The following is a 57,671-nucleotide window of genomic DNA, read 5'->3' as shown; positions in this document are numbered from 1 at the left end:
GCCTGCCGTTCACACGACAGACCTCATGAAGTTTATGAAGGACACAATGGCAACTCATCACAAAATTTCGTTTTGTGAATGGCGACCACGCTGACTCGCGTTCCGTAAGCCCACGGGTTGCAAGCCTTTGCTTTGAACCGCGGCCTGCCCACAAAAAAAGCCCACTCGGAAACAAAATTTCCAAGAGGGCGAATTATTCGCTGTGCCACCTCATCTTCGTTCGCTGCTCACACAACGAACCTCAATAAGTTTATTTCATAAACTTCAGCGATAACGAGCTTACCGGTATCCCCTTACTCAAAGTTCAGGGGAACAACTCACAGACGTGATTCAATGCAGCTTACCACCCTATTTTCACCAGCAAGGGTTCTCTAAATGTCAGCGTGCACCTACTAATCTGCTCAACGTTCATATTTATTAAATTACGTCTCATTATAACGGATTGACACACAGAGTCAAGGGGAACCGCAAAATTAACCGCGTCGGAACCAGTGCCCAATGCGTGACCAAAAGCTTGGTTTCGTCCCTTGAATTTTCATCAAGGGCACAGTCTCGCCTTCGATCCGGCGCGCGATATCACGATAACCGTGACCAGCAGGGTTCTCCGTTTCAAGAACAACTGGCTCGCCACGGTTAGACGTTGCAATCACTTCGTCGTCATCCACAATGATTCCCAATAACGGTACGCCAAGGTGGTGGGTAATCTCATCAATGTCCATGACATCACCCTCGGCCATCATATGACCTCGAATCCGGTTGATCAATAAGTGAGATTCTTCCTTCAATGGATTCTTCTCCAACAGACCAACGACCCGGTCAGCATCCCGAACAGCTGAAATTTCTGGTGTGGTGACAATGATTGCTGTATCGGCTCCGGCCACAGCATTCAAGAATCCTTGCTCGATACCAGCTGGACAGTCAAGAATCACATAGTCAAAATCATTTTTCAGTTCATCAACGATTTCCTTTGCCTGTTCTTCGTTCAATGCAGTCTTATCTGCATTTTGAGCGGCTGGTAATAAATACAGGAGGTCGTCAAACCGCTTGTCCTTGACTAATGCTTGGGCAAGTTTTGCCCGCCCTTCAACCACATCCACAATGTCGTAAATGATACGGTTATCAAGGCCAAGGACAACGTCTAAGTTCCGCAGTCCAATATCCAAGTCTACTAAGCAGACTCGTTTTCCCATTAATGCAAGCGCAGTCCCGATGTTGGCACTGGATGTCGTTTTCCCAACGCCACCTTTACCAGACGTGATCACGATTGATTTACCCATCTTCACTAGCCTCCAATTTGATGATACAGTTTCGGATTGATTGTTTTTAAGTCGCTTAATTTACCGTACTCAAGAACGTGTAAGTCATTAACGTATGCAACCGTTTGGAAATCAGGTTCGGGCTGATCCGCTTCGACGATGCTGATCTGTTCGCCGATCCGCACCTGTTGTGCCTTCGCAAGTTCGCCCATGACCACCTTTTCCTCGTTGCTTGGAAAGCCGGCCTGAGCAATCCCTAAAACCGTGCCCATGATAAATAAATTCCCACTGGTCAACAGCCGGCCGCCCTCATTGATGACACCTAAAAATAGGACGTCGCCCTTCATGGTGAGCGTCTGACCGTTACGAATCGTCTGCGTCACAAGGTGAACATTATCCTGTTCCTTTAACCTTGTGGCATCGGCAATCGTAATTACATCAGCAATAATCTTATGGATCGTAAAGTGTTCATAGCTACTGATGATCTTCGATAACGCTTGATTTTCATCCTGCGTCATCAACCGATTGGCGGTAAGCACGTCGAAACTGATTGTCGACGTGGTGGTCGCGTCCGCTGCCAGTTTATCCAACAACGTCCGCAATTCTAATTTAATATCTTCAAAGCCAGCCGACTGATCCAAGACCAGTTGGTAGCCATCCTGATTCCCTCTTAAAACCACTGACTGCATCTCTAACAACCTCACTTCAACTCTTCAAGTAGTTATACAACCGTTGAATTGGAAAGTACAAAATGACATAGGCGGCTAAATTGTAAGCTAGTGTTGGTGCCAGTGAGTACACAAAGAGATCCGTAAACGATGCGGAAGTCGTGTGCACATACAGGTTTCCAAAGTAACTTAGAACGCTGACCACGGTAATATCAATGAAGTACACCAGAAGGCCGCTTAAAAAGTTCACTGGAAAGGCACGATAGCACGCTCTTGTCAAAATGACAACGATGGGAAAGACAAACACAAAAATACCAAAGATTCCAGTGTAATAAAGGTCAAAGAGGCCGCCAGCGACAGCTGCCCAGACCCCCAAGGGAATCTTGATCGGGTCTTCGAAGAATACGGCAAACACTAGCCAAAGCACTACTAGGTAACTGCTCATAGCGTATGGATAGTGGAAAAGCTGTTTGGGGAAGGCTTCCCCTAAAATACCGTCTAAGAAGAAAAATAAAAACAAACCGATTGGAAAACCATAACGTAATCTTGTCACTCGTAACATGGTCTTCCCCCTTAGTTAGTCGACTGGGCTTGACGAACAGCCACGGTCACAACACTCAGATCAGAGATGTCGGCCGCTGGCTTAATTGTGATCTTCGAAGACAACCCATAGTCGGAGGTACCCGTTGTGGTAACCGTCCCAACGTACAGGCCAGCCGGCATAACACCGCCTAGACCACTCGTGACAACCTTGTCGCCCTTTTCAATTTTCTTTTTGGAAGTGACGTTTCCCATTTCAATTCGGTTACTGCCATTATTATACCCCGTAATGACCCCGTTAATCACCTCGCCACTCTTATTAGTGATTGAAACGGCAAAACGGTTTGCAGATTCACTGCTGTTTGATAATAGTTCAACCTTACTGTTAGTTCGGTTAACTTCAGAAACACGACCCACTAAGCCAGAACCAGAAAGAACGGGCATGTTTTTCTTAATGCCAGCAGAACTCCCCTTGTCGATAATGACCTGATCCTGCCATGAGGATGGGGTCCGGGCAATGACGGAGGCGTTGACAGATTCGTAGTCGGTCAGTGAGTGTGTCAGTTTTAATTCTTTTTTGAGTTTCTTGTTTTCTTGGCTAACCGCTTGGTCATGAACCTGTGTTTGTGCCAATTTCTGAACCTGACCCTTTAATCGGGTATTTTCTTGATAGGTGTTCAGTAAATCAGAAACTCCTGTAATGGACCCTTTTAGACCATTAACAGGCCAAGCAACGACCCGGTTAACAAGACCAACAACGTCGTTTCCAAACTGCTGAACAAGCGGCGGCGTTGATTTCTTATCACGAATCATAACGGAAACACTCATTAAACCAAAACTGACAATTAGACAAACAATAACGATCACTAATCGCCGGTTTGAAAAGAATTTGTTCATGATTATCCTCCATGGTAATAGAGTACGGCGCAAACCAGTCAGAGGCGGGAACCCCCAAGTTTGTGGCGCACGTTTCGGCTACATAAATGAGAACAATTGCGGCCCGTTGCACTCGTTATACAAAGTGCAAAATTCTGCGTGCAAAAGAAGCCAATTGAGAGCAAGAACCCCCTGTCTTCCGGAACACGTTTCGGCCCACATAAAATACTGCGATTGCAGTCCACCATGCGCGTTATGTATCGCGCACAATTCAACCGCACAGTTCGAGATTCTGCAGCTCACAATGCGCACCAAACACGGTACGCATCATAAAAAACGATGAAAAAGGCCAATCACACACTCAATATAGAATGAAAAATTGCCGATTGATACCAGTCCAAACAATGCCCCACTAATTTCTACATCAGAAGAGACACCGTTCAAACTAAGAAGGCTGCGCAAAAGTCATCATCTTTGCCCAGCCTCCAAATGTTATTTCTTTTTCATAACGTCGATGCTCTTAAGAGATTCACCAGTACCGATTGCGACACAATCCAAAGGATCGTTTGCAATGAATACGGGCACCTTAGTAGCGTCTGCAATGACATCTGGCAGGTTACGCAACAGCGCACCACCACCAGTGAGGACAATCCCATGGTCGATAACGTCGGCCGCAATTTCAGGGGACGTTTCTTCCAGTGTTTCTTTGATTGCAGAGATAATTTCAACAACAACTTCGTGAATTGCCTCAGCAATGTCAGCAGCGGAAACTTCAATTGTCTTTGGTAAGCCGGTAATCAGGTCACGACCGCGAATTGATGCACCGTCGTCATCCTTGACAGCTTCTGGAGAAGCGGAACCAATATCCCACTTCAACTGTTCAGCAGTACGTTCGCCGATCAACAGGTTAAAGTGTTGTCGAACGTAAGCCACAATGGCATCGTCCAACTTGTCACCAGCCATCCGAATCGAACGGCTGGAAACGATCCCACCTAAGGAAATCGTGGCAACATCAGTGGTCCCGCCACCAATATCAACCACCATACTCCCGGTTGGATCCATCACTGGCAAACCAGCACCAATGGCAGCTGCAAATGGTTCTTCAATGACGTACGCATCACGCGCACCGGCAACCCGAGTGGCATCGATCACAGCGCGCTTTTCAACTTCTGTGACCCCGCTTGGTACACAAACCATGACGTATGGTTTGCCGTTTGAGCTGCCCAAAGTCTTTTCAATAAAGTACTTCATCATGGCAACTGTTGTGTCATAATCGGCAATAACGCCGTCTTTCATGGGGCGAATGGCAACGATGCTAGCGGGTGTCCGCCCAATCATTGCTCGCGCGTCTTCACCGACGGAGACAATTTCACCTGTTTTGGTGTTTCTCGCAACTACTGATGGTTCACGTAAAACGATACCCTTACCGTCAACGTAAACAATCGTATTTGCAGTCCCAAGGTCGATGCCAATATTTTTCGTTCCTAATCTGAACACTATGTTTCATCCCTTCACTTGGCTACAGTCATACGATTGACATGTATTTTAAATTTTGCTAGGTGTATTATACCATACCTATTTTGTTTAATAACTACTTGCCATTGAAAGCATACCTAATTATTGGGGCTTTCGGCAAGTTTTTCTTTCAAATTTAACGGATTTTAATAATTAGCGGGCGATACAACCAGAATTTGCCATCAGCACACTCGCTATTTGTTGTCCGCCAACCCCAAAGAGAATCCTAAGAATCACCGTCTAAAAAGAAATGACGAACATCCGAAATAAAGTATAGCGAGCCCGTTATCAACAGCAAATCATCACTGGACATTGTTTTCAATGCGGTTCCAATCGCCAACTGCCACTCATCGACCACGTCAATGCGTGCATCGCTATTATGCTTTGCCTTTAACGCATCCGGGTCGACCGCACGCCGCGTGCCCGGCCCCTGAAAAGTGGTCAAAATAATATGGTGGTGCGGCACCGTCTGCAATAGCGTCAACATTTTTTCATACTGCTTATCCGCCAAGACAGCAAACACGATATAGATTTCACGGTCACTGAATTTTTGTTTCAGCAACTGTGGCACCTCTGTCACCGCTGGTTCATTATGCGCACCATCCAAAACGATCAGCGGCTCTTGACTGACGGGCTCAAACCGGCCGGGCCAGACTGTTTTGGCAAGTGCCGCTAAGGTCTCATGACGATCCCATGGTTGGTGATGTGCAGCCTGATACAACATAAAGGCAGCTAAGGCGCAACTGGCATTTGCAATTTGATACTGTCCCAGCAATTGAATTTTGACCGTGTCAAACGTGAAGCCGTCAAACTGAAATTTAAAACTTTCTTCCCAGTTTCGGTCCGGTTTTGGCTTCACGATAATCTCATGGTCGAGCCGGTAGATCGGGCTCTTCTCGTCAACAGCCTTCTTTTCGATCACCGCTAAGGCCTCTTCAGGAATCCGACCGACTACAACCGGTTTACCGTGTTTGATGATCCCGGCCTTTTGCCCCGCTATCGCAGGCAACGTTGATCCCAATAGCTTCATATGGTCATAACCGATCGTGGTAATGACCGAAACCTCCGGCGTCAACACATTTGTCGAATCAAGAATGCCGCCAATGCCAACTTCAACCACGGCAACGTCGACACGGTCTTTAAAGTAGCAAAACATCATCGCCGTAATGATTTCAAATTCAGTTGGTCCGCCCTCTTCAAGCGTCTGATCGAGGTCATCGACCACTGGCTTGACCCGGTTCACCATCTCAACGAGATCCTGATCCGGAATTGGTACGCCATCGACACTAATACGTTCGTTAAAGCGCATCAAAAATGGCGACGTAAACGTGCCCACTGTCTTGCCGGTGGCCATCAAAAGATCTCGTAAAAACGCGACGGTCGATCCTTTTCCATTCGTGCCGGCAACGTGAATAACGGAAAGTTGCCGTTCCGGATTTCCAAGTCTGGCCATAAATAAGCGCATTCGATCTAAATGGTCGCTTTTTTTAAATTGCGTTCGGCCATGAATGAACGCCAACGCATCATCGTAATTGCTAATCATGTCACAATCCCCAGCCTTATTACATAGTCTTAACAGTTGTCAGCCTAGCTGACGCCCGTCCTCGCAAAAAGGCCGGGATTCGCATCCCAGCCTTTCATTTATTTTCTATTATAGCATGAACGAAGTCCGCAATCGAGCGCCAAACAGCTATTTATTGTTGCGCTTTAATCGCTGCTAAACGATCCTTAGTTGCTTGTAACTTCGATTCGTTTTCACTTTGCTTTTGACGTTCAGCATCCACCACATCATCAGGTGCATTGGCAACAAAGCGTTCGTTAGCCAATTTCTTTTTGGCGCGGTCAACTTCTGATTCGAACTTCTTAACTTCCTTTTCAAGTCGGGCAGCTTCTTCGTTCAAATCGACCAATTCTGCCAGTGGAACGTAGACTTCAGCATCCGTAATGATGGCACTCATGGCCAAAGTAGGTGCGGCCACATCAGCGCCGATCGTCAATTCCTTCGGGTGCACAAACCGGTCAATGTACTCACGGTTGTTTTCGAAAACGGCTTCCAGATCGGTGTTCGCTGTTTTGATCAGCACATCGATGGTTGATGACATTGGCGCGTTGGCTTCAGCACGGATGTTCCGGACAGCCTTGATCAGTTCGATCAGGTTGGCCATTTGACCCTCAGCCTTGGCGTTATCAAATTCTGGGTGGTCAACTGGGTACTGCGCCACGACCAATGATTTGCCTTCATGCGGCATCGTCAACCAAATTTTTTCGGTCACGAATGGCATGATTGGGTGCAGCAAGCGGAGGAACTGATCGAGAACGTAAGCCAAAACGTTGCGCGTCTTTGACTTAGCCTGTTCATCATCACCGTTCAAGATCTCCTTGGACATTTCGATGTACCAGTCACAAAAGTCGTTCCAGATAAAGTCGTACAAGGCCCGACCAGCTTCACCGAAGTTAAACTTCTCGAACTGTTCAGTGACCTGCTTGACCGTTGCGTTTAAGCGGCTCAAGATCCACTTGTCTGCCAAGTCCCATTCGGATTCAGCAGGTAATTTTGGCAACGTCATGTCACCCAAGTTCATGATAACGTAACGACTGGCGTTCCAGATCTTGTTAATAAAGTTCCAAGCAGAATCCATCTTCTTGTAAGAGAACCGGATATCTTGGCCAGGTGTTGAGCCGTTGGACAAGAACCACCGCAGTGCATCGGCACCGTACTTGTCGATCACGTCCATGGGATCGATCCCATTACCAAGCGACTTGCTCATCTTACGACCCGTTTCGTCACGAATCAACCCGTGAAGCAGCACGTGCTTGAATGGCCGACGACCGGTAAATTCAAGGGACTGGAAAATCATCCGAGAAACCCAGAAGAAGATAATATCATAGCCGGTAACCAGCGTGTCCGTTGGGAAGTAGCGCTTGAAATCAGGCGCGTCTTCGTTGGGCCAACCCATCGTTGAAAATGGCCACAGGGCACTTGAGAACCAGGTGTCCAAAACATCCTTATCCTGTTCCCAATTTTCAATATCTGCCGGTGGTTCTTCGTTCACGTAAGTCTCACCAGTTTTTTTATTGTACCAAGCTGGAATTTGATGGCCCCACCACAGTTGTCGTGAAATAACCCAGTCGTGGACGTTCTCCATCCATTGGGAGAAGGTCTTAGCAAACCGGTCTGGCACGAAGGATACTTTGTCGTCCGTCTCTTGGTTCTTGAGCGCTTGTTCAGCTAACGGCTTCATCTTAACGAACCATTGTGTGGACAACCGGGCTTCGACTTGAACCCCCGTCCGTTCTGAGTGACCAACGGAGTGGACGATTGGTTCGATAGAAATCATCAACCCTTGATCCTGTAAATCTTGAACCATGGCTTTCCGAGCTTCAAACCGATCCATACCGGCGTATTTGCCGGCTTTTTCGTTCATGGAAGCATCTTCATTCATGGTGTTGATGCGTTCCAAGTTATGACGGTTCCCAACTAGAAAGTCATTAGGGTCATGTGCTGGGGTGATCTTAACGGCCCCTGTCCCAAAGGCGGGATCGGCGTGTTGGTCGGCGATGATTGGAATCTCACGGTCAGCTAACGGCAGGATGACATTCTTGCCAACCACGTCCTTGTACCGTTCGTCCTTAGGGTTTACGGCGACAGCAGTATCCCCCATCATCGTTTCGGGACGGGTAGTGGCAATTTCAATGTAGTCCTTGCCATCAAGGGTCGTTTTCCCATCAGCGAACTTGTATTTCACGTGATAGAAAGCGCCCTTGTCGTCCTTATGGATAACCTCAATGTCGGACAACGCAGTTCGTGCTTGCGGATCCCAGTTGATAATGTATTCTCCGCGATAAATCAAGCCCTTGTTATACAGTTGAACAAAGACCTTCTTAACGGCTTCAGACAACCCCTTATCAAGGGTAAACCGTTCACGGGAGTAGTCTAGTGACAAGCCCAGCTTGTACCACTGTTTCTTAATGGTATCAGCGTATTCGTCCTTCCATTCCCAGACCTTTTCAACAAACTTTTCACGGCCAAGGTCATAGCGGCTGATGCCCTGTTCACGCAGCCGAGCCTCAACTTTAGCTTGAGTTGCAATCCCAGCGTGATCCATCCCAGGCAGCCACAGGGTGTCAAAACCCTGCATCCGTTTTTGCCGGATCAGCATATCTTGTAAAGTCGTATCCCAAGCATGACCTAAATGCAGCTTACCAGTAACATTCGGCGGCGGAATAACGATTGAATACGGGTGAGCCTTCTTATCCCCACTCGGTTTGAAAAGTCCTGCGTCCAGCCATTCATTGTAACGACCAGCTTCAACAGCTTGCGGGTCGTACTTTGGCGGCATTTGTGTGTTGTCGTCTGCCATAGATTCTGCTTCCCTTCTGTTTCCCTTATTTTTGACTGTTATGTAAGAAAAAAGCACTTCATCCTATAAACATAGGACGAAATGCTTTTCGCGGTACCACCTAAATTGGGTTTTTAACCCCTCTTAATAACAATCTAACGGATGTTGTTCCGGCCAGACCTACTGTTCGTTCAGTCCGACAGCTCACAAGTTACCTTCAGTAATCCGGTTTGAAAAACGTTTCAGCGGTCGTTTTCTCTCTGCACAAATCGAATGGCTTACTCTCTTGCTCATTGCTTATACTCGCTATGATAGCCAATTTTAAGCGACACGTCAACTGTCAATTGTGAGTTTTACCAGCTTGCTGTTTTAATCTTCAACGCGGTCGGTCAACTTTTCCAATGCATCTAACGCAGCCACGTAATTTGGTTCATCGGTGATTTCAGGAACGATCTCCTCATAAGTGATTTTACCTTCAGCGTCGGTGATAATGATACTGCGTGCAAGATTTCCCAATGTTGGCAGGTAGAGATCGGTTGCGTAGCCAAACGATAGTTCCTCATCTGACAGCACGCGCAGGTTTTCAACGCCCTCAGCCGCACACCAGCTCTTCTGTTCCTGAATCGTGTTATTTGAAACGGCGATGAACGTCGCATCCGGATAGTGGTCTGCCTGTTGATTAAATTTGCGAGTCTGCATGCTGCATACCCGGGTATTAATATCCGGCATAATGGAAATTAAAAGCGGTTTGCCTAACAACTGTGCCATTTTGACCTTATTGTTATCCGTATCAAACAACTTAAACTTCGGCAACTGGTCGCCAACTTGCGGCGGATTGCCTTCTAACTCAACAGTTTCCCCTCGAAACGTAACCTTCACGATGAACACATCCTTTACTGAACCAATTTCTTCTTAATTTACCGCGAGAACTTGGAAAATGCAAGGTGTCCGTACTGAAAATAGCGATTTAGATTAATGAAAATTGTGTAACGCGCCACTAAATTCTCCCCCACCTAATGTTCACTGATTACTGACGTCTAATGGCAGCAAAATCGCTTCATCGTCACTAAGTCACTAAGTCACTAAGTCACTAAGATTACGGCAATTTGGGATTCTAATCCCTGCAAATGATGGCGTGCATCAAAAAAAGTCTGGCATCATGCCAGACTTTTTTCGCTAAATTTAAAGTAATTCCGCAAAGACATCTTCCTGTTGGTTCATAAAGTTCTCCCCAGGTTTGATGTTGCAGACTTGAATGCCATCGATAGCTTCTTTCATCAAGGCGTCAACGTCAATCAATTTTTCAAAGTTACGCGTCTTCTCTAAATCAGGCCGCGTCTTTGGTGCCGGCGGTGTGAAGATCGTACAGCAATCTTCAAATGGCAGAATCGACAACTCATAGGTGTCGATCTGTTCGGCAATCTTAATAATCTCAGTCTTATCCATTGAAACCAGCGGCCGTAACACGGGCATGGTCGTCACATCGTTGATGGCCAACATACTCTCAAGTGTTTGGGAGGCCACTTGACCCAACGATTCGCCAGTAAAGACCCCTTTTGCCCCACGCAACTGTGCGATAGCTGCGGTGATCCGCAGCATCATCCGACGTTGAATGGTCATCAGGTAACCCTCTGGGACTTTTTCCTTAATGTCTTCCTGGGCCTTAGTAAACGGCACCTGGACAAACTGAATACTGCCAGCATAGCCGGCAATCTTTGAGGTGAGTTCCTTAGCTTTAGCTAACGCCTGTTCACTGGTGTACGGCGGACTAAAGAAGTGCACCATGTCCAGCTTAACGCCCCGTTTCATGCCAAGGTATGACGCAACTGGTGAATCGATCCCGCCAGAAAGCATCATCACCGCGTGACCGCCAGTACCAACCGGCAGGCCGCCAGCACCCTTGATGGTCTCACTGGTCAAGAAGATACCGTTTAAGCGGACTTCCACCTTGATCATGATATCAGGCTGCTTCATTTGGACTTCAATACCAGGAACGTTACGCAGGATGTGACCACCCAGCTTATCGTTGATCTGGTTAGTGTCATATTCGAAATGGTGGTCTTGACGCTTCGTGTTGATCTTAAATGTCATGCCAGGTTTGTACTGCGCCTGCACCATTTGAAGTGCCGTTGCCTTAACCTGGTCAAAATCTTTTTCCAGCTTGATCATCGGGGAGAAGTTTTCGATACCAAATACGCCCTTCAACCGATTCATGACCGGTTGAGCTGGCGTGCCGTTTAAAGCCACGTGCAGCCGGTCATACTGAGCCCGAATATCAAGGCCGGGAAAGTCATGTAGACTATGACGAACGTTTTTGCCCAGTTGTTTGATAAAATCTTTGCGGTTTTTACCCTTTGTGGACAATTCACCATAGCGCACCATGATTTCTGTGTATTCCATAGATACCCTCCTTTGTTTTAGAAATTAAGCTTTCGCTGGTTCGTCAGCAGAAGTGTTGCTCAATTTTTCAAATTGCTTGTAAAGCTGATCAAAGACCGTATTAAATTCATCGGCCTCTGCCAGTGTGTTGTGTTCGTCCAATGAGATCCGAATGGCACTCGTTGAGACTTCTTCTGGAATCCGCATTGCAGTCAAAGTGCTGGATGCCAAATGTTTCTTAGATGAGCAAGCACTCGTCGTTGAAATGTAGATTTCGTGTTCTTCAAACGCGTGAACGATGGTCTCACCACGAACACCGCGAATTGCAAAACAGAGAATGTGCGGGGCAAACCCGTCATTATCTTCTGAGAACGTGGTGACCAGTGGGAAGTCCTTAACGTGATTGAAGATGCGTTCTTTGATCTGACGCTGAGTGTCGACCTTAGTCGGTTCGTTATCAAGTAACAAACGCAATGCCTTGGCCATTGCAGCGATGGCTGGTAAGTTTTCAGTCCCGCTCCGCAAGTTGCGTTCCTGACCGCCACCGGTCAATAATGGCGCAATCTTGCGACCACGACGCGCGTAAATAAATCCGATACCGCGTGGGGCATGGAACTTGTGACCAGAGAACGTCACAAAGTCGACCCGGTCATTCATGATCATGTCCTGGATGCCCTTGCCAATTCCTTGCACAGCATCGATATGAAAATGAATCTTCGGGTAGTCTTTGAGCACGTCTGCCACTTCCTTTAGTGGTTGAATGGTCCCAATTTCATTGTTGACGGCCATGACAGACACAAGGATCGTGGTTGGCCGAATGGCCTTCTTCAAATCATCGATTGAGATACGGCCGTGTTCGTCAACTGGCAAATAAGTCACTTCGTAGCCGAGTTGTTTCAGCTGTTCCATTGAGTTATGGATGGCCGGATGTTCAACGGCAGTGGTGATCAAGTGATTCCCAAACGCCCGCTTTTCGATGGCGGTTCCCTTTACGACCCAGTTGTCACCTTCAGTCCCGCCGCTAGTGAACAGGATCTCGCTTTGCGAAGCCCCAAGCAGATCAGCAATCTGCTTACGAGATTGTTCCAACAGATTAAAGGCTTGTTCACCAAACTGGTGCAGACTGGATGGGTTGCCCCAAATCTGGTGGCTGACCTTATCATAGGTATCCACAACTTCCGGTGCTGCTTTAGTGGTAGCACTGTTATCAAAATAAATCATAAATTTCTAAGCCTCTTTATTTTTAGATTGGTTCGACTTCAATCAAAAAGTGCTTTTATTATAACGAGAAATGGGTGGGGTTACAAGTAGAGTGTGGAGAAAGGCGGTTAAGGGGCGGAGCGTAAGGGACTTTGACCCAAAAAGGCAGACCCGGCCTTTTTAGGTCAAAGTCCCTTACGCAGGAGCCCCTTGCCTTTCGGAACACGTTTCGACGCCAAATTAGCTAAATCACCGTGAGGACCGGGTCTTTAGAGCAATTGCATCAACCAAGCCATCGCAGAAATAAAAATATCCCAAAACGTCACTATCGCAGAATCCCATAACAAAGCAAGAACAATAACCCGCGTCACAACCAAACACAAAACCCGAACCAAACATCAAACCGTTTTCCTCACAAAAAAAGTGTACGCACCAACTGGCACGTACACTCAAACTTACTGTTCTTCTTTTGCCTCAGGTTCCGGTTTCTTAGTCGTCCCCTTTTGGTGGTAATAATTATCCTCTAACCGCTTATAAGAACCGGGTTCAACCTGATCCAAAACGGTGGCAATCGTCTCAAGACTCTTTGCGTAATCAAATTCCTGATCAAATAACCGCTGAGCTTCCTGACTGGCTTTCGCAACTTCATCGTGGGTCAGCCGATACCGGTTAGCGTACTGGATCAACTGTTCAGATAACTCAGCGCTGTCGACAAGATCGGTCGTCTTCTCAGCCAAGATGTCCAAATCAGACTGAATCATGATCAACTGTTTTGTGATCTCTTCCATATTAATTTGGACCTGGTTGATATCATCGTTAAGTTTGGCAATCTCATCGCGCACCACATTGTAGTAGTCAAGGTAGGTCTTAGAGACGCCTGGCAGATTTAAATTTTCCACCTGACGTCGTAACCCGTGTTGCCGCAGCTCAAATTGTTGCAGCGTATCACGTGCCTGTTGTTCTTCCTTAACCAACCCTGAGACAGCAGTGTTGATTGTCTGCTGCTGCTCTTCAATTTGCTGCAGATCGTGTTCCGCTTGCGTTTGACGGGCTAACACTTGCGTATACACAGCCTGATTACTTTGGATGGCTTCAATATCTGCTTGATAGGCACTATCCAAGTTGCGAATCTGCTCTTTAAACTCACGGGCGGTCTCAACTTCTTGGTGATCAAGCGTGTAGTTTAAGTTTAACCGATCCAATTCGCGGGTCAGTAATGTATTTTGGTTCCGGGCATGGGCGATAAACTTGGCTAGAGTGTCTAGGTTAGTCGTGACCTTTTCCTTGGCACCCATTTCCTTTTCCATGGTGTCATAAAAGTGGTCGATCTTATTCGTCAGCGCGGTGTCGTTTGCCTGGACCTTATCCATATCTAACTGCGTCAAAGCATCTTTACCGGCCTTAACCTCACCGTTTAAGCCCTGAATCTGGTCGTGCATATCAGCCTCTGGGTACTTAAAGCCTTGGGCGCTCAAGGTTGCTTCCCCCTGTTGCAGTTCACTGATTTGTGCTGGAAATTCGGTTTCCAGATTCTTGTACAATGGTGGGATCTGTTCGATCATTTCTTCAAGGTGTTCGGTATCCTTTTGGAGCTGAGCTAAAAGTTGAGCTGCTTTTTCATGATCGCCTTGACTGGTCAGTTCCCTAAACCGGTCGTTGTCATCTTCCAGTGTGCCTAACTCAGTTTCCAACCCATCAATGCTTGGACCGTACATGAAGTTTTTAGCCAGCAACGTTTTGCGTAGATCCTGGTACTTTTTTTCTAGGGCTTTAACGGCAGCTTTATGCTGCTCATCCACCTGTTTGAGTTCATCGATCTGGTCCGTTAACTGAGCAATAGCATCTTGGGTGACCCGTAATGAATCCTGTGCCTTCTTCAAATTACTGCGGGTCGCTAACAACCGGTATTGTTTCGCGCTGCCAGTGGCTTGATCCAGTTGCGCTTTCAACCGTGGCAGGCGTGTTTCGTTCAATGCCGTGTAGTCGGTCAGCAACTCCTGAACTTGATCAAGCGTCTTCCCGGTCAAACTCATCGTTTTGACTTGCGCCACCGCTGTATCCAACCCGTCAATATCCAGTTGCTGACGCTGCTGGTCAATGGTTTTGAGCTGGCGCAGCAGATACTGTTGGTAGATTAAAATACCGCCATAAATTACAATCGCTAAGATGATGATTCCCACGAAAACCTTAAACATCCAATCCCCGTCCTTCGTTTACCATTTTCATATGTATGGTGAACCGCTTTTGTTTGCTTTTTATACATTTAGCCATTAAAATCAATCCTAGCTTAAATTATAGCATAGTTAGTGAAAAGGCTTCACCGGAATTTTAAGTTTTAATCAATAGTAAAGAGGCGATTTTATGCAAGAAGCAACACCATCATTAATGAACCAACAGATTGATGCTCTTTTGTATAACGAACACAACCTGATTTCCAACTTATCAAACGCATCCGCCCTGCTCAACCAATCCCTCACGGATATTAACTGGGCCGGCTTTTATCTCTACCAGGAAGACACCGATGAATTGATGCTCGGACCCTTCCAGGGAAACGTTGCCTGTGTGCATATTAAAATCGGCAATGGCGTCTGCGGGACAGCTTTTAAAGAAGAAAAAACCTTAGTCGTTGAAAACGTTCATGAATTTCCTGGCCACATTGCCTGCGATTCAGCCAGCAACTCCGAAATTGTCGTACCATTGATCAAGGACGGCAAAAAAATCGGCGTCATGGACATTGATTCACCAAAGCTTTCGCGTTTTACCACTGACGACCAAGCTGAACTTGAACAGTTTGCTGACATTTTGCTCACACACATTGACATTGACTAGCGTTTCGAGGTACACTACTCTTTGTGTAAAATAATGCGGCGGTAAGCGGTAAGCTCGTCAACAGGTCACTGCCCACTTGGTGGTTCAGTTAGTAACCTGCGGCTGCACAGGGCGAAACCTGCAAAGTGATCTGCACGAATACTGTGCTTACGAAGAATTATTTTACTCCAACTAAAAATCATTGGAGGATTCAATTTATGTCACGTTATACAGGCCCAAGCTGGCGCATTTCACGTCGTCTTGGTATTTCCCTTTCAGGGACTGGTAAAGAATTAGCTCGTCGTCCATACGCTCCTGGCGATCACGGTCAAGGCCGTCGTCAAAAGTTGTCTGAATATGGGACGCAACTTCGCGAAAAGCAAAAGTTACGGTTCACTTACGGCTTAACTGAACGTCAATTCAAGAACTTGTTCGTTCGTGCCGGTAAAATCCGTGAAGGCAAGCATGGTGTTAACTTCATGATCTTGCTCGAACGTCGTTTGGACAACGTTGTTTACCGTTTAGGTTTGGCTACTACTCGTCGCCAAGCTCGTCAATTGGTTAACCACGGTCACATCACTGTTGATGGCAAGCGTGTGGATATTCCTTCATACGAAGTTAAGCCAGGACAAGTTGTTAGTGTTCGTGAAAAGTCCAAGGATATGCAAATCATCAAGGACGCTGTTGAAGCAGTCGTTGGTCGTCCTCAATACGTTGAATTCGACGCCGACAAGCTTGAAGGCCAATTAACACGGTTACCACAACGTGAAGAACTTGATGCTGATATCGACGAATCACTTATCGTTGAATACTACAACAAGCTATAGTCTTCCGCGTCAACTCAAAAAGCAACTTGCCATTTGGCAGGTTGCTTTTTTTTGCTGTTTTTGACTGTCCTAGATGTTGGGGATGCCCACAACCAGTAAGAATACAGCCACAACTACTAGTACGCCCAGCCCAATCATCCCAATGATAATGACCTGACGATTGCCTTGAATGGACCCGATCACGATCACAATGAGCATTAAGATCAGGAAAAGACCAAGAAGTGTTGTCATTTTCTCTCCTCCAGTGATTAATCGGCGTTCAATGCTGTGTAGAATGGTGCCAGCTGCTGCGTCGTCTCAATCAATATTTGTTTCAAGTCCTTGGGGTGCTGAAAAACCGCATCGTCCTTAAACCACTGCCGCCCAACCATAAAGTCAGCCTGTTTCACGGTTTCATAGCGGTCGAGTTGTTGCTTCAGCCCGGCCATCGTTGCCGTCGTGCTCTTTTTGGCCATATGATCAGGGCTGATTTCAAACCCAGCAGGTAACTTGACCAAGTCCGGCAATAAAGTTTGCCACCGAGTAATCATCAACTCTCGGTCGGATGCCTCGGCTAATGTCCCCAGCCATAAAAATAGCCGATCATCCCAGAACCCCAGCATGAGATGTGGTGTCATTTTATAACCCCGTGGATTTTGGTTAAACGCGATCCAAGTATTCATCGGCGGATTCTTGAACCGGCGTAAATGTTTAGCAATATGATCAGCCACTGGCGCACTTTGCTGCAGTGCCTCCTTGATGACTGGGGCGATGGCTTCAAATTTAGGATCGATCACCCCACGGACTCCGGCCATCCGTCCCGGTAATGTTTGGTCCTTAAACACGTCAAAATCCTCTTGATTAAACACAGCTGTCACTCCTATCGTTAACTTCGATTAAGCCTGAAACCTATGTTATACTAGATGGACTAAGAAGGAAAGGTTGACGATGTATGCCAGAAAAAGATCAAATGAGTGCCCACCTTGACAATGCCATTTACGGGACGCCAATGTTGCACCCGGATGAGCAGCGTCAATACTTGGGGACCTTTCGTGAACGCGTCTCCCTGCTGGTTTCTGTCCAGCAGATCCGCGCTAAACAATTCCAAGATGCCCTCAATCAGGAGATCAAGGCAAACCCGGACTACCAGGTCATCTTCAATGGCCACCTCGAAGCTGCCGAGCTTGCACCCTATATGGGTATCGCCAGTAAGGCTGGCACGAAATTCACCATCGTTTCAGACGAGTTTTATCCGCATCAGCCAGACAGTGCTGGTTTTGTCGTCGTTGCTAAAACGGCCATCAATGTGTACCCGATTGCTGCTAGCGACAAGTATCCAGACAAACCGGCCAACACTGATACGCCGAAACAACCGCATTCCATGATTGATAAACTCAAACACCGATTTGGATTATAGCATCACCAACGTCGTCGACTTCGGTTTGACGACGTTTCTATTGTTCACTGAAAGGAGTGACTAACTTGCCTCAACCACTTGCCTATCGCATGCGGCCACAAAAAATTGAAGACGTCATCGGCCAGCAGCACTTAGTTGGCCCCGGAAAGATCATCAGCCGCATGGTGCAGGCGAAAATGCTATCCTCAATGATTCTCTACGGCCCGCCTGGAACCGGGAAAACCAGTATTGCCAGTGCGATTGCTGGGTCAACAAAGTATGCTTTTCGAAAATTAAACGCCGCAACTGATTCAAAAAAGGACCTACAGATTGTTGCTGAAGAAGCCAAAATGAGCGGCACCGTCATTCTGCTATTAGATGAAATCCACCGCCTCGATAAAACAAAGCAGGATTTCCTGCTGCCCCACCTAGAGAGCGGCCGTATTGTGCTGATCGGAGCGACAACCGAAAACCCCTATATCAACATCAATCCTGCCATCCGTAGTCGAACCCAGATTTTTGAAGTCCATCCACTAACCCCGGACGATATTCGAACGGCTATCAACCGATCTTTAACGGATAAGCAAAACGGGTTAGGTGATGAGAATATTCAATTAGATGACGATGCTGAGACCTTTTTAACCACCGCCACGAATGGGGATTTACGAAGTGCACTCAACGGCCTGGAACTGGCTGCTAAATCAACGCCGGCTGATGATGATATTATTCACCTCACCCTGCCGATTATTGAAGAGTGCGTTCAAAAAAAGGCCTTCAGTCACGATAAAGACGGTGATGCCCACTATGACGTCATCTCTGCGTTTCAAAAATCGATTCGCGGAAGCGACACCGATGCAGCGTTGCACTACCTCGCTCGGTTGGTGACAGCGGGTGACATGCAGTCGATTGCGCGCCGGTTAATGGTTATTGCGTACGAAGATATTGGTCTGGCCAATCCCCCAGCATGTTCACGGGTCGTTAACGCGGTTTATGCCGCGGAACATCTTGGCCTGCCTGAAGGTCGTATTCCGCTCGCTGACGCGGTTATCGAACTTTGTCTGTCATCGAAATCCAATTCAGGAATGGCAGCAATCGATGCTGCCATGAGTGACGTGGCAAAGGGTCGCGGCGGCGATATTCCGGCACATTTGAAAGATGCCCACTACGCTGGAGCCGCCAAACTCGGCCACGGGGTCGATTACAAGTATCCGCACAGTTTTCCAAACGATTGGGTCAAGCAGCAGTACTTACCTGATCCAATCAAGAATGCCCAGTACTATGAACCAAAACAAAATGGTAAATTTGAAACCGCACTTGGCGAGCAATATACACGATTGCGAAAGGCCCAGGGGCACTAGTCACAAAGCTTGTCAAAACAGCGTTTCTGTGCTAACATACTTGTGAGTTCTAGGGTGTTCGCCTTGCCCATCATACGTGTTTGCCGAACAATTAGTTTTACATTGGGACATGGGTAGATGTTCATGGCGATGACAGGCCTTATCACTTGGTAGTCAAAGACATGACCTGTCCGTCCCACCTGCTTACAAGCGGGCCAAAACCTATCGGGCAATTAACGGCACTATTAGATCTTTCAAAGTGGCAACACTTTGAGGGCTGGCTTGCACCTTGTAAGCCAGCCTTTTTCTTTGTTAAGAGCGAATTTGGAGGTTTTTATTTTGGCCATCACCATACTGATGATTATTTACACCCTGCTGACCTTTTTTATTGGCGGGTTCTTCCTGGCGCACCAACATAAATCATTTTTGATTTTCCATCCCGAAGAAAACAAACCTTTATCTGGGGTAATTAAATTCGGCGGCTATTCGCTGATTATTTTGGGAATCGTCGCCGCAGCGGCTACGATCAGTCAAAACACCATCTTTATCTGTGTCGCACTCTTTCTTGGCGTGGCGGACATTGTTGGTGTGCAGCTGATGCTTGTGAGCTTCTTTCCGAAAGTTAAGTAATAGTTGCGAAAGCGCGTTTATTAATTTTTAACGTTTGGGGCGTCTGGCCTTGAACGTTTTTTATTTGGCTTGATTTGTTGTGGCGCTTGAGCGGATCATTGAAGCCTATTTTCTGAAAGTGATCGGCAGGCTGCTTTATTGTTGGCGCCGTGTTTTAATTATTCTGAAAGATGTTGTCGCTGCCATCTTCGGTAAGCGTCACCTTTTATTTTCTGAAAAGTTCATCTTCTCACTACGCTCCGGTCCTCGAGTTGAAACGAGCTCCTCAAGGCAAGGGCCAACAGCCTAACGGATTCTGAGCCCAAAAATCAGGCTCGGGCTTTTGGGCTCAAAGTCCGTTAGGCGCCGCCCCTTAGACGCCTGGCTCTACTCTCTTTGAAAACGCCACCACTTTTTTCTTTTTATTTTCGGCAAAATAACGTAAGATAGAGTTAACAAGTGAGAGAGGTGAGTCATGATGCTACAACAATACAATCATATCTTAGTACCAGTAGATGGTTCCTACGAGGCTGAATTAGCCTTCAAGAAAGCCGTTGCCGTTGCCAAACGGAATGATGCGGACCTTCATTTGGTTCACGTTGTGGATACGCGAGCGTTTCAAAATATTTCTAGTTTTGATACAACCATGGTGGAAGAAGTGACCGATACCGCCAAGAAGACTCTGGACAAATACATCCAAGAAGCTAAGGATGCCGGAATTTCTGATGTGGATTACTCAATCGAGTACGGTGCGCCAAAAACCATCATTTCCCGTGAAATTCCAAAGAAGTTAGACATTGATCTGATTATGATTGGTGCCACTGGTTTGAACGCTGTTGAACGTCTCTTGATTGGTTCTGTTACCGAATATGTAACACGGACCGCCGTTTGCGACGTGCTGGTTGTTAGAACGGATCAGGAAAACAAACCTGCTCAAAAGACAACTGGTGAATAATCATTTTAAAAAGCGCGACAACAAGGAAAAATCCTTGCTGTCGCGCTTTTTTGGTTTCTTAAAGTAATTCTGCGCGGCGATAGCACCCAGTATCATGGTCGTTGACCACGCCAGATGCTTGCAAAAACGCATAACAGGACTTTAACCCGATCCGTTTGAACCCTAAATGACTAAGTGTATGCACCAAATCAGCATTGAACCGGGCGACCACGTCAGCCTCATGCACTTGCCGCAAAAGGACCGCGTTCGCCCAGACTGCCTCACTAAACGACCAATCGAGGTCATGCAGCGCCACAAGCACCTTGGCGTTCGTCACGATGGCATCGATTTTTTGGTGATTGCGAATAATGGTTTCATTGCCATAAAGTGCCTCGAGCTGTTCCCTAGTTAGCAAAGCCAATCGTTCGGGGTCAAAATCATAAAGTGCCTCCCGCAACGCTGGTCGATAACTTAACACCAGTTGCCAATTCAATCCTGCCTGAAAAATTTCCAGTGACAAATTCTCAAACAACTGGCGTTCATCCCGAGTGGGAACGCCCCACTCTAGATCGTGGTACAGCAATAATTGGGTGCTCTTGGCTGCCCACGCACAACGTTCTGTCATGCTCATCATCTCCTTTACGTATACCTACGTAAAGGTCAGATAAATTGGCTGATTAAACTTTGAATAATTGCCCAATTAAAACGACTCGGCTGTTCGCGATTCATTTCCTGCAGCACGTTAAGCCGGTCAGTAATCTGCCCATCAACGCCGTAGACCCGCATCAACTGCATCTGACTGAGGTGGTTCGGGGTCCATGCAAAGACGGGTGCACCAATGGAATGCGCCTGTTGCACAATGGTTTTGCCAAGGCCGATTGCCTGCACCGAATAAAAGTCTGCGGGTAATTTTTTAATCGAAACCAGATTGAAGGGTACGATGTAACCGACGATCAGGTTCGGTGACAATTTTTTCAATTCACTCACGGTATGATAGTTCATGGTATGCACAAAATCGCGATTTGCTACCAACGTATTGCCATACTGTTTAACAAATCGTTTGGCCAAATTTTTTGAATCATCCGGCGTCACTTTAATTTCAACAATGACCCGTTGTTTAAAGCTTTTAGCGACCTTTAAATAGTCTGCTAGATCCGTTAGATAAGTTTTACGCCCATCTTCATTGACCTTCACCGTTGTCAGTTTTTTCAAGGAAGTTTTTTGGATATTTTCCGTTTTGCCATTACGTGCCTCGCGCACCGTTTGATTATGGCACACGACAAACTTGCCATCGCTGGTCTCCTGCACATCGATCTCAACATAACTAGGATTATGCTTCACTGTCTTCTCCAAAGAATCCAATGTGTTCGGAACCCCATTATTTTCAATCGCCCCCCGGTGCGCCACCGTTGTGGACTCAGAGGCAGGAGAACTAAAGTGAAAGGCTTGGAGACTAAACAGCGCAACCAGCAACAAGACCAACCCAGTTGGAAACCACGCCATTGTGTGCGTTGCATCATAGTTGTCAAAAACAGGCGTAAAGGATGGCTGTCCCAATGCTTCCCAAACGATGGCCACCATCAAACAACTTAGTGCCATGACGGTGAAGGTAATTAAAATAATCATGATGACGATACTGATCAGTTTCCCAAGTGATTGCGATGAAATCATTGTAGATAAGGCTCGGAAACCGAAAATAACGGCTTCATCGATAATGACGACCGGCACCATTAACCGAATAAACGGCCGAATAAAAACGCGTTGAAATTGCCAAAGCGTTTTTAAACCGTGCCGTCGCGGTTCGTGGCGGTTAATGATACTGTTAACGACCCGGTACGTGACGAACATAAACAAAGTCAGCACAATCAAGTAGCAGATAAAAACCACAACCAACCAGTAGTGGCGGTACATGACAAAATTATCCATCATGTGCCGTGGCACTGTCACAAGATTGATGAGCGCCGATGAAAATCCGACGTCGCCAAATGGCGCCCAAATCACCACCAACAACAGTTCCATGCCAATCAGCGGCAACCAATGTTTCTTAAATCGCCGCCAAGCGGTGAGCAGAAGCAAGTCGTTTTGATTTAAAAGCTGATTCGATGCAAATAGCGCCGTGGTGACAAGGGTCACTTCAAAAGGCAACCCAGCCAGAAAACACACGACCAAAACCAGCTTGGCAACGACCAGGCCGGCATTTAACATGAGAATTTGCATGGTCATGAGCAGGGCCATTAACAGCAGCCAGCCAAGATTGACTGAGCGAACTTTTAATAACCGATAGCTCATAGAAAATAAGCGTTTATAATAACTCGACTTCATGTTGGTGTCCTTTACTATAGAGTGTGGAGAAAGGCGGTTACGGGACGGTGCGTAAGCGTCTTCGGGCAATAAATTTCAAACTTGTATCTATTTGCCGGAAGTTACTTTAAGCGCAGTCCCTGGTCTTTCGAAACACGTTTCAGCTTTGATGCCTAAAACGTGAGCAGCTAAAGTTGTTGATGAGAAGACACCTCGCCTTCCATAACGCACTTCAGCTATTGTGCTTAGAACAACGCGCCACCCCAGAATCATAAATCATGGGGTGGCATTAGCGCTAATTTCGCTGTGTTCAAGCCAGAAAATCAATAATTGAATTCAAATAATCCATAATTTGATCGTTAAAATCATGTCTGATGATCATTGCTTCAATAAGGCGGCCACGGTTATAAACCCGGTTCCAGACCCCTTCACTTTCAGCAGACTGGATAATAATCATTTCTTGACGCCAACGTTTAAGCTGGGTTAAAAAATAATCCGCGTAAAGCTGATTTTTATTTGTTAAACGCGAGAAATAGCCGGCTAACCGTTGCGGTTCACCAAAAATCAGTGCTCCGTCCAATTGTTTATAGCGTTCAATAATCAAGGCCAGCAACAACAGCTTATCCGCCCGCGTGAGTCGTGAGCGTTCAGACAATTCATCCAACAAATTACCGATGTGCGTGTAGGCGTGTGCCCAGCCCTGTTGGCCAACAAACCCACGGGTATCGCGCTCCAGCAACACATACAATGCAAATTGGTCGACCACCTGGGCTTCTAATTCGTCATCCAAAAAATGGTAAGCGACTCGGTCAGCATAAATCACCACCGAAAGCAGCAAGACCGCAAAGGAACGTTGATATACAGCATCGTTTTCGGGTTCCAAAATGTGACCGAATAAGACACTATCGCTGCTGAGATACCGCACCATCATCGTCATCTGACTGTTCGTCAGTAAGTGTTGTTGAATCAGGTCGTTAAATAGGAAATAGATCCCCTTATCCCGAATTTTCGGATCTGGGGACCCAATATGATGGAGCAAGGAAATAACATCCTGATCACGCAATTCAGTTAGTGCCTCATTTTGAATCTGGTCGTTCAGCTGTAACAACAACGGCCTAATGCCATCGTCATCATCCGGCAGCTGAACTGGGGTCTGTGGCACAGTCTTGACGTCCTTGATTAAACTCTCAAGCTTTGGGCCCAGTGACTGGTACAGCTCACCCGCGTTAACCTCGTTTTTATAGGTCTCCAACTGGTGCCGTAACGTCTCAATTTGATTGTCCACAATGTTCGCCCCATTTCTAATTTAGTTTAAAAGCGTTAATTTTGCTAATAATGACATTTTAGCATGTTTCGGCCAAGATTAATAATGCAACAGGTGTCATTTAACGTGGCACGCGTAATTTAAGCGTAAATCCGTACGAAATGCCAAGCATGATCAGAATATAAACCGCGCCGGAAATCATCGGTGCAAACGGGTTTAGCTGCCCCACCGCCTGCTTATGATACCCCGCCATAAAGGTGAGTACATCGTAGATCCAAGTTAGTTTAAGGCTGCTGGTAGTGTTTACCGAGATCAGCACTGTCAAAATGATAAACAACAGTATGGGAATACCAACCACCAGCGTGACCTGGATTCGCCGACTGAACAACCCTAAAAGACTGCCGACTGCCATGCTGGTTGCTAAGAAGCACCCAATAAACAACACGGTGATCACAACTACCGAAAGCCAGTCAATAGCCTTGTTGTGGAAGTACTTGCCATAGAGTTCAAAAAACATCATACTGCCGCCGTGGCGGGTCGTAATGACATTTTCATATATCCAGCCGTATAAAATATTGATCAATTCCCCAAAGAGAATGATGACCCCAAGAGCTGCCGTTTTTGACCAAAAATAGGTTTTCCGGCCAATACCGTTTTGAATAAACAGCTTAAAGCCATCATAGGTGATAGCGCCATAAACAATCAGGTAAAAGCCCAGAACGATAGCGGTCAGACCGCCAGGAAGGGCGTCAGCCAAGGTATAGTGCTGAGCTTGGCCGAGAATCACGGTAATCAGGGCGGGTAAAATGACGATTCCCGCAACTGCGCACGCATAAAAGAAGCCCAATGTCTTCAGATAGGTTCTTAATAGATAGGAAAAAGCAACTTTAAATCTCACGATGGCCCCCCTGACTTGTTAGGTAGATAAAGAGTTTCTGCAGGTCAATATGACTGACCGTAACAGTATCCGGAATCTCCCGGTCATTATCCAACTTGCCGTATACGTACTGGACCAGCAAGTTTCCCAGACTCTCGCGTCCAATCACGTTCAATCCTTCAGTGTACGTCTGAACTTCTGTTGACGGTCCGGTAATCGCATAGCCTTCCTGCAGCACGTTTTCCGTCGTATCGTTGATCATTAATCGGTGGTCTTGAATCACGAATACCCGCTCGATAACGTTAGCTATTTCTTCAATTAAATGGGTTGAGATCACAAACGTCCGTGGCCTTTCCGCATAGCTATCGATCAATTCTTCATAGAACAGTTGACGGTGGTTTGCATCCAGTCCCAGAGTGGGTTCGTCCAAGAAAACGTAATCCACATCGACGGCTAGGGCAATAATCAATTTCATGACCGAGCGATACCCGGTAGACAACTTGTTGAACCGGGTCCGCGGGTCGAGTTCAAATTTTGCAACCAGCGCATCCGCATAATCCTTGTCAAAGCCCTGATATAAGTCAGCCGTCAGTTTAAAAATCTCGCTGACCGGCATCCGTGATGGGTAAAGATTGGCTTCACTCATCATGTAAATACGGTTCAGCAGGGCATCGTTATTGGTCACGTTGCCCCCGCCGATAGTCACCATCCCCGCCGGACTAGGCAGCCGATTAGTGATGAGGTTTAACAGCGTACTTTTCCCGGCGCCGTTTCGCCCCAACAACCCATAAATGGTATTTGGCTCAATCGTTAAATTAATATCGGCCAGCACCGTCTGCTTCCCAAATTGCTTGGATAAGTGCGTCACTTTTATCGCATTCATGATCGCTCAAACCCCCTCTTCACCATCTCAATAATGGCCGTTTCCGGTAATGATAATTTTTTAGCCTCACTGACCAGGTTGGACACGAAATCAGCGTAGAACTCATCCTGCCGTTTCGTCCGAATTTTGTCATTCGCGCCAGTCGTCACAAACATGCCTAACCCCCGTTTTTTTTCTAAAAAGCCGCTGTCCACAAGGATGTTCATTCCCTTCAGCACCGTTGCCGGGTTGATGTGGAACTGTTTTGAAATTTCCGTGGTGGATGGCACTTGTTCACCCTCCTGAAAACTATTTAAGAAGATGGCCTCTTCCAATTGATCAGCCACCTGCAGATACAGCGGTTCTGTACTGTCAAAATTAAACTGCATTATTCACCACCCGCTTTTGGCTATATTCCTTCCCATCATTTTTTAGTGACACAACCGCTCGCGCCTAATTGTTAATTTGAATCTCCGGCAATACGATTCGTTCGTATAGTCTCACAGTAATCACATAGTAAATGATATACAACAGAATAAAGATTGTAAATGGTATCCAGATCTGATCGTACGGATTTATCATCAATAGTTTAAATAGTTGGAGACCAAACAGGACATGAATGACGCCGACAATGCCAGGCAGGGTGAATAATACGCCCACTTCACGGTTGATTGAGCGACGCAGGATACCGCCACGAGTGCCCAATTTGTTCAGCATGTTATATCGCTGCTTATCGCTTGATGCCCCACTCAAGATTTTGAACATGAGACAGCTGGCAAGCATCGCAAGAAACGCAATTCCAAGGAATAGGCCCATGAATTCAAGGCCACCGTAAATAGCTGTACTGAGCACCAGCATCCCGTAACCGCCGGGAAGGACAGTCCCAGCAGCCAAGTTTTCACCCTTTTGAATAGTCTTCAACGCCTGCTGGTCGGCTTTTAAATTCGCCACTCGGAAAACCAGCAGCTTGTGAGCTGTGCCCTTTATGCGCGCAAACTGTGCCGCTGAAACCACTTTCGCGATCTTCGTCTGCTGAGCGCCCGACTGAAGCAATTCCAAGTCCACTGGGTTCTTTTGAAGCTGTGTCGTGCTCATTGTGCCGTAATGAACGGTAACGTTGCTACGGTGCTGTTTTTGCAGTTCTGCGAGCGTTGTAGTGACGCGTTGCAACGGTGTTGTTTTTAATTCAGCAGCGTTGTAATAGACCGTGGTCTTCGTTTCTTTTTGCTGGTAAGTGGCCTTAGTAGCCAACTTTAACTGGTCAACACGTTTTTGAGTTACCGTTGTTGCATCTGGAATTGCCATTGTATATGGTGAATTAACGTTTGCCATCAGGTCGATCTGCCGGTGAAATCCAATGCCGACCGTTATCGCACCAAGTGCCAAGGCAAACAAAATCGACACGACTGACAGCATTTTTGTGTAGTTGCGAATACGAAATTGCAACTGTGACAATGTGAAGGTGTTAAGTCCTTTAGTCGCCCAGGATGTTCGCTTTAGTAAGAGTACCAGCCAAATAAAAATTGCATTAAATAGAAAATAGGTCCCTGAGACGATGGTGACAAGCGCAATCAGAATTGCGAACAGACCAATTGTCTGAACGTGCGCCATGCAGTAATAGCCAACAGCAAGTAAGATCAGTCCGCCGATGACTTGCACCACTTGCAAAACGGGTTTCAATACGGGTCGGTTAGGCTGCTGATCACCCTTTAGTAATTGCAGAACCTGAGTCTTCGTCAAACTCAACCAGTTCACAACACCCGCAATAAGGAAGAGCCCAAGGTAGAGCCCAACAGTTGTAACAACAGCGGGTAAGTAAAACGCACTGAAGTGTTTCAGTCGGCTGCCGATCACCACTGACATCATGAAGTTGCCAAGCGTGCCGGTCAATAACCAGCCAACCAAGATACCGATAACGCTAGCAATGACCCCGATCACCACCGTTTCCAGCAGGATCAGCTGGCCAATCTTCCGCTGTTTGGCGCCCAGCATCATAAACATTCCGTAATCGTGACGGCGCATACTCATTAAAAATGAATTGGCATAGAAGATGTAGACGAGTGTGATGATGGTCAACAGCACAGCGCCCAGTTGAAAGATGAAACTGGCGCCCGACACCGACGTGTTATTTTTGATAAATGACTGGTTGGTAGCCAGCGCCTCAAACATGTAGAAAATGGCACTGGACATTACCAGCCCTGAAAAAAGCACCACGTAGTCTTTTAACCGGCTTTTGATCCCGGCAAATGCTAATTTGTTTAACACGATGTTTCCTCCTAGTTGAATGTGCCCAGAGCATCAAGTATCTCTTGGTAGAATGCCTGTTGCGTGCGGCCTTCCCGGTGCAGTGTTTGCCCGATTTTGCCATCTTTAATGAACAGGATCCTCTGGCAATAGCTGGCCGAAAAGGGATCATGGGTCACCAGCAATACTGGGACGCGCTGCTCATGATTAACGCTCGTCAGCATTTCCAGCAGGTCCCTTGCGCTATTGGAATCAAGAGCTCCCGTAGGTTCATCACCAAACAGGATGGTTGGCTGCGCAACCAATGCCCGCGCCGCCGCTACCCGTTGCTTTTGACCACCCGAAATTTCAGTTGGGTACTTTGGCAATGTCTCGGCAATTGATAACTGACTAGCAACGGCATCAACGGCCATTTTAATTTTCGAACTTGCCATGTTCTGTAACGACAACGGCAAGGCGATGTTCTCATAGTTGGTCAGATTTTCCAGCAGGTTGAAATCTTGAAAAATAAAGCCGACTTTTTTTGCCCGGAAGTCAGCAATCTGGTTACCCTTTAAAGTCGTCACATCCTGCTGATCAATGGTCACCTTGCCGCTAGTTGGCTGGTCAAGTGTGGCTAAGATGTTTAACAGTGTTGACTTTCCAGAACCCGAAGCTCCCATGATACCAACAAATTCACCAGGCTGAACGTCAAAGTCGATTCCCTTCAACGCTTCATATTGTTTCTCCCCCGCCTTACCATAGGTTTTGTGTAGGTCTCGCACTGAGACAACTGCGTTTGCGTTCATGTCGAACTCCTCCATCGTCTTAATTGGTTAGTTACTCATGTAGTTAACTATAAAGGGTGGCCTTTTAAAAGTCAATAACGTTTTTTAGATCAATGGCTTCAACTGATATTGGACTTCACACAAAAAAACTGCCAACAAATGGTTAGCAGTTTTTTTGTGTCCCATCTCTATGACGATTTTGAGCGCCTCGTCCAAGTCGCCATACCAGTGAATCCACTTTTCAGAAGGTGCGTGGGACGATGGTCGGTATTACGCCCAGAATAAAAAAAGTTCCCACCTGAAAGCCCAAATTTGGGTTTTCAGGTGGGAACTTACATGGTTCTTTTATGGTTGGGAGCGGTCGTTTGTTGCCCGTTCATAGGCACATAGCCTTATTACCCAGCCTCTTTAGTACTTCATTTGCCTGACCTTAGTCTCTAGTATGCCTTAGCAGGTAAAACGGCACCCTTGTAGTGCTTGTAGATCCACTTTTGAGTAGACTTAGATTGCAAAGCCTTCATCAACTTCTTGATGGCCGGCTTGTTCTGGTCACCCTTCCGGACAGCAACAACGTTGACGTACGGTGATGACTTCTTTTCAGTTGCAATGGCATCTTTCCGGGGATCCAAACCGGATTGAACGGCATAGTTAGCGTTAATAAAGACAACGTCGCCTTCACCCTGCTTGTAGATGGTAGGCATCAACTTAGGTTCGTAACTGTGCTTGAACTTCAGATGACGCGGGTTCGAGGTAATATCTGAGAAGTTGGCAGTGGTGATATCAATGCCCTTCTTGATCTTGATCAGTCCAGCGTCCTTCAGAATGGTCAAGACACGGCCATAATCAGGAGTGTTGCTGCTGACAAGAATTGTTGACCCGTCCTTAACATCCTTCAAACTCTTGTACTTCTTTGAGTAAGCTGAGATTGGTTCCAAATGAACGCCGCCGGCACTAACTAAGGTACCGTGGTTTTCCTTGTTCCATTGCTTCAAGAATGGAATGTGTTGGAAGTAGTTTGCATCCAATTCCTTGTCGGCTAACGCCTTGTTAGGCATTACGTAGTCTTGGAACACTTTGATCTTTAAGTTAATACCCTCTTTTTTAAGTTGTGGTTTAACATGTTTTAAAATTTGAGCATGCGGCACTGGTGAAGCGCCCACAGTCAAAGTGGTCATCTTCTTACTTGAAGACTTACTCCCACAACCCACTAACAATACGGCGGTTGCCGCAACACCTAACACACCTAACACACGTCTTGATAACTTCATGATGATTCCTCCCAAAAAGTTGTTTTCTTTTATAATGTCCGCTTATCAATTCGGCGAACAAGAAAATCCCCAATAAATTGAAACACAAACACAATGAGTACAATAATCACGGTCGCTACTAACACGATGGTGTTATTGTTGGTCTCAAACCCGTCGATGTACGCCAGGTTACCTAAACCACCAGCCCCAATGGCACCGGCCATTGCGGTATACCCAATTAACGAGATGGTGGTGACAGTTGCTTCAGAAACCAGCGCCGGCATACTTTCCGGAATCAGTACCTTTAAAATGATCTGCGTCTCGCTGGCCCCCATGGCCTCAGCCGCTTCGATCACCCCGTGATCAATTTCGTGTAACGCAACCTCGACCATCCGCGCATAAAACGGCGCCGCTGAAACGATCAACGATGGCAGAGCCGCCGTGGGGCCAATGATGGTACCCACGAGGTTCTTGGTGATCGGCAATAATAGCAGAATCAAAATGATAAACGGAATTGACCGGAAAACGTTAACGAACAGCGATACTAACCAGTTCAATGCCTTGGCAAAGAAGTTATTACTGTCGCCGGTTTCAAACAGCAGCAGCCCTAACAAAATACCCAAAATGACAACGACGACCATTGAAACCAAGGTCATCCAAATCGTTTCCCAAGTTGCGCCCCACATACTGTTCCAATCAACGGTATGAAACGCGAAGTATGACCCATTAGTCATGGTGAATGACCTCCGTTTCTACCCGCATCTTCTTTAACAGCGCCTGAGCGCCATCGATGCTTTCTTGTTCACCAATCAGCTGTAAGAACAGCGACCCGATCGCGCCCTCTTGTGTTTGGTGGATACTGCCTTCAATGATGCTGACCTGAAGATCCGGATACTTATGAATCATCTCCGAAACAATCGGCAGCTTGGCCTGATCACCGTGGAAGACTAGTTGGATCAAAACCCCTTGCGGATAATTCTTGATCAAATCGGCCAACACGATGTTGGTATCAGCAAGTGATGGGTCAACTTCCTTGTTAACGAACCTCTTTGTAATCTCCTGCTTGGGGTTACGGAAAACATCGAACACGGTGCCGCGTTCAACGACTTTTCCCTCTTCCATCACAGCAACGTGATCACAAATTTTACGGATCGCATGCATTTCATGAGTGATCAAAACAATCGTCAAATTCAACTGTTTGTTGATTTTCAGCAAGAGGTCCAGCACTTCATCCGTTGTTTGCGGATCCAGTGCACTCGTTGCTTCATCTGAAATTAAGATTTCCGGATCGTTGGCCAATGCTCTGGCAACCCCGACCCGTTGTTTTTGGCCACCGGATAGCTCTGACGGGTACGAATTTTCCCGACCCGTCAGTCCAACCAAATCAACCAGTCGTTGCGCCTTGTCGCGCCGTTCCTTCTTACTGACACCGGCAACTTCCAGAGGGAACAAGACGTTTTGAATCACCGTCCGCGACCAGAGTAAGTTAAAGTGTTGGAAGATCATGCCGATTTTTTGACGCTTTTTTCTTAACGCTGTACCGCTTAATTCTGAAATCTTGTCGCCGTTGATATCGATTGCCCCGCTGGTGGGTGTTTCCAACCCATTTAACATCCGCACAAGGGTCGATTTACCAGCTCCGGAATACCCGACGACACCGTAGATCTCGCCGTCCTCAATGTTGAAGTTAACGTGTTGGACAGCATTTAATGTCCCGTCCTTAGTTGTAAATGTTTTCGACACGTCCTTAAATTCAATCAACTGATATCCCCTCCTTTTCCATAAATAACACTGTCATGTGACAAAATAAAAAACGCTTCGCCCAACTAGTCTAACACTAGTTAAGGACGAAGCGTTTCGCGTACCACCTTAGTTCGTCACTGTCTCGCGACAGCAACCTCAATGAGTCACCTAAATGACCCAACGCGATAGTGGACGTTAACCAGCCACGGCTCATTAAAAACTCACCGTCACAGTTATTGCAAGACCATCTTCGACCGTTTACCCGGGATCCTCTCTCACCTTGCGAGGACTCTCTAAGCCCGTTGCCCAGCCTACTCATCTTGCCACTTACTATTCAATTCAAGTCAATGACAAAAGTATACTCAGCTCAATTCTAAAAGTCAAGCAACACTTATCATCAAACTGTCATTTTAAAATTACGCCGTTTGAATATCGACTAACCATGCATCATCGACACTTGCGCTGTTCAAGGTGTCAAAGTCATTATCCAGTTGTGGATTAACCGCAGCAACCTTGCCGCTAACGGGACTGTCGATATCAGAAACGGCCTTTTCAGCTTCAACACTGATCAGTGTTGCGCCGGCCTTAACTGAATCGCCAACCTTTGGTAAATGTGCGAACTTGATGCTACCCAATTCGTCTTGACCAGCTTTAGTCAAACCCACGCGGGTCTTACCGTTAATTTCTTTGGTCCAAAAATAAGTTGCTTGTTCGTTCATTATCCTTCACCTCAACATTAAATTTTGACACACAATTTCAATCGGTTTTGAATTTGATGATCATTCAAATTCATCACTGCGACTGAACATGTAACTCTTATAATGATAACGCATCGACATGATTAAGCCAATCCCGATCATATTCCCAATCAATGCCGATCCACCTTGACTAACAAATGGTAATGGAATACCAGTCAGTGGTAAGAGCCCAATGTTCATCCCAATATTTTCAAACGTATGGAACAGGATCATCATGATGACACCCGTTGCAATATACGCATAAAAGACATTCTTAGTATCAAACGTGACCCGAATCATTTGGTAGATCAACAAGAAATACAGCAGAATCAGAATACAGCTGCCGACAAACCCGAAGTTTTCACCAATGACCGAGAAAATCATATCTGATTCTCGAACGGGCACATAAACTTTTGACACGTTATAGCCAGTTCCAAACACACCACCGGAACCAATGGCTTTCATACTTTGCCACAATTGATAAGATTGATTTGACGTTTCACCTGAAGGATCCAGCCAAGTATCGATACGTGAGAACTGGTAGGCTTGAAACCCCAATTTTTCCAGGATCTGCCGCCCACCAGTTGTGACCACTAACATCAGCGTGCTGCCACCGATTGCGCTTGCGCCGATGCCAATTGGAAGAATGATTTTCCACGTAATACCTGAAATTAATACTAACCCGGCGAAGATGGCAAAGAACACCAGCATCGTCCCAAAGTCATTTTGAAACTTCAGTAAAATTGGAATAGGAACCGTCCAAGCCAGCATCTTACCAATCAGCATCCAGTCAGTTCGTGCCGTGTGGTGATAGTACGTATGGTTGTGATCACTGATCACTCGAGCCATCATCAACACGTAGGCCGGTTTCATAACTTCAGACGGTTGAAACGTTAACGGGCCAATGGCGAACCAAGATTTAGCACCCGTTGACGCGTAGTACGACCGACTGTAAAAGACCAACACGGACGCAAGGAGGAAAATCCCTAGCCAGTAGGCAATCGGGGCAACCTTCCATAATTGTTCTGAGTCAAACTGCATAATGATGACAACGGCAATCGTCCCGATAACGTACCAGGCAACCTGTGAAACCATTTCTGACGTGACGTTTGTTGAACTTGAATCGTGAGTCGCCGCAACATAAATTGAGGCCAACCCAATAATGGCTAACATTAAAACACAAAAAATAACGCCATAGTCGATTCGTGATTCTTCTTCGTTTTTATTTTCACGAAGCTTTTCTGCCAAAACACGCCCCTCCTTTCACACTCAGCTTATATTATAAGCATTCACTAGTTGTTTGCGCTTATCTGAATGGCACTTTTAAGCCTTTTTTAGAAAACGCCCTAGTGGTGTAAATTGTAGGCCTGGATGAGGTATTCGATGCCGTCATCCTGTGTCTTGACTTTTACCGGTTGATCGCCATCAATATCGACCTCAAACGTTTTATCTGAAGGCTTAATGATGCCGATCACTTGATCTTTAATAGAAACCTGGAGAACGGTTAATTCTCCCTGTTGAACTTCATCGATGGCAACACCGATCGGTTGATTTTTCTTGGACATACTGAACTCCTTATTTTGTTTTACGACACATTAAAATAGAACAATCCTTATTTTAACGCATTTCTGTTTTAGAATCACTAGTAGCGTGGAGTGAAAAATACTGAACACCACCGTATGAGAAGATACTCACAAAAAAGAAAGCAGCCAATAACTTACTGACTACTTTAATTTCATTTCTTCAATATAGGCCATTTCGGCCTTTTTATTTCGGCGCAGGCTAAAATGATCTGGTACCGGATCGTAACCACCGTGCACCAGCGGGTTGCACCGCAAAATGCGAGCAATCCCCATCAGGGCACCCTTGATGGCACCGTGTTTTTGCAACGCTGTCAGCATATAGCTTGAACAGGTTGGCGAATAGCGACAGGTTGGCGGAAACAACGGTGAAATAAACCGTTGATACCCGCGGACCATGATCATCAGCACTTTTTTCATAACAGCCTCACTTACTTATTTGCTTTACGGCTCTTTTTCGAATTAGTGTCCATGTGTTCCAGTAAAACCCCGGCACCCTTGGCAACGTTATCCAACGGACTATCCGAAATAACAACCGGAACCTTTAAGCGGTCAATGAAGAGCTTATCGATGCCCTTTAAGAGAGCCCCACCACCGGTCAGCATGATACCGCGGTCAATGATATCTGATGCTAGTTCAGGCGGTACAATTTCAAGGACTTCTTTGGCAGCGTTGACGATTTGATCCATGACCACACTGATTGCTGGCCGGATCTCTTCAGCCGTAATTTCCACAGAACGCGGCATCCCAGTTACGGAATCACGTCCGCGAACTTCTAAACTGTCTTGGTCGTTCTCATCAAGATAAGCGGTACCAATTTGGATTTTAATGGTTTCAGCAGTACGTTCACCAATCTGCAGATTATGCTTGGTTTTCAAGTAATTAATGATGTTCACGTTCAGTTCGTCACCGGCGATCCGAATCGACTTGCTGGCCACAATATCGCCAAGCGAAAGGACGGCAATATCACTAGTCCCACCACCAATATCGATAACCATGTTCCCACGAGGTTTGAAAATATCCATCCCTGCACCAACAGCGGCAACTTTGGGTTCTTCTTCAAGATAGACTTTTGCACCACCTGATTTTTCAGCGGCTTGGATGATTGCCCGCCGCTCGATTTCAGTGATGTTTGTTGGGGCACAAATCATGATGTTCGGCTTTGATAAAAAGCCCTTCACATTCAACTTACTGATAAAGTAAGATAACATGCTCTCAGTAATGTCAAAATCTGAAATAACCCCATCCTTCAATGGTCGAATTGCCCGGATATTACTTGGTGTCCGGCCAACCATGCGATAAGCTTCTGACCCAACCGCAAGCACCTGGTTTGTCTTGGTGTCAACAGCGACCACTGACGGCTCGTTTAACACAATTCCCTTACCCACTGCGTAGATAAGTACATTGGCAGTTCCTAAATCAATACCAATATCTTTAGCCATCCTAATTGATTCCTCCTGAATTTAATATCTCAACCGTTAATTATAGCATAGCCCGTACCTCGAGACTATGTATCCATAAAAAAGATGGGGCAATTTAACCCCATCTTTACTTAATCTTGAGCTTTAGATTTCAAAACAACTTCTTCTTGTTCTGGAACTGAAACACGTTCGATTTCAGCCCCCAATGAGGCAAGCTTTTTGTGAAAATCGTAGTAGCCGCGATCCAAATACTTCAAGTTAGTCACTTGTGTGTATCCGTTAGCAACCAGCCCTGCAAGGACAAGTGCGGCAGCTGCCCGAAGATCAGTAGCGGCAACTTCAGCGCCGTTGAAATTCGTCGGACCATATAAAACGACTGTGCGACCCTCAATCTTGAAGTTCGCATTCATGCGTCGAAGTTCTTCCAAGTGCATAAACCGATTTTCAAAGACAGTTTCAGTCAAGGTACTAGTGCCCTTTGCTGCCAGTTGTAGTACTGACATTTGCGGTTGCATATCCGTTGGAAACCCTGGATGCGGCATCGTCTTCACGTTGGTTGGTTTCAAGACCTTTGGCCCAATAACGCGGACGCCTGCATCTTCATCAATTACCGTAACACCCATCTCTTCAAGTTTGGAAATCAGGGGCTTGTTGTGTTCAGAAATAGCATCCCTAACAAGGATGTCACCCTGAGTCAAGGCTGCAGCAACCATGAATGTCCCAGCTTCGATCCGGTCTTGGACAACGTGATGTGTCGTGCCGTGTAAGGCGGTCACACCTTCAACACGAATCGTCTCAGTGCCTGCCCCACGAACTTTTGCGCCCATCTTATTCAAGACGTTTGCCAAATCGACAATTTCCGGCTCGCGCGCAACGTTCTCAATTACTGTGGTACCCTTAGCCAACGTCGCAGCCATCATAATGTTTTGGGTGGCACCGACACTTGGAAAGTCCAAGTAGATGTTTGTCCCTACCAACTGATCAGCTTTCGCTTCGATGTAGCCGTCCTGTTGATTAATTGTAGCACCCAAGGCTTCGAAGCCCTTCAGATGCAGATCCACTGGTCGCGATCCAATCGCGCAACCGCCTGGCATTGCAACCCGTGTGTGTCCGTAACGAGCCAATAATGGGCCCATGACCACAATTGAGGCACGCATTTTTGATACATATTCAAACGGTGCTTGAGTCGACAGCTTCTTGGCGGCATTCAAACGCACTGTGTTGTGTGCTTCGTCGAACTCAACATCCAAATTCAAAAACTTTAAAACATTATTCATCGTATAAACGTCTGATAAAATCGGCACGTTTGTTAACACCATTTCATCGCGTTCTGCTAGGATCGATGCTGCCAATATTGGTAGTACCGCATTTTTTGCGCCTTCAATATGTACAGATCCTTGCAGACGGTTTCCGCCATGCACAATGATTTTTTCCACTTTAATTCCCTCCACGTGTCTCGTTACTTAAACATATAAATTAAGTTACGGACATTATCAATAAAATTCAGGAAAAAAGAACTGCAGGTATATCCTACCGCAACAGACAACATAACAATTAATACCCGAGCCTGTGTGGGGTAGAGCCTCATCACATTTTCAATGTGCAATTTTTGAATACTCCAAAATGCAACAAAGATAAAAATAAAATGACTGATTAGAGTCAAGAGGGCCTGTGTCCCGATTGTTCGCATAAGCTAACTTTCCTTTCTGAATTACTCCTAAAATATAGCATAGTTTCTAGGGGTTGTCGCTAGTAACGTGTCATTTGTAATATTACGAATTTACTTGAACCGTGCAATCGCGACACAAAACCTTATAATTGTTTGGAATTTGGCGAATAGTGACCTTGACGGATCTACAGGGTGAAACGCAGAGGTGACTGCACATTTTTAAAACGTTGATAGCAATACGTTCGACCACGATTCATTCACAAAGTCACCGCTATACCGGTCAGTTGTAGTTACCAATTCACTGTCACTGATTGGTGAATGGCTACTGATATATCTGGTTATTGTTAGGTACAAGTATCGTAAAACCTAATCGTTTTAAAAGACGCTTGCGGGATGAAATTTGATTATTTTGTAATGGTCTACCCGGCTTGGTTATAGCATTATCACCCGTTTTTTTTGACGCACTTGTGTGGACCGATCTTTTTGATTGCTTTGCTGCAAATCAAAATGCCGCCTCAGTATGCCTGGTGACACCGTTGCGTTCCCACACTAAATTCACCAGGTTGTATTTCCAAAAGTCCCTTTTTATCATTCAATCTCATATCTTCGAGGCTAAATGAACAGTCGGCGTAAATCCTGAACCGTTTTTTAAATCACCCCCGCAAGTTAGCAAGGCTGCTTAAAAATTATAGGTCTTTTTCAGACAACCAAGTTACAAAAAAACTAAGGTCAAAAACACGCTTGTTAGGCAAAGTGGGGCAGAAACGAATGTCAGAAAGCAAAAGTCAGCATGTAAACGCCTTTCGCCGCTTCTATCAAAAAAGCACCCAAACCAGAGGTTTGGGTGCTTTCATCATAGCCAACTTTATTTGCCAGCGACGTTAATTCGATTAACAGCTCGCCGAAGTGCAACTTCAGCACGATTCAAGGCATCTGTATCCTGTGCTTGTTGTGCTTCTTTGATGCGTGCCTCAGCACGTTTCTGAGCATTCTTAGCACGGTCAACGTCGATGTCGTCCTGACATTCAGCTGTATCGGCAACAATCGTTGCGGTGTTTTCGGAAAATTCAACAAAACCGCCGTTAACAGCAATTTCGTCGACATCCTTACCATCGACAGATTGTACACGAGCTTCATCAACCGCCAATGAGGCAATGACAGGAACGTGGTTCGGCATGATCCCGAGTTCACCAAGCTGCGTCTTTACGACGATCAGTGTAGCTTTCTCGTTATCATAAACTTTACCATCGGGGGTTACGATACTAACGGTTAAAACCGATTGAGAATCAGCCATTTAGAACCCCTCCTTAATTGTTCAAGTTTGCCTGCATCTTTTTAGCGTTTTCGACAACGTCTTCGATTGGGCCACAGTTACGGAAGGCGTCTTCTGGAAGATCGTCGTATTTACCTTCAAGGATTTCCTTGAAGCCCTTAACTGTTTCAGAAACGGGAACGTACTTACCGGGTAACCCAGTAAATTGTTCGGCAACACTAAATGATTGTGACAAGAAGAATTGGATCCGACGAGCACGACCAACAATGGTCTGTTCTTCGTCTGACAATTCGTCCATCCCTAAAATAGAAATGATATCTTTTAACTCACGGTAACGTTGCAAAACGTGTTGTACTTCCGTTGCAACATCGTAGTGTTCTTGACCAACAACTTGTGGGTCAAGGGCAGTCGAAGTTGATGCCAACGGGTCAACGGCTGGATAGATCCCTTGTTGCGTCAAAGCACGTTCCAGGTTGGTGGTAGCGTCCAAATGGGCAAAAGTCGTTGCTGGAGCAGGGTCGGTATAATCATCGGCAGGAACGTAAACGGCTTGAATAGAGGTAATTGACCCCTTCTTCGTAGACGTGATACGTTCTTGCAACTGACCCATTTCAGTAGCCAGCGTTGGTTGGTAACCAACGGCTGAAGGAATCCGGCCAAGTAAGGCTGAAACTTCCATCCCGGCTTGGGTAAACCGGAAGATGTTATCAATAAATAACAGCACATCTTGGCCCTTAACATCACGGAAGTATTCCGCGATGGTTAAACCAGTCAAAGCAACCCGCATCCGGGCACCAGGTGGCTCGTTCATTTGACCATAGACCATGGCCGTCTTCTCAAGAACACCTGAGCCTTTCATTTCATAGTACATATCGTTACCTTCACGGGTACGTTCACCGACACCTGTGAAGACAGAGATACCGTTATGACCTTGCGCAATGTTGTGGATCAATTCTTGAATTAAAACAGTTTTACCGACACCGGCACCACCGAACAACCCAATCTTACCACCACGAACGTAAGGCGCTAACAAGTCGATAACTTTAATCCCAGTTTCTAGAATTTCAGAAGTTGGGTTCAATTCATCGTATTTTGGTGCATCACGGTGAATTGGCATTCTTTCGGCATCTGGGCCGAATTCGGCACCGCCGTCAATGGGATCCCCAAGAACGTTAAACACACGACCTAAGGTGTCATCGCCAACTGGCACAGAAATTGAAGACTCAGTGTTTTCAACTTCCATCCCCCGACGAAGACCATCAGTACCATCCATGGCAATGGTCCGCATAACCCCGTCCCCTAATTCAAGGAGCACTTCGGTTACTAAGAAGCTGCCATCTTCCTTCATGATATGAAGGGCAGTATTGATATCGGGTAATTTATCGCTCAACGGGAATTCAACGTCGACAACTGGTCCGATAACTTGAACAACTTTACCAGAACTCATTATGCGTTAATTCCTCCCGTCTTAATTATTTAATGCCTCTTGCCCACCAGTAATTTCAGTAATTTCAGTCGTAATTGCTGCTTGACGGGCACGATTATATCGCAACTCAAGTTCGCCAATCAAGTCAGTCGCATTATCTGAGGCTGACTTCATGGCATTCGAGCTCGATGCATGTTCTGACGTCTTAGCGTCAAGAATTGCACCAAAGACTAAACTCTCTGAGTACTGTGGCAAAACAACGTCCAGAACTTCCTTTTCAGAAGGTTCCATGTCGTAAGCTGCAGTCAGAGGCGCAGATTCAGTTTCTTCAGAAGTATCTGTGCTCAACGTTTCACTGTCAACTGGCAGCATCTTGTCCGCCCGGAAGCGGGATACCAGCCGGTTAACAAAGTGGTTATAGCAGACATACAATTCATCGAAAACGTTATTTTCATACATCGAAGTTACGGTTTTGACAATTTCACGTACTTCATTAAACGTTGGCACGTCACTGACACCGCGGTATTCATAGGCCACGTTATCACCGCGCTTCTTGTAAAAATCAGCACCAGTCCCGCCCACTGCAAGGATCATGTGTTCACCACCAGCATTATGCTCGTCGATAAACGTATTTGCCTCACGTAAAACGTTACTGTTATAACTGCCGACCATTCCTCGATCAGAGGTAATGACCAAATAAGCCGTTTTTTTCGACCCCTTGGATTGCGAATCGCTCGAGGAATCATCTAAAAGATGAGATTTTGCGAGATGCATCACAACAGCCTTGACTTTGGCCACGTAGTCTTGATAACCGACTGCCGCTTTTTGAATCTGATTCAACTTTGAAGATTGAACCATCTGCATCGCCGTCGTGATCTGTCGTGTATTCTTTGTTGAAACAATGCGACGTTGAACGTCACTCATCGATTCAGCCATGAGCTCTCACCATCCTTCCTCAAGGTTTATTTATTCGCTTCAGCTGTCTCTTCGTCAGCTGAACCTGAAAAGGTATCTGCAAATTCTTTGATAGCTGCCTTAAAGGTATCACCATCAGGCAGTTGACCAGTGTCAGCGATCCCTTTCAGGATGTCAGCATGGTTACTGTCGAAGTAATCGAATAAGTCGCTTTCAAACTTAGCAATATCGTCAAGTTCAACTTTGTCAAGGAAGCCTTCATCCAAGGCGTACAGGATCAAGACCTGCTTTTCAACTGACAGTGGTGAGTGCAGTGGTTGTTTCAAAACTTCCACGGTACGCGCACCACGGTTCAGCTTAGCTTGGGTAGCTTCATCCAAATCAGAACCGAATTGCGCGAAGGCTTCCAGTTCATGGTATGAAGCCAAGTCCAGACGTAACGTCCCGGCAACCTTCTTCATCGCCTTAACTTGAGCGTCACCACCAACACGAGAGACAGAAGTCCCGGCATCAATGGCTGGCCGAACACCTGAATAGAATGAATCGCTATCCAAGAAGATTTGACCATCGGTAATGGAGATAACGTTGGTAGGAATGTACGCCGAAACGTCCCCAGCCTTAGTTTCGATAATTGGTAAGGCAGTCATTGAACCGCCACCAAGATCATCACTCAATTTTGCGGCCCGTTCCAGCAACCGTGAGTGGGTGTAGAAAATATCACCAGGATAAGCTTCACGACCAGGAGGCCGACGAAGAATCAGTGACAGTTCACGATAGGCATCGGCTTGTTTTGATAAGTCATCATAGATGATCAAAACGTGCTTGCCATTGAACATAAATTCCTCACCCATTGCGGCACCAGCATACGGTGCAATATAAAGCAATGGTGCAGGTTCAGAAGGACCCGCAGTAACGACAATGGTGTAATCCATTGCGCCAAACTTCCGAAGTGTTTCTACGGAGTTACGGACAGTTGATTCCTTTTGCCCGATAGCTACGTAGACACAGATCATGTTTTGATCCTTTTGGTTAATGATCGTATCGATGGCCACAGTAGTCTTACCTGTTTTACGGTCACCAATGATCAATTCACGTTGGCCACGACCAATTGGAACCAATGAGTCAATGGCTTTCATACCGGTTTGTAATGGTTCGAAAACTGATTTCCGTTCCATAACGCCTGGTGCTTTTCGTTCGATAGGACGTGTTTTGTCGGTCTTAATATCACCTTTGCCATCAACTGGCTGACCTAGTGAATTAACAACCCGGCCAATCATGGCGTCCCCAACAGGAACTTCCATGATACGGCCAGTCCGCTTAACAGTATCGCCTTCAGTGATCTTAGTAAAATCACCAAGGACAACGATACCTACATCGTTGCTTTCAAGGTTTTGGACCATGCCATAAACCCCGCTATCGAATTCGAGCAACTCTCCAGACAACGCATTTTCAAGACCGTGAGCTCTGGCAATACCATCACCAACGTAGGTAACAGTACCGGTTTCATCAACGGAGATCTCGTCTTGGTAATCCGCTAATTGTTGTTTGATTAGAGCACTGATTTCCTCAGCTTTAATGCTCATATAGGTTTCACCCCTTTATAAAGATCTCGTTGTTATCCTAACAGTGCCTGACGTACGCGGGCAATCTTCGTCTTAATGCTGCCATCAAAGATGGTACCTTCGGACTGAATAATAACCCCGCCAAGAATTGATGCATCAACTTTACTGGTCAAGATGACCTGCTTCGCGCCAACGCGTTTTGCATAGCCCGTCTTTAAGCTCTCCAGTTGTGCATCATCTATGGCTACCGCGGTAGTCACGTCAGCATACACCGTTTGGTTCTTCTCATCATACAAAGTCTGGAACTGGTTGATAATTTCAACCATGGCGTCCATCCGATTGTAATCAAAGACCATTTGAATCAAATTGTGAATGTAACTAGATGAGTTATCCAAGAACGGCTTAACCAATGCTTCGCGCTTAGACAAGTCTAAGGTTGAATCTGTTAATGCAGTGCCCAATTGTGGGTTGTCTTGGAAGACTTTACGTAGCTGTTCGAGTTCCGCAAAGCCAGCATCAAGTTGGCCTTTTTCATCAAGAATCTCGAACAGTGCTTTTGAGTAGCGTTTAGCTACCGTAACCTTATCAAGACTCATGTTGCTTCCCCAACCCTTCGATATAAGAATCAATCAATGCCTTTTGATCATCAGCGCTTAATTCTTTTTGAATGATCTTGGAAGCAATCTCAATAGATAAGTCAGCCACATCGTTACGCACGTTTTGCAATGCATCTTGGCGTTCTTGTTCAATATCCTTTTGCGCGTTGACCTTTAATGATTGTGCATCGGTCTGGGCTTGAGCCACGATACCATCGCGTTGTTGCTGACCCTGCTTTTTAGCATTATCAACAATCGTGGTAGCTTCCTGGCGAGAATTGGCAAGGGCACTTTGGCGTTGCTGTGCAAGTGAAGCAGCTTCATCACGGGACTTTTCAGCTGAATCGATATCGTTAGAAATCTTATCAGCACGGTCTTGCATCATTTGATTAATGGGCTTCCAAGCAAAAATCTTGATCAACCACATCAAAATCAAGAAGCAGACTGCGTAAAAGATAATGTCACCGAAAAACAAGCTGGCACCTACGACTAAATGTGAGAACATCTATTGACACCTCCTTCGTTTTAAAAGTAAGCAAACTAAGTGTTATCGAAATTACTTGTTCATAACAAGCAAAGCGACAACGAAGGCAATGATAGGCATGGCTTCAACCAACCCAACACCGATAAACATGTTAGTACGTAATTGACCAGATAATTCTGGTTGGCGTGCCATACCTTCGAGCATCTTGGAAATAACAAGACCGTCACCGACACCACCACCAATAGCCGCACCGGCCATGGCAATACCTGCTGCAATAGCTCCCATAATCTGTATATCCTCCTTAAATGATATAAGTATTAAGTAATTCTCTTTCGCCTAATCGATTTCGATTTTGTCTGCAATGTAGACGGACGAAAGTGTTACAAAGACGAACGCTTGAATGGCCCCAAGGAATGCCGAGAAACCTTGCCAGACCAATGCCAGTACAACTGCGACCCCAAAGGATGCAATTCCACCAGAAAAGGCCATCTCTCCGATAATCTTCAACAACATTTCACCTGAGTAAATGACACCGAAGATACGAAGTCCTAACGTTAGGAAGTTCGTAAATTCCTCAAAAATACTAATCGGCAGCCAAAAAACGAACGGCTTTAAGTATCCTGAGAAATGTTTTTTCCAACCAAACTTCATTACACCAGCGTACTGCGCGATCATTAACGTGGCAAGAGAAAATGTCATGGTAACGATCGGGTCAGATGTTGGACTACGAACCCAATCTTTTCCACCAAGGGAAATTTGAATGAATAGCCCAAGTTCATTGGAAACAAACAGGAACAAGAACAAGGTGAATCCATATAGCCCAAACGCACTCGTTTCGTTGCCTGGAATAGAACCCTTTAGAATATTATTCGTAAAGTCAACGAGCCATTCCAAAATGTTCTGTCCGCGACCCGGCTTCATTGTAATATGACGCGAAAGCGCAAAGACAAACAAAAAAACGAGCACAAACGCAATAAGTCCCGAAATCATATTCGTGACGTTAAACGTAAGCCCTCCGAGTTGAAAGGTAGGAACTGAAGATGGATCTCCCACAGAGTATCACCTCTTTTCAAACCAAATTAACGCAAGAATATTCGATGGCGCCAGTCGATTTTTAATCTAACTAGAATCCATTTTTCTAATTATTGCGGCATATGAATGATAACTCAAATCGCACCTTAAAGACAACCTGATTTATCACAAAATACAATCAGAATTCTACCACCGTTTCAGCAAAAATACAAAGTATTCTTGTCACATTTTATGACAAAAAAACAATCAGCGCCAAGATAACAGCGATATTGCCGAAATCTGAAACTGATTGTTTTTATAATCTGACGTTTATTTAGTACCGAATAACCGGTCACCGGCATCCCCTAACCCGGGAACGATGTAACCATCTTCATTCAGATGATCGTCCAGGGCAGCGGCATAGATGTCGACGTCGGGGTGCTTTTCACGTAATGCCTTGACCCCTTCTGGTGCGGACACCAAACAAACAAACTTAATGTTGGTTGCACCGCGCTTCTTCAGGGCATCGATTGCCATAATGGCTGACCCACCCGTGGCTAACATCGGATCCACAACAAAGACCTGACGCTGTTCAATATCAGCAGGCAGTTTTACGAAATATTCATGCGGTTCAAGGGTCTCCTCGTCACGATACATTCCGATATGACCAACTTTAGCAGCCGGAATCAACTTTAGGATACCATCGACCATCCCGATGCCTGCCCGTAAAATCGGCACAACGGCAACTTTTTTACCAGATAGGGTCTTGGCCGTCATTTTAGCGATTGGGGTCTCGATCTCAACGTCCTCCAATGGCATGTCCCGCGCGACATCGTACGCCATTAACGTTGTGATTTCATCGACGACTTCGCGGAATACCTTCGTTCCGCAGTTTTTGTTCCGAATGATTGTCAGTTTGTGTTGGATCAGTGGGTGATCCATAACCTGAAACTTGCCCATGAGTTGACACTCCTTTATGATTTCTTTCATTGTACCATTACACACCCCACTGAATAAATGGCTGAACGGCAAAAAGATAAAAAAGAAGCCGGATTTTCATGTTTAGTGACGCGACTTTCACCACCAGCCGATAATTGACCATAATGAACCCGAATACCTTACTGGGCCTAGTAATAGTATCCCAGTCTGAAAACAATAAGTACCGTTATCAATTTCGCCAATACACCCCACCATTCGTGAGATTACATACGGATAGCGGTTATTTGTCGATTAACACATAAAGTGTTCTTGTAAGCCCTTACATATAATGGAAGAAAAAAACATAAACAAACCGCCTGTCACACTCTTTTGCATGTCAGGCGGTTCATTTATGTGTCATTTTCTGTAAATAACCTATCCTTTGATAATTTTCTACCATAATATAGTTAATTTACATAGCGAAGTAAGGTTCACTTTTATTACTTAAATTCAATTTCAGCAACATTAGCAGTGATCGGGTGTGCATCCGTCAACGCACGAACGCCAGTTTTAACTTCGTCTAACGCTGTTTCATTATCATGGTTCTCAATCGTTTTCACAATCAATTCGGCGACCTGGGCTGCGTCAGCTTCCTTGAAGCCACGGGTGGTGATTGCCGGCGTCCCTAGCCGAATACCGGACGTCTTGAAAGGACTTAGCGGTTCGTTAGGAATTGATTCTTTGTTGGTCGTGATCGAAACAGAATCCAGCAACTCTTGCGTCTGTTTCCCGTTCAAGTCAGTCTTCGTCAGGTCAAGCGTCATCAAGTGATTATCAGTTCCACCAGAAACGACCCGGATGTTATCACTCTTATTAAAGACGTCAGCCATGGCCTGGGCGTTTTTAATAATTTGCGCCGCGTAGTCTTTAAATTCAGGCTGCAGATCTTCCTTCAGCATCGTTGCCTTGGCAGCGATCACATGGTCCAACGGGCCGCCTTGAGTCCCTGGAAAGACGGCGGAATTGATCTGTTTAGCATACTTCTCCTGTGATAGGATCAGACCGCCGCGAGGTCCGCGAAGCGTCTTGTGCGTGGTTGTCGTTACGACATCGGCAATCCCAACTGGTGTCGGGTGCAGCCCAGCGGCCACTAAACCGGCGATGTGTGCCATATCGACCATCAAGTAAGCGCCAACCTCATCAGCGATGTCACGGAAAGCTTGCCAGTCAATGATCCGGCTATAGGCTGAAGCACCCGCCACGATCATTTTCGGCTTGATCTTCTTAGCCACGTCGCGAACCATGTCATAATCTAGCAATTCAGTATCAGGATTCAGACCATAGCTATACGCTTCATACAGTTTCCCACTGAAGTTGACCTTGGCACCATGTGACAAATGGCCACCGGAATCCAGACCCATGCCAAGAATCGTGTCACCAGGCTTCAAAAAAGCGGCGTACACAGCCTGATTGGCCTGCGACCCTGAGTGGGGCTGCACGTTAGCATATTCAGCGCCAAACAGTTTCTTTGCCCGGTCAATGGCCAGGTTCTCAACAATGTCAATGTATTCGTTACCGCCATAGTAGCGTTTTGAGGGATACCCTTCCGAATACTTGTTAGTCAAAACGGACCCCTGAGCAGCACGTACAGCTTGTGAAACGATGTTTTCAGAAGCAATCAGTTCAATATTATGTTCTTGGCGATCCTCTTCATTTGCGATAGCCTGCCATAATTCTGGATCTTGTTCTTGATAGTTCACACAATCAGCTCCTTGGCATTTGATAAGACTACTTTACCAAATTTTTGCTAAAAATGAAAGGGTCTATACCGAACAATATTACTTATCTACTGACTTATTGTTCGTAAAATGTACACCGCCGGCTGACTTATTCAACCGGTTCATGTAAGCGGCGCCCAAACCGTCATTGCTAAATCCTTGGGTGAAAATCGTTGCCACTTCAGTCTCCAAATCAAAATGTCGCAATCCGGCAAATAACAAATGACTTGCCGCAGCAACGTCAGCTCCAAGCGAATACGTTTCAACGTTAGCCGGAACATCGAGTTTGGCTAAAATATCATCGGTTGCCATTAAACCAACCTTTGTTGCTTGTTGACCAGCCCAATCAACAGCCGCCTTAAAGTCACTAGGATGGTCCACAATTTCCACCTGAGCGTCAGGGGCGTAATGTTTGTACTTCATTCCAGGAGCCTTTGGCGTTTCGTTAGCACCAACCTTATGCTTATTGCCCTGAACCGTGCCGAGAACGTCTGCTAACTGGTCTTCCGTCACTGCGCCGGGCCGCAAAATGGTCGGCACATCCGTGGACATATCGATAATCGTTGACTCCACGCCGACGTCGGTTGGGCCATCATCTAAAATGCCCGCAATTTTCCCCTTTAAGTCATGATAAACATGTTCAGCCAGGGTCGGACTCGGCTTGCCGGACGTATTTGCTGACGGCCCAACGATGGGCACACCAGCGGTCCGAATCAAACTTAACGTTGCCGCGTTTGCCGGCATCCGAAACGCTGCAGTGTCAAGGCCGCCAGTTACGGTTTTCGACAGCGCATCTTTTTTCAACGGTAAAATAATAGTCAAAGACCCTGGCCAAAATGTCTTGATCAGCAACTTAACTTGGTCAGAAAGCGGCTGAGCAAATTTTTCCAGCGTAGCAACATCCGCAATCGTCACAATCAACGGATTATCGCTTGGTCGGCCCTTGGCTTCATAGACGTGGCTGACAGCCTCAACGTTGGTTGCATCCGCCCCCAAACCGTAAACTGTTTCCGTTGGAAAAGCCACCAGCTGGCCCTTTTTTAAGGCGGCTGCGGCTTCATCGATCTGATCAAGCGTGTAAATTTTAGTTTCCATATTGTTTAACTTCCTTAGTCTTCTGTGAATACCACGTGTACCATACGGTCGTGGCCTGCAATATCTTGTTTGATGGTAACCGTGGCCGTTGGGAACGCTGCTTCAAAAATCCGTTTAACATCGGGACCCTGCTGGTAGCCGATCTCCACAAATAAATGGCTGGTGGTCACGACCTTGTCAGCCAGTTGTTGTGCCAGCCGTTCGTATATGGCAAGACCTTTATGGGCTGCAAACAGTGCCAGATGCGGTTCGCTCTTAACGACGTCATCATCCATCACACTGACCTCAGTTGGGTCAATGTACGGCGGGTTGCTGACGACCACGTCAAACGACTGCCCGCTGACCGGCTGCAATAAATCGCCCACTTGGATAGTCACCGCACTGTACAACCGTGCCGCATTCTCCTGGGCAACCTTGGCTGCCCCATCGGAAATATCAGTGAGCGTCACCTGCCAGTCGGGACGTTCAGCCTTGAGTGTCAGCCCAATGGCCCCGCTGCCGGTACCAACATCAAGAACACTTGCCGGCGTTGCAGGAATCGTGTCTAAAACCCACTCAACGAGCTCTTCTGTCTCCTGACGCGGAATCAACACCTGATCTGTCACTGTAAAGGAACGGCCATAGAAATCCGCCGTACCAACGATGTACTGCGGCGGCGTGCCTTGAACATATTGTTCAATGGCCTCTTGGAATCGACTCAACGCCGCTGCTGGCATTGGCTCCCGGTAAGCCATCAACAGGTGCGTTTGATCCATATTGTTTAACGCCAGCATCAGATAGTTTGCCGCTGACTCATCTAACGCCTTGCTCTGAATACGCAAAGAAGCCCATCGCAGGGCTTCTAAGTAGGTCATGTTAGCCATGGTTCAGCTCTTCCATCTTTTGCGTTTGATCGTACAAGATCAGCGCATCGATAACGTCATCTAAGTCGCCGTTCATGATCTTATCTAGCTTGTTGAGAGTCAATCCGATTCGGTGATCCGTTACCCGGTTTTGCGGGTAATTGTAAGTCCGGATCCGTTCGGAACGGTCCCCAGTTCCAATGGCAGATTTCCGTTCGGCATTGTAGGAATTTTCTTCCTGCTCGTGGTAGTAGTTGTAGACCCGCGCCCGCAAAATTTGCATGGCTTTGGCCCGGTTTTGCTGTTGTGACCGTTCATCTTGCATGGCCACAACGATACCGGTCGGCAAGTGGGTCATCCGCACAGCAGAACTTGTTTTGTTAATGTGTTGGCCACCAGCACCAGATGACCGGTAAACATCCGTCCGAATGTCCTTCGGGTCGATGTCAATGTCCACATCCTCAGCCTCGGGCATGACCCCGACCGTTGCGGTAGAGGTGTGCAGCCGACCTGCTGATTCAGTGACGGGCACCCGTTGGACCCGGTGCGCACCACTCTCATACTTGAGTTTTGAGTAAACCTTGTCGCCGGAGATCAGCATCACGATTTCCTTAAAACCGCCAACCTCAGTCGCACTTTGGTCAACGATTTCAACCTTCCAGCCCTGTTTTTCAGCGTAACGTGAATACATGTTGAAAAGGTCAGCAGCAAATAAGCTGGCTTCATCCCCGCCTGCAGCACCGTGAATTTCCATCACGATGTTTTTGTCATCGTTTGGATCCTTAGGCAGCAGCAACACGCGGATCTGGTCTTCGATTTTGGCCTTCTGCGGTTCTAATTCTTTAATTTCATCCTTGACCATTTGTTCCATGTCATCGTCAAGCTTTTCGTGCAGCATATCGTTGTCATCGTTAAGCTGGTCGGTGACAGCCTTATACTTTCGGTAGGTCTCCACCGTGTCCCGCAGTTCGCCTTCCTCTTTTGATAACTTCATGAACCGTTGCGTGTCAGCAATCACTTCAGGATCGCTGATCAATTCATTCAGTTCGTCGTAACGGTCAACGACCGCCTGTAATCTGTCGAACATTTCGTCCATTCTTTATTTCTCCTATCTCTTTGCGTCAGTAAACCGGTCACCTTCACTTGGTTGCTGCAGGTCAGCTACAAGTCAGAGGCGTCCTGACCCAGCATATCTAACGGTGGGTTGTAATAGTGGCGTCGACAAACGGGATAGTACGACTCGTTGCCGCCGATCTGCACCTGCTCACCTTCGTAAACGGGTTTATTATCGTGGAAACGCAGGTTCATGGTCGCCTTTTTAGCACAGAACCAGCAGATAGTCTTCATTTCTTCGAGTTTGTCAGCATAAAGCAACAGGTATTTTGAGCCTTCAAACAATTCGTTTTTAAAATCGTTTTTCAACCCGAATGCCATGACAGGAATGTGAAGGTCATCCACGATTTTGGCCAATTGAAACACGTTCTCCTTGGTCAGAAACTGGGCCTCATCGATCAGGACACAGTTTGCATGCGCGTTAATACCTTTGACTTTATCATATACGTTGTCCGTTTTATAAATCGGCACCGCTTCACGTTCAAGACCAATGCGACTCGACACCTTACCAACACCGGCTCTGGTATCGACACCGCTGGTCATGATGATAACGGGTTTGTTCTGCTCTTCGTAGTTGTGGGCCACCTTTAAGATTTCGATGGTCTTCCCACTATTCATTGCACCATACTTAAAAAATAATTGCGCCAATGGTCTCCACTCTTTCTGCAAATTTCTCATCCATTATAGCATAATAGCATAGTGCGTTTAAGATGAGAACTAGTGGTTTTGGTTGCTGGATACCCCAATATTTCATATTTTTGATTAAAACTCGTTGTTTCTCACACCATTAGGCCCTAGGCATGGTAAAATAAAAGCTTAGTTTGGGTGGTTAATTAACATCACCCGTCAGATCTAGAGGAGCGAAAAAAATGACATTACGAAGTAGCGTTGCCGCCTTTGCGGGGAGATCATCCTACTGGTTTTTACACACATTCTTAAAGGGTGGCAGTTCGCTGCCTGGTAAGATTACAACCAAAATTGATCCGGATATTCTAAAACACCTTGGTCAAAATTACGATGTTGTGATCATCACTGGTACCAACGGTAAAACGCTGACCACGGCACTGACGGTGCGGGTCTTGAAACAAAAATATCATGCCATTCTCACTAACCCGACCGGCTCCAACATGGAACAGGGTATCGTCACCACGTTCCTGCGCGCCCCGAAGGCCAAGGGTAACCGGCCAATTGCCGTTTTGGAAGTTGATGAAGCAAACGTCATCAAAGTGACCCGCTACATTAAGCCCAAGGCGTTCGTTTTCACCAATATTTTCCGTGACCAAATGGACCGGTACGGTGAGATTTACACCACCTACCAAAAAATTATCGACGGCGTAGCCTTGGCTCCTGACGCAACGATCATTGCCAACGGCGATGCCCCTATTTTCCACTCTAAAAACCTGCCGAACCCCATCGTTTATTATGGGTTTGATCAGGACAGCGACGATAAGACAACTGACATGAAGGCTAAGCCAAACACGGATGGCGTGCTGTGCCCCAAGTGTCAACATATCCTGCACTACCACTCGCTGGTCTACAGCAACTTGGGCGACTACTTCTGCCCCAACTGCGGCTATAAGCGTCCTGAATTGACCTACAAACTGACCAAAGTCGGCGACCGGACGCCAAAGAGTTCCTCGTTTGAAGTTGATCACAGCCCAATGAAAATTGAGATTGGCGGGATGTACAACATTTATAACGCACTGGCTGCTTACGCGGTCGGTCGGTTCTTTGATGTTACCCCCGAACAGATCAACACAGCATTCAGCGAAGATAAGAAGGTCTTCGGACGTCAGGAAGAAATCAACGTTGATGGCAAAAAGGTAACCCTTATTCTGGTTAAAAATCCGGTTGGGTTAAACCAGGTGCTCGATATGATCAGCACCGACAAACAGCCCTTCTCATTTGTTGGCCTGTTAAACGCCAACTACGCAGACGGGATCGATACGAGCTGGATCTGGGACGGCAATTTTGAAGATCTGCCGAAATTAAATATTCCCGCCTACATCACTGGCGGTGAGCGTTACAAAGACATCACCTTCCGCTTAAAGGTCGCAGGGGTGCCTGATGACAAGCATGAAATCGTCCCAGAGCTCAGTGATGTGTTGGAAAAGATTAAGACTTTGCCAACCGAAAACGTTTATGTTTTGGCAACCTACACAGCTGTGTTACAATTACGTAAATTATTAGCTGAAAAGGGCTATATCAAGGAGGGAATGGGCGCATGACCTACGAATTAAACGTGGCTCACCTTTACGGGGACCTCATGAATACTTACGGTGACGTGGGGAACATTTTGGCACTGCAATACTATGCCAAACAAATGGACGTACACTTAAACGTTAAGGTGGTCAGTCTGGACCAAGACTTCAATGCTGACGACTACGACATGGCATTCTTCGGTGGCGGTCAGGATTTCGAACAGGAAATCGTTTCCCAGGATATTCAGACTAAAAAACAGGCATTAACCGACTTCATTGAATCCGGCGGCCCAGTCTTAGCGATTTGCGGCGGCTATCAACTATTGGGGCACTACTACATTGATGCCAAAGGCGACAAGATTCCCGGTATCGGCGCGCTTGACCACTACACCCTGCCCCAGGATCACAACCGGTTCATCGGTGACATCGTCATCAAAAACGCTGAAAACGGCGAAACCTACCATGGTTTTGAGAACCATCAGGGGAAAACCTATCTGGGTAAGGGTGAAAGACCTTTAGGTAACGTTGTTGAGGGCAAGGGCAACAACGGCGAAGATCACACGGAAGGTGCCATTTACAAAAACACCTACTGCTCCTACTTCCACGGCCCGATTCTGACCAGAAACGGCAACTTAGCTAAACGGCTGCTGGTAGCGGCACTGAAACGCCGCTACCCCGATGCCGATTTTTCAAAGCAGGAAGCTCTGCCGATTGCGGCAACCTTTTAATCAGACAACAAAAAACGCTCAGTCCCTAAGGACTAAGCGTTTTTTTGATCAATCAAATTTCTCACCGCGGTGACGAACAAGATACACCACCGTTGCCAAAATCAGCACAAACGCACCAACAAACACGGAGACGCGCGTATCCGGGTTCACGAACATAAAGGCAACAATCACCCACAGCATCGCAAACGCAAAGTAGTTTGAAAATGGGTACAGTGGCAGTTTAAACGGGTGGTCTGCCATGACCTTCGGATTACTCTGGCGGAATCGTAATTCGGCTAACAAAATGACGAACCACGGGACCATCCCCGGCAAGACTGATGAACTGAAGACGACCACAAACAAGTTCGAGGTCGATTTGCTGTAAGTTGAGGCCAGCGTATCCACGATAAAGCCTAACAGGATCCCGCCTGAAATACCCAAAATAGCAACATCCGGCACAACTCGTTTTGACAACCGGCCAAAGCCTTTAGGTGCGTCACCTTCGTGTGCGAGTTTAAACAGCATCCGGCTTGAGGAGTAGATACCTGAATTTGCGCCTGACAAAGCTGCCGTCAGGACCACAAAGTTGATTACCGAAGCCGCGGCCGTGATGCCAACCTTAGCAAACGTTGAAACGAATGGTGAGCCGAGACTGCTCAGTTGATTCCATGGATAAATGGTCACGATGACAAAAATGGCACCAACGTAGAAGATCAGGATTCGGAATAATACGGATTTAACGGACTTAATTATGGCTTGTTGCGGGTTGGCGACCTCCCCCGCTGAGATGCCCAGCAGTTCAATGCCTTGGTAGGAACCGACAATGATCGACATTGAGAAGAAGAAGCCCGAAAAGCCGCCGGTGAAGAAACCGCCGTGTGACCAAAGATTGCTCAGCCCGATCGGATGACCGCCGTTGCCCCAGCCAAAGAAGATCAGACCAAGCCCCAGAAGAATCATGGCAATAATCGTCAGCACTTTGATCATTGCAAACCAAAATTCCAAAGGCCCATAGGCCTTGGCACTTGCCAGGTTTGCCGCCAGTAAAAAGCCGATGATGATGAGACCCGAAATAAAGGCATTAATGTGCGGCCACCAATACTTCAAATATTCAGTTGCAGCCACGACTTCAGACATTCCAACCACGATGTACTCAAAAACGTTGGCCCACTTGGCGAGATACCCGGCTAGCGGGTGCACATATTCGGTGGCATAATCCGCAAATGACCCGGTGCCGGGATTGACGTAGATCATCTCGCCCAAGGCGCGCATGACGATGTAGAGGATCAGGCCGACAAACATGTAGGCCAGTAAAACTGAAGGGCCTGTCCATTTAATGGTCGAACTCGACCCCATAAACAGACCGACACCAATGGCACCCCCAAGCGAAATCATTTCCATTTGCCCAGCGGTCATGGACCGTTGCAGCTTGGGTGCTTCGTTAACTTTTCGTTTCATGTGTATCCTCCGTAGAGAGCGGCACAAGACGTTTATGCACGAATTTTCCGCCTTGTGGTACTCGTTTCAGCCAGGTAAGCAGCACCCGGTCGTCAATAATAATATAAGTCGCAAATCAGCAACCCAACTGGCAGCTGGCTTAAAAATGGGGCGCACTAGTGCTGCCCCAAAAAACGTTGGCCAAAATCACATTTGCATAATATCGAAATTATTCTGGACCCCGCATTGCCAGCAACGCAAAACTAGATTACCCGTTGCTATTTTACTACCAGCAATCCATTACACGCCACTACTTGCTCTAAGAAACACATTCTCGAACAATGATTTAAAATCGTGCCGCTAGTGCTTCATTTTTAACTAGTTTAACCCGCCGTACGTTTCTCATCAAGATAGGTGGCAATAATCGCATTGCGCCGTGCCAAAAACGGTTCATTCGGCGCATCTGGATGTACGCGGTTCGACAAAAAAACAAAGCCTTGGTTGGTTGCAAGATCCAGAACAATGGCGGTCCCAGTATACCCGCTGTGCCAGATACACTGGTGCGGATGGGCGTCCGAAACTGGTAGCAAAGCCCAGCCAAACGACCTGCCCTGTGTTCCCAGCGGTGTTTGATCCTCAGCAATCTGAGCTCTGAATGGGTCAGGAATCGGCGAGTGGGTATCACTCAAAATAGCCTGTTCAAACTTCACCAAATCATCACGAGTCGCAAACAATCCTGCTGACCCGCACCGGTCGCGAAGAATGAACGCTTTGGGATCATGCACAACACCACGAATCAAGCCCCTGGTAGCCGATACTTCGGTTGGAACACAGATGGTCGGATCACTAGGTGCAAACGTGCTGTGGGTCATTTTTAACGGTTTTAAGACCCGGTCTGTAATGAGTTGCTGGATCGGCGTACCCGTTATGGCTTCCGCAACCCAACCAAGAAAGATAAAATTGATGTCTGAGTAAACCATCTTTTGTTCAAAATCAGGACCGACGTGTAAGTTCAGCAGCGCATCGTGCAGTTCCCTTGCCGGCATTTTGTTTCGGTTTGGAATGTAGCCCGTAATCCCGGATGTGTGGGTTATCAGATGGCGTACTGTTACGCTGGAATCTGCCCATTCTGGCAGGTAAGCGTGCAATGTATCAGCGAGCTTTAACTGACCTTCATCAACCAGTTGTAAAATGACGTTGACCGTGCCAACGACCTTAGTCAGTGATGCCAGATCGTAAAGCTGATTTTCTTTAAGCGGTTCGTAACCGGGCAGCAGCTGCTCAGCACCATACAGGCCGCTTTGAACCTGGTCGCCGTCAATAAACGCATAACTGACACCGGGCACGACCCCCTCTTCAACCAGTGTTTTGATATCACGAATCGTTTTCGAATACGCTACCATAACCTGCAGCCACTTCCTCGTATAGTTTTTGACGATGTTTTCAGTTTAGCACAAGACTGAAAAGAAACAATTTAAGATAACAAACGAGCATAGTGCATTGCCAGGACGCAAATTGCTGACGCACCGTTTGTGTTCCGACAGCGATTTAAGCAGGTTACGGCCTCAACAGGCTTCCCGCCCGAATCCTGGAGCGCACAAAAAAATCGGGACCTTGATCCCGATTTTTCGTAACTCTATAAATTAGTCTAATGGCACTTTTTGAATCCAGCCTTCAGGAGCTTCAACGTCACCGAACTGAATACCAGTCAAGGTGTCGTAAAGTTTCTGAGTAACAGGACCCACTTCAGTTTCACTGTAGAACACGTGTAACTTGTCGTGGTATTCGATCCCGCCGATTGGGGCGATAACTGCGGCAGTACCCATGGCACCAGCTTCAGTAAAGCGGTCAAGGTCGTCAATAAAGACGTCACCTTGAACAGGCTTCATGCCTAAATTGTGTTCTGCTAAGTATAATAATGAGTACTTAGTGATCGAAGGCAAAATAGAATCTGACTTTGGCGTAACGAATTCGTTGTCCTTAGTAACACCAAAGAAGTTAGCTGAACCAGCTTCTTCAATCTTCTTATGGGTTGCGGGATCAAGGTAGATAACGTCTGAGTAACCAGCCTTGTGGGCTTCGTCACCAGGAAGCAAACTACCACCGTAGTTCCCACCGACTTTAGACTGACCAGTCCCATGAGGTGCAGCACGGTCATAGTAAGACGTGGTGAAGTTCGTTGGTGTAACCCCGCCCTTGTAGTAGGCACCAACAGGCATTGCAAATACGGTAAAGATATATTCTTGGGCTGGGTGGACACCAATGTTACCACCAACACCAATCATCAATGGCCGTAAGTATAAAGTCCCACCTGTGCCATATGGCGGAACATAGTCAGCGTTAGCTTTAACAACTGACTTAACGGCTGCGATAAACTTGTCTTCTGGGAAGGCAGGCATCAACAGGCGTTCACAACTCTTATGCATCCGAGCTGCATTGCGATCTGGACGGAATAAATTAATTTCGCCGTTCTTTGTGCGGTAGGCCTTCAAGCCTTCAAAATCGGCTTGTCCATAGTGTAAACCAGTGGAACCTTCGCTAATATGTAACGTTGCATCTTCTGTTAATTCACCATCGTCCCACTTGCCATCAGAATAATGAGCTAAGAAACGATATGGTAAATCCATGTAATTGAAGCCTAAGTTGGCCCAATCAATTGTAGATGGTTCTGGTGCTTTTGCCAAACAGACCACTCCTCAAAAAAATTAGTATGTTTTAATTAAAAAATCAGATGAAAGAGCTATCCCTCATTAATTTTTAATAAACCAAATTGTAGTCTGAATGACCGCGCCTGTCAAGGTGACCTCAGAAAAAAGACACTGTTTGCTGACGAATGCGCCGTTTTTTGCTACAATGGGGCTGGCATTTGAAAGAAAAGAGGAAACCCCGATTTAAAATTGAAGTGCAACACTTGATAACTAGACCAATTAGACTAGC

At 46.4% G+C, this 57,671-nt stretch carries 56 protein-coding genes and 2 other annotated features; of the genes, 8 read left to right on the top strand and 48 right to left on the bottom strand.

The window, feature by feature from the left end; all coding sequences use genetic code 11:
• Positions 1 to 181: 181 nt before the first annotated feature.
• Positions 182 to 414: a binding site (T-box leader), on the bottom strand.
• 59 nt (positions 415 to 473) lie between these two features.
• The 11 genes from minD to ezrA all read right to left on the bottom strand — a co-directional run bounded on the left by minD (position 474) and on the right by ezrA (position 14,969).
• Positions 474 to 1,277, bottom strand: a complete 804-nt coding sequence (gene minD / locus FC82_RS04255) for a septum site-determining protein MinD (protein ID WP_054760723.1) — start codon at positions 1,275 to 1,277, stop codon at positions 474 to 476.
• Between the two features lie 5 nt (positions 1,278 to 1,282).
• A complete protein-coding gene (locus tag FC82_RS04250) occupies positions 1,283 to 1,945 on the bottom strand; it encodes a septum site-determining protein MinC (RefSeq protein ID WP_054760724.1) in 663 nt (220 codons plus the stop codon).
• 16 nt (positions 1,946 to 1,961) lie between these two features.
• The gene (gene mreD, locus FC82_RS04245) at positions 1,962 to 2,486 is read right to left on the bottom strand and encodes a rod shape-determining protein MreD (RefSeq protein ID WP_054760725.1); all 525 of its coding nucleotides are present in this window, start codon (positions 2,484 to 2,486) and stop codon (positions 1,962 to 1,964) included.
• A gap of 11 nt (positions 2,487 to 2,497) precedes the next feature.
• Positions 2,498 to 3,361 (bottom strand): rod shape-determining protein MreC, encoded by an 864-nt coding sequence (mreC, locus tag FC82_RS04240; protein ID WP_056996297.1) that lies wholly within the window; start codon positions 3,359 to 3,361, stop codon positions 2,498 to 2,500.
• A 471-nt stretch (positions 3,362 to 3,832) separates the two neighbouring features.
• Complete coding sequence (locus FC82_RS04235; RefSeq protein ID WP_054760729.1) at positions 3,833 to 4,837, bottom strand: rod shape-determining protein; 1,005 nt, start codon at positions 4,835 to 4,837, stop codon at positions 3,833 to 3,835.
• A gap of 244 nt (positions 4,838 to 5,081) precedes the next feature.
• Entirely contained in the window at positions 5,082 to 6,398 is a 1,317-nt protein-coding gene (locus tag FC82_RS04230; RefSeq protein WP_056996296.1) for a bifunctional folylpolyglutamate synthase/dihydrofolate synthase, read from the bottom strand.
• A 151-nt stretch (positions 6,399 to 6,549) separates the two neighbouring features.
• Entirely contained in the window at positions 6,550 to 9,216 is a 2,667-nt protein-coding gene (locus FC82_RS04225; protein WP_056996295.1) for a valine--tRNA ligase, read from the bottom strand.
• A 69-nt stretch (positions 9,217 to 9,285) separates the two neighbouring features.
• Positions 9,286 to 9,498, bottom strand: a binding site (T-box leader).
• A 66-nt stretch (positions 9,499 to 9,564) separates the two neighbouring features.
• Positions 9,565 to 10,074, bottom strand: coding sequence for a thiol peroxidase (tpx, locus tag FC82_RS04220; RefSeq protein ID WP_054760731.1), 510 nt, complete (start codon positions 10,072 to 10,074; stop codon positions 9,565 to 9,567).
• Positions 10,075 to 10,377: 303 nt separating this feature from the next.
• On the bottom strand, positions 10,378 to 11,595 hold the full coding sequence (gene thiI / locus FC82_RS04215) for a tRNA uracil 4-sulfurtransferase ThiI (RefSeq protein WP_054760733.1): 1,218 nt from the start codon (positions 11,593 to 11,595) through the stop codon (positions 10,378 to 10,380).
• A gap of 24 nt (positions 11,596 to 11,619) precedes the next feature.
• On the bottom strand, positions 11,620 to 12,795 hold the full coding sequence (locus tag FC82_RS04210) for a cysteine desulfurase family protein (RefSeq protein WP_054760736.1): 1,176 nt from the start codon (positions 12,793 to 12,795) through the stop codon (positions 11,620 to 11,622).
• Between the two features lie 434 nt (positions 12,796 to 13,229).
• Positions 13,230 to 14,969, bottom strand: coding sequence for a septation ring formation regulator EzrA (gene ezrA / locus FC82_RS04205; RefSeq protein WP_056996294.1), 1,740 nt, complete (start codon positions 14,967 to 14,969; stop codon positions 13,230 to 13,232).
• Between the two features lie 166 nt (positions 14,970 to 15,135).
• Here ezrA and FC82_RS04200 point away from each other — a divergent pair, with 166 nt between their 5' ends.
• Entirely contained in the window at positions 15,136 to 15,603 is a 468-nt protein-coding gene (locus FC82_RS04200) for a GAF domain-containing protein (protein WP_056996293.1), read from the top strand.
• A 197-nt stretch (positions 15,604 to 15,800) separates the two neighbouring features.
• Positions 15,801 to 16,409 carry a 30S ribosomal protein S4 gene (rpsD, locus tag FC82_RS04195; RefSeq protein ID WP_054760738.1) on the top strand — a complete coding sequence of 203 codons (609 nt, stop codon included), beginning with the start codon at positions 15,801 to 15,803 and terminating at the stop codon, positions 16,407 to 16,409.
• A gap of 69 nt (positions 16,410 to 16,478) precedes the next feature.
• Here the strand turns inward: rpsD and FC82_RS16695 are convergent, their stop codons facing one another.
• Together FC82_RS16695 and FC82_RS04190 are read right to left on the bottom strand one after the other, a co-directional pair.
• Entirely contained in the window at positions 16,479 to 16,640 is a 162-nt protein-coding gene (locus tag FC82_RS16695) for a hypothetical protein (protein ID WP_156405122.1), read from the bottom strand.
• Between the two features lie 17 nt (positions 16,641 to 16,657).
• On the bottom strand, positions 16,658 to 17,257 hold the full coding sequence (locus tag FC82_RS04190) for a DUF1054 family protein (RefSeq protein WP_056996292.1): 600 nt from the start codon (positions 17,255 to 17,257) through the stop codon (positions 16,658 to 16,660).
• 83 nt (positions 17,258 to 17,340) lie between these two features.
• On the opposite strand from FC82_RS04190, the gene FC82_RS04185 reads away from it, so the two are divergent.
• The 4 genes from FC82_RS04185 (at position 17,341) to FC82_RS04170 (ending at position 20,685) form a co-directional block, all read left to right on the top strand.
• The gene (locus tag FC82_RS04185; protein ID WP_054760742.1) at positions 17,341 to 17,805 is read left to right on the top strand and encodes a YueI family protein; all 465 of its coding nucleotides are present in this window, start codon (positions 17,341 to 17,343) and stop codon (positions 17,803 to 17,805) included.
• Between the two features lie 65 nt (positions 17,806 to 17,870).
• Positions 17,871 to 19,142, top strand: coding sequence for a replication-associated recombination protein A (locus FC82_RS04180; protein WP_056996291.1), 1,272 nt, complete (start codon positions 17,871 to 17,873; stop codon positions 19,140 to 19,142).
• Between the two features lie 318 nt (positions 19,143 to 19,460).
• A complete protein-coding gene (locus FC82_RS04175) occupies positions 19,461 to 19,751 on the top strand; it encodes a hypothetical protein (protein WP_054760744.1) in 291 nt (96 codons plus the stop codon).
• 457 nt (positions 19,752 to 20,208) lie between these two features.
• Entirely contained in the window at positions 20,209 to 20,685 is a 477-nt protein-coding gene (locus FC82_RS04170; protein ID WP_054760802.1) for a universal stress protein, read from the top strand.
• Between the two features lie 58 nt (positions 20,686 to 20,743).
• Here the strand turns inward: FC82_RS04170 and FC82_RS04165 are convergent, their stop codons facing one another.
• From FC82_RS04165 to FC82_RS04010, 32 genes are all read right to left on the bottom strand, one after another.
• A complete protein-coding gene (locus FC82_RS04165; RefSeq protein WP_065101471.1) occupies positions 20,744 to 21,289 on the bottom strand; it encodes a DNA-3-methyladenine glycosylase I in 546 nt (181 codons plus the stop codon).
• Between the two features lie 35 nt (positions 21,290 to 21,324).
• Positions 21,325 to 22,953, bottom strand: coding sequence for a glycerophosphodiester phosphodiesterase family protein (locus FC82_RS04160; protein ID WP_161939740.1), 1,629 nt, complete (start codon positions 22,951 to 22,953; stop codon positions 21,325 to 21,327).
• A gap of 322 nt (positions 22,954 to 23,275) precedes the next feature.
• Positions 23,276 to 24,250: a DUF2785 domain-containing protein gene (locus FC82_RS04155; RefSeq protein WP_056996289.1), complete on the bottom strand. Its 975-nt coding sequence runs from the start codon at positions 24,248 to 24,250 to the stop codon at positions 23,276 to 23,278.
• Positions 24,251 to 24,350: 100 nt separating this feature from the next.
• Complete coding sequence (locus FC82_RS04150; protein WP_056996288.1) at positions 24,351 to 25,127, bottom strand: hypothetical protein; 777 nt, start codon at positions 25,125 to 25,127, stop codon at positions 24,351 to 24,353.
• Positions 25,117 to 25,989 (bottom strand): ABC transporter ATP-binding protein, encoded by an 873-nt coding sequence (locus tag FC82_RS04145; RefSeq protein ID WP_056996287.1) that lies wholly within the window; start codon positions 25,987 to 25,989, stop codon positions 25,117 to 25,119. Before FC82_RS04145 ends, FC82_RS04150 begins: the two co-directional genes overlap by 11 nt.
• The gene (locus FC82_RS04140; protein ID WP_056996286.1) at positions 25,986 to 26,357 is read right to left on the bottom strand and encodes a GntR family transcriptional regulator; all 372 of its coding nucleotides are present in this window, start codon (positions 26,355 to 26,357) and stop codon (positions 25,986 to 25,988) included. The genes FC82_RS04145 and FC82_RS04140 overlap by 4 nt, the downstream gene beginning before the upstream one ends.
• 64 nt (positions 26,358 to 26,421) lie before the next feature.
• A complete protein-coding gene (locus FC82_RS04135; protein ID WP_056996285.1) occupies positions 26,422 to 28,233 on the bottom strand; it encodes an FtsX-like permease family protein in 1,812 nt (603 codons plus the stop codon).
• Positions 28,234 to 28,244: 11 nt separating this feature from the next.
• Positions 28,245 to 29,000 carry an ABC transporter ATP-binding protein gene (locus FC82_RS04130; RefSeq protein WP_054760762.1) on the bottom strand — a complete coding sequence of 252 codons (756 nt, stop codon included), beginning with the start codon at positions 28,998 to 29,000 and terminating at the stop codon, positions 28,245 to 28,247.
• A gap of 416 nt (positions 29,001 to 29,416) precedes the next feature.
• Entirely contained in the window at positions 29,417 to 30,247 is an 831-nt protein-coding gene (locus FC82_RS04125; RefSeq protein WP_056996284.1) for a MetQ/NlpA family ABC transporter substrate-binding protein, read from the bottom strand.
• Between the two features lie 29 nt (positions 30,248 to 30,276).
• On the bottom strand, positions 30,277 to 30,960 hold the full coding sequence (locus FC82_RS04120; RefSeq protein WP_054760765.1) for a methionine ABC transporter permease: 684 nt from the start codon (positions 30,958 to 30,960) through the stop codon (positions 30,277 to 30,279).
• On the bottom strand, positions 30,953 to 31,987 hold the full coding sequence (locus FC82_RS04115) for a methionine ABC transporter ATP-binding protein (protein ID WP_056996283.1): 1,035 nt from the start codon (positions 31,985 to 31,987) through the stop codon (positions 30,953 to 30,955). The genes FC82_RS04120 and FC82_RS04115 overlap by 8 nt, the downstream gene beginning before the upstream one ends.
• Before the next feature lie 398 nt (positions 31,988 to 32,385).
• Positions 32,386 to 32,688 carry a glycine cleavage system H family protein gene (locus FC82_RS04110; protein WP_054760767.1) on the bottom strand — a complete coding sequence of 101 codons (303 nt, stop codon included), beginning with the start codon at positions 32,686 to 32,688 and terminating at the stop codon, positions 32,386 to 32,388.
• A gap of 60 nt (positions 32,689 to 32,748) precedes the next feature.
• The gene (locus FC82_RS04105; RefSeq protein ID WP_056996282.1) at positions 32,749 to 33,954 is read right to left on the bottom strand and encodes an FtsW/RodA/SpoVE family cell cycle protein; all 1,206 of its coding nucleotides are present in this window, start codon (positions 33,952 to 33,954) and stop codon (positions 32,749 to 32,751) included.
• Positions 33,955 to 34,052: 98 nt separating this feature from the next.
• On the bottom strand, positions 34,053 to 34,271 hold the full coding sequence (locus FC82_RS04100) for a DUF2969 domain-containing protein (protein WP_054760770.1): 219 nt from the start codon (positions 34,269 to 34,271) through the stop codon (positions 34,053 to 34,055).
• A gap of 159 nt (positions 34,272 to 34,430) precedes the next feature.
• Positions 34,431 to 34,706 (bottom strand): membrane protein insertion efficiency factor YidD, encoded by a 276-nt coding sequence (gene yidD / locus FC82_RS04095; RefSeq protein WP_056996281.1) that lies wholly within the window; start codon positions 34,704 to 34,706, stop codon positions 34,431 to 34,433.
• Between the two features lie 11 nt (positions 34,707 to 34,717).
• Positions 34,718 to 35,728, bottom strand: coding sequence for a rod shape-determining protein (gene mreB / locus FC82_RS04090; RefSeq protein WP_054760772.1), 1,011 nt, complete (start codon positions 35,726 to 35,728; stop codon positions 34,718 to 34,720).
• A 110-nt stretch (positions 35,729 to 35,838) separates the two neighbouring features.
• Positions 35,839 to 37,143, bottom strand: coding sequence for a UDP-N-acetylglucosamine 1-carboxyvinyltransferase (gene murA, locus FC82_RS04085; RefSeq protein WP_054760774.1), 1,305 nt, complete (start codon positions 37,141 to 37,143; stop codon positions 35,839 to 35,841).
• Between the two features lie 23 nt (positions 37,144 to 37,166).
• Positions 37,167 to 37,397: a DUF1146 family protein gene (locus tag FC82_RS04080; protein WP_056996280.1), complete on the bottom strand. Its 231-nt coding sequence runs from the start codon at positions 37,395 to 37,397 to the stop codon at positions 37,167 to 37,169.
• Between the two features lie 844 nt (positions 37,398 to 38,241).
• Complete coding sequence (locus tag FC82_RS04075; RefSeq protein WP_054760776.1) at positions 38,242 to 38,670, bottom strand: F0F1 ATP synthase subunit epsilon; 429 nt, start codon at positions 38,668 to 38,670, stop codon at positions 38,242 to 38,244.
• Positions 38,671 to 38,683: 13 nt separating this feature from the next.
• The gene (atpD, locus tag FC82_RS04070; protein ID WP_054760778.1) at positions 38,684 to 40,096 is read right to left on the bottom strand and encodes a F0F1 ATP synthase subunit beta; all 1,413 of its coding nucleotides are present in this window, start codon (positions 40,094 to 40,096) and stop codon (positions 38,684 to 38,686) included.
• A gap of 21 nt (positions 40,097 to 40,117) precedes the next feature.
• Positions 40,118 to 41,011, bottom strand: a complete 894-nt coding sequence (locus tag FC82_RS04065) for a F0F1 ATP synthase subunit gamma (protein ID WP_054760780.1) — start codon at positions 41,009 to 41,011, stop codon at positions 40,118 to 40,120.
• Between the two features lie 26 nt (positions 41,012 to 41,037).
• Positions 41,038 to 42,573, bottom strand: a complete 1,536-nt coding sequence (gene atpA / locus FC82_RS04060; protein ID WP_054760782.1) for a F0F1 ATP synthase subunit alpha — start codon at positions 42,571 to 42,573, stop codon at positions 41,038 to 41,040.
• A gap of 32 nt (positions 42,574 to 42,605) precedes the next feature.
• Positions 42,606 to 43,148, bottom strand: a complete 543-nt coding sequence (gene atpH, locus FC82_RS04055; protein WP_054760785.1) for an ATP synthase F1 subunit delta — start codon at positions 43,146 to 43,148, stop codon at positions 42,606 to 42,608.
• Positions 43,138 to 43,653, bottom strand: a complete 516-nt coding sequence (gene atpF / locus FC82_RS04050; RefSeq protein WP_054760787.1) for a F0F1 ATP synthase subunit B — start codon at positions 43,651 to 43,653, stop codon at positions 43,138 to 43,140. The genes atpH and atpF overlap by 11 nt, the downstream gene beginning before the upstream one ends.
• Before the next feature lie 51 nt (positions 43,654 to 43,704).
• The gene (gene atpE / locus FC82_RS04045; protein ID WP_054654092.1) at positions 43,705 to 43,917 is read right to left on the bottom strand and encodes a F0F1 ATP synthase subunit C; all 213 of its coding nucleotides are present in this window, start codon (positions 43,915 to 43,917) and stop codon (positions 43,705 to 43,707) included.
• Positions 43,918 to 43,968: 51 nt separating this feature from the next.
• The gene (atpB, locus tag FC82_RS04040) at positions 43,969 to 44,685 is read right to left on the bottom strand and encodes a F0F1 ATP synthase subunit A (protein WP_056996279.1); all 717 of its coding nucleotides are present in this window, start codon (positions 44,683 to 44,685) and stop codon (positions 43,969 to 43,971) included.
• A gap of 288 nt (positions 44,686 to 44,973) precedes the next feature.
• On the bottom strand, positions 44,974 to 45,603 hold the full coding sequence (gene upp / locus FC82_RS04035; protein WP_056996278.1) for a uracil phosphoribosyltransferase: 630 nt from the start codon (positions 45,601 to 45,603) through the stop codon (positions 44,974 to 44,976).
• Positions 45,604 to 46,061: 458 nt separating this feature from the next.
• On the bottom strand, positions 46,062 to 47,321 hold the full coding sequence (glyA, locus tag FC82_RS04030; RefSeq protein ID WP_056996277.1) for a serine hydroxymethyltransferase: 1,260 nt from the start codon (positions 47,319 to 47,321) through the stop codon (positions 46,062 to 46,064).
• Between the two features lie 78 nt (positions 47,322 to 47,399).
• Complete coding sequence (locus tag FC82_RS04025) at positions 47,400 to 48,434, bottom strand: L-threonylcarbamoyladenylate synthase (RefSeq protein ID WP_056996276.1); 1,035 nt, start codon at positions 48,432 to 48,434, stop codon at positions 47,400 to 47,402.
• A 14-nt stretch (positions 48,435 to 48,448) separates the two neighbouring features.
• Positions 48,449 to 49,297 (bottom strand): peptide chain release factor N(5)-glutamine methyltransferase, encoded by an 849-nt coding sequence (gene prmC / locus FC82_RS04020; protein ID WP_056996275.1) that lies wholly within the window; start codon positions 49,295 to 49,297, stop codon positions 48,449 to 48,451.
• Complete coding sequence (prfA, locus tag FC82_RS04015) at positions 49,290 to 50,372, bottom strand: peptide chain release factor 1 (RefSeq protein WP_054760790.1); 1,083 nt, start codon at positions 50,370 to 50,372, stop codon at positions 49,290 to 49,292. The genes prmC and prfA overlap by 8 nt, the downstream gene beginning before the upstream one ends.
• 65 nt (positions 50,373 to 50,437) lie before the next feature.
• Positions 50,438 to 51,037: a thymidine kinase gene (locus FC82_RS04010; RefSeq protein WP_153021001.1), complete on the bottom strand. Its 600-nt coding sequence runs from the start codon at positions 51,035 to 51,037 to the stop codon at positions 50,438 to 50,440.
• Between the two features lie 221 nt (positions 51,038 to 51,258).
• Here FC82_RS04010 and FC82_RS04005 point away from each other — a divergent pair, with 221 nt between their 5' ends.
• Together FC82_RS04005 and FC82_RS04000 are read left to right on the top strand one after the other, a co-directional pair.
• A complete protein-coding gene (locus tag FC82_RS04005; RefSeq protein WP_056996273.1) occupies positions 51,259 to 52,617 on the top strand; it encodes a Mur ligase family protein in 1,359 nt (452 codons plus the stop codon).
• A complete protein-coding gene (locus FC82_RS04000) occupies positions 52,614 to 53,318 on the top strand; it encodes a type 1 glutamine amidotransferase (protein ID WP_054760794.1) in 705 nt (234 codons plus the stop codon). The genes FC82_RS04005 and FC82_RS04000 overlap by 4 nt, the downstream gene beginning before the upstream one ends.
• Positions 53,319 to 53,366: 48 nt before the next feature.
• On the opposite strand, the gene FC82_RS03995 is transcribed toward FC82_RS04000, so the two are convergent.
• From FC82_RS03995 to FC82_RS03985, 3 genes are all read right to left on the bottom strand, one after another.
• Complete coding sequence (locus tag FC82_RS03995) at positions 53,367 to 54,755, bottom strand: amino acid permease (protein WP_054760796.1); 1,389 nt, start codon at positions 54,753 to 54,755, stop codon at positions 53,367 to 53,369.
• A gap of 362 nt (positions 54,756 to 55,117) precedes the next feature.
• The gene (locus FC82_RS03990; RefSeq protein WP_054760801.1) at positions 55,118 to 56,137 is read right to left on the bottom strand and encodes a serine hydrolase domain-containing protein; all 1,020 of its coding nucleotides are present in this window, start codon (positions 56,135 to 56,137) and stop codon (positions 55,118 to 55,120) included.
• A gap of 240 nt (positions 56,138 to 56,377) precedes the next feature.
• Positions 56,378 to 57,418 (bottom strand): branched-chain amino acid aminotransferase, encoded by a 1,041-nt coding sequence (locus FC82_RS03985; RefSeq protein ID WP_056996272.1) that lies wholly within the window; start codon positions 57,416 to 57,418, stop codon positions 56,378 to 56,380.
• Between the last annotated feature and the right edge of the window lie 253 nt (positions 57,419 to 57,671).

This window comes from Secundilactobacillus collinoides DSM 20515 = JCM 1123 (assembly GCF_001435975.1).
GTDB classification, from domain to species: domain Bacteria; phylum Bacillota; class Bacilli; order Lactobacillales; family Lactobacillaceae; genus Secundilactobacillus; species Secundilactobacillus collinoides.
Note: the sequence above shows the minus strand (reverse complement) of the source record. Positions and strands in the feature narration are given on the sequence as shown.

Bases quoted from the DNA above. Each gene is read 5' to 3' on its own strand.
- rpsD (WP_054760738.1), top strand. From the start codon at position 15,801: ATGTCACGTTATACAGGCCCAAGCTGGCGCATTTCACGTCGTCTTGGT.
- atpF (WP_054760787.1), bottom strand. From the start codon at position 43,653: ATGTTCTCACATTTAGTCGTAGGTGCCAGCTTGTTTTTCGGTGACATT.
- yidD (WP_056996281.1), bottom strand. From the start codon at position 34,706: ATGAAAAAAGTGCTGATGATCATGGTCCGCGGGTATCAACGGTTTATT.
- mreD (WP_054760725.1), bottom strand. From the start codon at position 2,486: ATGTTACGAGTGACAAGATTACGTTATGGTTTTCCAATCGGTTTGTTT.
- mreB (WP_054760772.1), bottom strand. From the start codon at position 35,728: ATGGCTAAAGATATTGGTATTGATTTAGGAACTGCCAATGTACTTATC.
- atpE (WP_054654092.1), bottom strand. From the start codon at position 43,917: ATGGGAGCTATTGCAGCAGGTATTGCCATGGCCGGTGCGGCTATTGGT.
- FC82_RS04110 (WP_054760767.1), bottom strand. From the start codon at position 32,688: ATGAACGAACAAGCAACTTATTTTTGGACCAAAGAAATTAACGGTAAG.
- FC82_RS04210 (WP_054760736.1), bottom strand. From the start codon at position 12,795: ATGATTTATTTTGATAACAGTGCTACCACTAAAGCAGCACCGGAAGTT.
- FC82_RS04125 (WP_056996284.1), bottom strand. From the start codon at position 30,247: ATGAAGTTATCAAGACGTGTGTTAGGTGTGTTAGGTGTTGCGGCAACC.
- minD (WP_054760723.1), bottom strand. From the start codon at position 1,277: ATGGGTAAATCAATCGTGATCACGTCTGGTAAAGGTGGCGTTGGGAAA.
- atpA (WP_054760782.1), bottom strand. From the start codon at position 42,573: ATGAGCATTAAAGCTGAGGAAATCAGTGCTCTAATCAAACAACAATTA.
- FC82_RS04170 (WP_054760802.1), top strand. From the start codon at position 20,209: ATGCTACAACAATACAATCATATCTTAGTACCAGTAGATGGTTCCTAC.
- atpH (WP_054760785.1), bottom strand. From the start codon at position 43,148: ATGAGTCTTGATAAGGTTACGGTAGCTAAACGCTACTCAAAAGCACTG.
- FC82_RS04120 (WP_054760765.1), bottom strand. From the start codon at position 30,960: ATGACTAATGGGTCATACTTCGCGTTTCATACCGTTGATTGGAACAGT.
- atpD (WP_054760778.1), bottom strand. From the start codon at position 40,096: ATGAGTTCTGGTAAAGTTGTTCAAGTTATCGGACCAGTTGTCGACGTT.
- ezrA (WP_056996294.1), bottom strand. From the start codon at position 14,969: ATGTTTAAGGTTTTCGTGGGAATCATCATCTTAGCGATTGTAATTTAT.
- thiI (WP_054760733.1), bottom strand. From the start codon at position 11,595: ATGGAATACACAGAAATCATGGTGCGCTATGGTGAATTGTCCACAAAG.
- FC82_RS04225 (WP_056996295.1), bottom strand. From the start codon at position 9,216: ATGGCAGACGACAACACACAAATGCCGCCAAAGTACGACCCGCAAGCT.
- FC82_RS04075 (WP_054760776.1), bottom strand. From the start codon at position 38,670: ATGGCTGATTCTCAATCGGTTTTAACCGTTAGTATCGTAACCCCCGAT.
- mreC (WP_056996297.1), bottom strand. From the start codon at position 3,361: ATGAACAAATTCTTTTCAAACCGGCGATTAGTGATCGTTATTGTTTGT.
- FC82_RS04025 (WP_056996276.1), bottom strand. From the start codon at position 48,434: ATGGAAACTAAAATTTACACGCTTGATCAGATCGATGAAGCCGCAGCC.
- FC82_RS04200 (WP_056996293.1), top strand. From the start codon at position 15,136: ATGCAAGAAGCAACACCATCATTAATGAACCAACAGATTGATGCTCTT.
- FC82_RS04130 (WP_054760762.1), bottom strand. From the start codon at position 29,000: ATGAACGCAAACGCAGTTGTCTCAGTGCGAGACCTACACAAAACCTAT.
- upp (WP_056996278.1), bottom strand. From the start codon at position 45,603: ATGGGCAAGTTTCAGGTTATGGATCACCCACTGATCCAACACAAACTG.
- prmC (WP_056996275.1), bottom strand. From the start codon at position 49,297: ATGGCTAACATGACCTACTTAGAAGCCCTGCGATGGGCTTCTTTGCGT.
- prfA (WP_054760790.1), bottom strand. From the start codon at position 50,372: ATGGACGAAATGTTCGACAGATTACAGGCGGTCGTTGACCGTTACGAC.
- FC82_RS04065 (WP_054760780.1), bottom strand. From the start codon at position 41,011: ATGGCTGAATCGATGAGTGACGTTCAACGTCGCATTGTTTCAACAAAG.
- FC82_RS04165 (WP_065101471.1), bottom strand. From the start codon at position 21,289: ATGACAGAACGTTGTGCGTGGGCAGCCAAGAGCACCCAATTATTGCTG.
- FC82_RS16695 (WP_156405122.1), bottom strand. From the start codon at position 16,640: ATGACAACACTTCTTGGTCTTTTCCTGATCTTAATGCTCATTGTGATC.
- FC82_RS04145 (WP_056996287.1), bottom strand. From the start codon at position 25,989: ATGAATGCGATAAAAGTGACGCACTTATCCAAGCAATTTGGGAAGCAG.
- FC82_RS04000 (WP_054760794.1), top strand. From the start codon at position 52,614: ATGACCTACGAATTAAACGTGGCTCACCTTTACGGGGACCTCATGAAT.
- FC82_RS04230 (WP_056996296.1), bottom strand. From the start codon at position 6,398: ATGATTAGCAATTACGATGATGCGTTGGCGTTCATTCATGGCCGAACG.
- FC82_RS04100 (WP_054760770.1), bottom strand. From the start codon at position 34,271: ATGTCCAAGAAAAATCAACCGATCGGTGTTGCCATCGATGAAGTTCAA.
- FC82_RS04185 (WP_054760742.1), top strand. From the start codon at position 17,341: ATGCCAGAAAAAGATCAAATGAGTGCCCACCTTGACAATGCCATTTAC.
- FC82_RS04080 (WP_056996280.1), bottom strand. From the start codon at position 37,397: ATGCGAACAATCGGGACACAGGCCCTCTTGACTCTAATCAGTCATTTT.
- FC82_RS04140 (WP_056996286.1), bottom strand. From the start codon at position 26,357: ATGCAGTTTAATTTTGACAGTACAGAACCGCTGTATCTGCAGGTGGCT.
- FC82_RS04160 (WP_161939740.1), bottom strand. From the start codon at position 22,953: ATGAGCTATCGGTTATTAAAAGTTCGCTCAGTCAATCTTGGCTGGCTG.
- FC82_RS04005 (WP_056996273.1), top strand. From the start codon at position 51,259: ATGACATTACGAAGTAGCGTTGCCGCCTTTGCGGGGAGATCATCCTAC.
- FC82_RS03995 (WP_054760796.1), bottom strand. From the start codon at position 54,755: ATGAAACGAAAAGTTAACGAAGCACCCAAGCTGCAACGGTCCATGACC.
- FC82_RS04250 (WP_054760724.1), bottom strand. From the start codon at position 1,945: ATGCAGTCAGTGGTTTTAAGAGGGAATCAGGATGGCTACCAACTGGTC.
- FC82_RS03990 (WP_054760801.1), bottom strand. From the start codon at position 56,137: ATGGTAGCGTATTCGAAAACGATTCGTGATATCAAAACACTGGTTGAA.